This is a genomic window from Nostoc sp. C96, assembly GCF_059384975.1.
The window spans coordinates 6,048,872-6,106,542 of the sequence record NZ_CM182020.1 but is presented as its reverse complement, the minus strand read 5'-3'; the positions used below and the strand labels follow the sequence as shown (position 1 = coordinate 6,106,542).

The window sequence follows — 57,671 nt, the reverse complement described above, 5'->3', positions numbered from 1 at the left end:
TTATCTACTTCTTCTTGAAGATTGGAAGAGTTGGGTGAAGCACCAATATTGGCATTTACCTTACATTTGGAGGCGATACCAATAGCCATTGGCTCTAGGTTGGTGTGATTAATGTTAGCCGGGATAATCATCCGTCCCCGTGCTACTTCCTCACGAATCAGGTCAGCAGGAAGATTTTCCCGCTGGGCAACGTAGTGCATTTCTTCAGTGATAACACCCTGACGTGCGTAGTGCATTTGAGTTACATTGCTCTGCCCACGCCGCTTGGCAACCCATTCTTTCCGCATGATTGAAATTCCTCAATAAACAGCTTCCCTCCGCTGGTATTACCCAGACTCAGGTGTTAAGGGTGTGATCTCAGCCTGATGATTTAGGCACCCCTAGCATGGATGTAGATTGTACCATTTTGTTTAGGGTGGAGAGCAAAGAGGTTAACAATTTATGAGGTATGGGTTAAAGCGATCGCACCTCACCTTCTAAACACCAGATATTTTCGGGCGATCGCCTTTTTGAAATCTCATCCAATCTTGTTTTAAAGTCGTAGGAGCAGGATTTTTGCCATCATAAACGACAATGACATTTGTTAATGGTCTACTTGCTGGAACTAAAATTTTATTGTTAGCAGCTAACGCTTTCGACGCACCACCATCTAAGTTCATGGCTTCATAACAGCCTATTGCTTTCATGGCTTGCGCTTCTTGTTGCAAAGTTAAGCTACCATCGAAACTCACCAAAAACAACTTTTTACCATCGGCAGGGAAACCAATTGCTGTGCGTGCGCCTTGTCCTAAAACGTGAGGATCTTTAAATCCTTCTAGTCCTGGGTTGAGCCAAATCTTTCCCTGTCTTAACAATCGCGGGCCACAGGTGAGAGAAAACCAATGTTGATGCCATTCAGGTTTACCATCAACCCGTGCTGTAATCATCTCTGGTTGGTTGCCAACTCGCAAACCCAAGGTAGTACCAAAATTTTCCCATTGGCTGTACTTGAGAAATCTACCTGCTGCTACCATGTTACCCATGACTGTCTTCTGGGCATTTTTGGCGAAAAACGTGCCATTGGCAATCACAGCGGCACGATAACGAGATACCATTTTGCTAAATTCTTCATCACCGCTACTTTTCTGCTGTGTATTCGCAAAAGCTGCATTCTTGGCTAAACCAATAGTTATCAAGGTTTGCGGGTCAGTAAGATCAATAATTGTCTGGTAGAAAGAAATCCCATTCACCTTGGCTTTTTTTATTTGGACAGTTTGAGCAGTTGCGGGGAGTGCTAATGACAATCCGTTTACTAGGGAAGCACCTCCCAGGAACAAGAAAGAACGTCTGCAAATCTTAGAGTTCAGCATAATCAACTCATACTTATGTGGTTTTTATTAAAATTCCCAATTTTTTGCATAATTTCACTCACGAACCTCTGTTAACTATCAGTTGGAAAGTTAAGGAGTAGCGAAAAAATAGATAATATCTCATGACTATTAGCTTTCGGTATCTGATTTTTCACAAACCCTACGGTGTCCTCAGTCAATTTACGCAGGAGACACCGAACCATAGCACCCTTAAAGATTATATTGATGTACCTGATGTCTATCCTGTGGGGCGTTTGGATTGGGATAGTGAAGGGTTATTACTGTTGACAAACGATGGAAAATTGCAACATCGACTTTCTGATCCGCGTTTTGCTCATCCGCGAACTTACTGGGTACAAGTAGAGCGGATTCCCGATACAGATGCTATAACCAAATTGCAAACGGGTGTAGAAATCCAAGATTACCGCACTCGACCTGCAAAAGTGAGGCTGTTACCCGAAAATCCACCAGTGGGCGATCGCCATCCACCCATCAGATTTCGTAAAAATGTGCCGACAGCCTGGTTAGAAATGACTTTAACAGAAGGCAAAAATCGTCAGGTGCGGCGGATGACTGCGGCTGTAGGGTTTCCAACGTTACGGCTGATCAGGGTGAGCATAGCCCATCTCAACTTGGATGGACTACAACTAGGCCAGTGGCGCGACTTGAGTGCATCAGAACTCAAATTGCTGCATAACTTACCTCACAAATATTCTGACTCTAGAACTAAGAAGTCTAAATTTTCTTAGTACATATATTGTTCGGGTAAATCAATAAATTGATGTAAATAAAAGTAATTAATCATCTGTAGGTGTGAGCCATCAATAGAAAGCATTAAATACTAGAAACAGATTTTTATGGCTTGAATTGGCTAACTCTAACCAAAAAAATTATAATAAATTCTTTTTATTCCCTATTAATGAACTTTAGCCCTTGGGTACAAGTTTACGTCTTATGAGCTTTAATCAGCGATCGCTCTGGCATCAAACCCGCCAACAACAAGATACCTTGTCAGCACCTCCGGCTCGCTTGGAACTTGTGCCTGAACGAACCTCGGATTTAGAACTGTACACAGCAGAAATGCTACGGCGTACACAAGCAGAACTCCAGTGGTATCGCCATCTCTATGAAAATACACCGACGATTTACCTGAGTTTGAATGCAGCAGGAATAATTCTATCTGTAAACCAGTTCGGAGCTAACTGTCTGGGTTACACACCTGAACAATTAATCGAAACCCCTGTGTTGAATTTGTTTGAGCCAACAGACAAGGAAAAACTATCTGAGGTATTCATTGAGCTTTGCAGTGCTGCTCAACCCTCTGACTCTATTAATGGAGAATATCGCCTAAACTGCCCTGATAGTAAAATTACATGGGTCAAAACTACAATCCAGATATCGCCTGAACAAAACTGTCTTGAGAACAGTTCTGTGATTCTGATGGTGTGTCAAGACATCACCACTTACAAGCAGAAAGAAGTTAGCCAACAAACCAGCCGAACGACAATGCAGGCTCAGTTGGCAGAAATGGAAAGCCTCAGTCGCCTCAAGGAAGAATTTCTCAGTACAGTCTCTCACGAACTCCGTACACCATTGACAAATATGAAAATGGCGATTCAAATGCTAGGAATTGCCCTACACCAAGAACAAAATTTTTTGTGGGAAATGGCCAAGCCAGCAGCAGAACGCTCAAAAGCATCTCGCTATTTTGAAATTTTAGATAACGAGTGCGATCGCGAAATCAACCTGATTAATAACTTTCTCGATTTACAACGGTTAGATACCAGTGCGACACCTTGGGTATTAGAAACTATTCACGTCCAACAATGGCTTTGGCGGGTTGTAGAGTTATTTCAAGCACGTAATCGCGCTATATGTAAGCAAAGGGTGATTTTAAGTATCACACCTAATCTCCCGCCACTGGCTTGCGACCCTTTTAGCCTAGAGCGTATCTTCATAGAACTGCTAACTAACGCCTGTAAATTTAGCCCCTCAGAGGCAGAAATCACTATTTCAACCCAATTAAACTTACAAAATATCCAATTCCATGTGATTAATTCGGGTGTAGAAATTTCCAGTTCGGAATTAACACATATTTTTGAAAAATTCTACCGGATTCCTAGTAATGATCCGTGGAAACAAGGTGGCACAGGATTAGGGCTGGCATTAGTACAGAAATTAATTAAGCAATTAGCAGGAACAATAGAGGTAGAAAGCGGGTCAAATCGTACCTGTTTTACTATCCAATTACCATTGCATCCCCAAGTAGGTAAAAAGTAAAAAGAAAATTTATGAGCAAAGTCAATATTGCTTATGATATTTGATCAGCAAAAATTTATTTGGCGTTATCTCAAATATTTAGCTAATATGCGTCACAATTAATACTGCCACCAACATTCACTGGTGCAACCACAATCTCTTGTAGGTCTACTGTAGGCAGGGGCAACTAAATTGTGGCACTTTGGATATTAGTGGCTAGAAGCACCTTGGAACGGGAATATAAGGAACTTCCACTATGCTGATTTGCCCTCAGTGTAAATTTGAAAACCCCAAAGCTAATAAATTTTGTCAAAACTGTGGCACCTCCTTAACTCATCTGGTTTGCCATGAATGTGGTACAGAAGTACCATTAAATGCCCAAAGTTGTGATAACTGCGGTGCAGAATGTGGGCAAATTTGGTTGGCCATTATTACAAAGGAAGGAAGCGGGGACTGGGAATTAGGCAGTTGGCAAGATGATCAGGATGATTTACCAACTTTACCTCTTTCCACGGAATATACTGTACCGCTTGCTGCGAGACATGTTTTAAAAGCAGGTTCTTACATAGATAAAGAACAACGTTATCAACTGTTAGAACCTCTACCCATCTCAGAAGAGAATACAACCCAGACAGAATTTTGTGTGCGAGTTTTGGATTGCCAACCGTATCAAATATCACCTATTGAAGCAATATTAGAAAATCAAGACCAAGGATTGTTAACATCCGCAGGCAGAGAAATTAAAATTCCTCGATTAGCTAAAGCTTACGTACAATTACAATCAAAAGGGCAAGCAGAAATACCAATAATTCACGATGCTTGGCAAGAAGGTAACACCCTGATTTTGCTAATTGAAGACCGTTCTGATTGGCCAAGGTTAATTGAACTTTGGAAAGAAGAGACCACAAGTTCGTTACAAATTTTACATTGGTTTTATCAAATGACCCAGCTTTGGGCAGTATTAGAACCAATGAAATGTCGTCAAAGTCTGCTGGAATTGTCGAATCTGCGATTGGATGAAGACCAAACACTAGCGTTAGCAAGATTGTATGGGGAGGTTGAGGCACAAGTAAATGCCGAAACTGAAGATGAGACATTATCGCTGACAGAACAGCCTTTTAGTGTAAAAGTGTTGGGTGAAATTTGGCAGGAGTTATTTAGGCAGTCTCAACGTACGCAATTTGGTGCGGTATTGCAGATTTTTGAAGATTTAAAATTAGGGAAAATTCAAATGATTGCCCAGTTGCGATCGCGCCTAGAAGCGATCGCCACAGAACTAGAAGCATCGCCAATTCCCAGTTTTTCGCCAACCGCCAACCAACATCCAACTGCACCCACCATCATCCAGTTAGAAAATGAACGAGATGAAGACAGTGCTGGCAAAAGCGATGATTTACCCACCATTGTGCTGTCAATGCAATTAAGCAGTCTAGAAGATGTTGGACGCACAGACGTAGGTCGTCAGCGTCAGCATAATGAAGACTACTTTGGGATTGACACGAAAGTTGAAAAGCTAGAATTTCCTAAAAACCGAGTCTTCCAAGCCCGTGGTTTGTATATCCTCTGCGATGGAATGGGTGGCCATGCTGGTGGTGAAATAGCTAGTGAATTGGCTGTTAACACAGTGCGGCAATACTTCCAAGAACTTTGGACAACTGATCAGCGCCCAACTGAAGAAAATATGCGCGAGGCAGTTTATTTGGCGAATGAAGCAATTTATCAGTTAAATCAACAAGATGCCCGTTCGGGAGTTGGGCGTATGGGTACTACTTTAGTCATCCTCTTGATTCAGGATACCGAAGTAGTAGTTGCTCATGTGGGTGATAGCCGACTCTACCGCTTAACTCGCAAACGAGGGCTAGAACAAATCACCGTAGACCATGAAGTTGGACAGCGAGAAATTGCACGAGGAGTAGAACCCAGCATAGCTTATGCACGTCCAGATGCTTATCAATTAACGCAAGCTTTGGGGCCGCGTGACGAAAGTGCCATCTACCCTGATGTTGAATTTTTTGACATTAATGAAGATAGTTTGCTAATTCTCGCTTCTGACGGTTTATCAGATAATGATTTACTAGAAACCCATTGGAATACTCATTTACTTCCTTTGCTAAGTTCTGGCGCTAATCTAGAACGGGGTGTTAATGAATTAATTGATTTGGCAAACCAAAAAAATGGTCATGACAACATTACTGCAATACTTGTACGGGCAAAAGTCCGCCCAAACATGGAAAGTCAAAAGTAAAAAGTCAAAAGTAAAAAGACTTTTACCTTTTTACTTTTAATTTTTAACTTGTTAATTGCTACTCCCTATTTTTTATGCAGGTTTTATTGTGGTTATTGTGACACTGTTAGAACCACAAAACAAAACACCTCTGAAACAGTGGTGCTTTGATAACTCCGCCGTGATTCGCATTGGTCGAGCGGCGGATAATCATGTGGTTTTATCCGATAGTTTGGTTTCCCGACATCATCTAGAACTCAGGCAAATCAGTGCTGATAACAATGATGAATCTTGGCAGATATATAGCCAAGGTACAAATGGTACTTTCCTCAATGGCATTTTAGTAATTCAAAGTCCACTACCTAATAATGCAGTTCTGCAACTGGCACAGGGAGGGCCAATACTGCAATTTCAAATTCAAGAAATATTACCCGAAAGTAGTACAGCAGAAGAACAATTGGCTGCATCAGTGTCTTTAAGTCATGACCCTGCCAGAGCCGCTTACACTTGTACCCATGAAGGTAATTCTTCACAAAATTTGTTTTGCATCCATTGTGGTCAACCACTAGTCGTGCAACAGACGATTCGTCAGTATCAGGTGTTGCGAACATTAGGACAAGGTGGTATGGGTACCACTTATTTAGCTTGGGATACAAAAGGTTGGATGACTGGAAATCCGCAACTTTTGGTCTTAAAGCAAATGAACGCCGATATGGCGAAAATTGCTAAAGCTCAAGAATTATTTGAGCGGGAAGCTCATACGCTGAAATCACTAAATCATCCAGGTATCCCCAAGTATTACGACTTTTTTGTGGAAGGTGGGAAAAAATACTTGGCTATGGAATTAGTTCATGGGCAAGATTTGGAAAAACGTGTTCAGATGACTGGGCCTGTAACACCCGGCCAAGCGATCGCCTGGATGATTCAAACCTGCGAAATTTTAGACTATTTGCATAGCCAAGAACCACCACTAATTCATCGTGACATCAAACCCGCTAACCTGATGGTGCGAAATGCCAATAATCATATAGTGGTGCTAGATTTTGGTGCTGTTAAAGAAATTGGCACGACACCAGGCACTCGAATTGGTGCAGAAGGTTATTGCGCCCCCGAACAAGAACGGGGACAACCTCTGATTCAATCAGATTTATATGCCATTGGGCCAACACTAATTTTTCTGCTGACTGGGGAAAATCCTTTTAAATTTTTCCGCCAAAAAGGACGAAATTTCCGGTTTGATGTGGCAAACTCTCCCACGATTACACCCCAAATCAGAGAGGTGATTGAATGTGTTACAGAGCCATTGCCACGCGATCGCTATCAAACTGCCAGGGAATTAGCTACTGCATTAGCCGCTTGCAAGGTATAGGTTGGGGAGTTGCAATTGGGGAGTTGGGAGGAATAAATAATTATTTCCCCCTTGTCTCCCTTGCTTACTCCCTATTCTTCATCCCATGCTTCTACTGATAGCAGTTCACTGATTGGGTCTTGCATACTGAAGCCAAAGTCTAACAGTTCCTGTTTCCAGTGCTGCCAGTCATTGCCATAGAGAAAGGCAATTTTCCAAATGCTATCAGTTGGTTTGATGATATTGGATTCTACGAGTGATTGCACGTTACGCTGCAATTTCACCATTGGGTGAATTACTTGCTGAGTCATAACCTAGATTGAATTCAGATTTCGTTTGGGTAAATGCTTAATCAAAACTGCTTTCCGCTTGGCAATTGTTATCGATGCGTAGAGCGTTGGAATTGGTAAAGCTAGTCTTAACTTTCTAACTATACCATAACAAACACTGCTTATTTTTGGGAAAATTCGGTTTTGTACGGTAATTACCACCACAAAACTGAGAAGTTTCCTTACACGTCATCGTGTATGCGTAACGAAAAAATGAGCCATCTTGACAGTTGCACTGATAACACAAGTTAAAGTTACAGAATTTTATCTACCTCAGCCATCAGTATGTGAGTAATGGTTTGAAAAACAAGGATTTCGGCTGGTTTGAGGTTTTGAAGACACGGTGAAGGAGAGTTTACCGCGTATCTTTAGACGTAATCAAAGATATCGCAAACATCTAACAGTAGATATCTTTATTACAAAAATTTATAAATAATTAATTTTCTCATAGAGATTAAACAGCAGCCTAGCTAGGTATTTCATTGCTTGGGTATGCCACTGAACAATTATAAAAACTTTACAATTTCGATGATAGTTTCTTAAAGGTGCTGGGTACTCTCATAACTGGAGGCTTGCTGGCACCTCAGTATTTCTGACAGCAACTATTGATACATGCCTAATTCTGGGGATGATTATATTATTTCCCGACAAAAGAAAATTGAGCAGAAGAAAAGGATTTTAACGATAGTAGGCTTAGTATCTTTCGTGGGTTCTACGGTATTTGGGGTGATTACTGGAGTACAACAAACACATCAGCAACCTCCAACAAAGAATGTATCTCTTGAGTCTTCTTTACAGCAACAAGCACGGGGTTATGAACTAGTTTTGCAAAGGGAACCAAACAACCAAGTTGCTTTAGAAAAACTAGCTATAGCTCGATTGCATTTAAAGGATACCAAAGGTGCGATCACGTTGATGGAAAAGTTAGTGCAACTGCATCCTGACAGACAAGACTATAAAGTTGTTCTAGAAGATGTCAAGAAGCAGCAAAGTAAGAGCGATCGCTAAGGCTTATTTCACTACTACCAAAAAAATAAAAATATTGGTTGGATGTAACCCATAACAGTAAATTAACAAATATGAATAAACATATATTATTATCTACAGAAGATCCGGGAGTTGGTGGAGTTGCACAATACAATCACGCACTTTTATGTAAATTAGCCAAATTAGGTTATCGAGTTACTTGTCTACAACCTTTTACAGTAAATGATAGTGTAATCAGCCAGCAACAACATCTAGGGATTGAGCATATTTGCTTAACTCAAGAAGTTATTCAAAATTTATCTCAAATTTTAGCAACATCAGGTAATCAGCCTGATTTAATTATTTGTAGTAATACCAATCCTTTTGCTAATTTAAATATTAAACACATTGCTATTCAACTTGGTATACCTTACATTATTATTGAAGGTCTTGTTGAACCTCACTTAGCAGAGCAGTTCTCAATTTATTTAGAACACTTATCTCATCACTATAATAAAGCTAAGTCAGTAATTGCAGTTTCATTTGAGAATTTAAATTTATTACACCAACTGTTTAAGCTACCTAAAAAATTAGGTGAAGTTATATATTACGGACGACCTCCACAATATTTCACTGATTGTGATTTAGATTTACGTAAAAGTTTGCGGCAATCACTAAATATTCCTTCAGATGCGGTAGTTTGCTTCACTGCTGCTCGCATAGAAACACGAAAAGGTTATCAGTTCCAATTAGAGGCAATTAAACGTCTAATCAACAGCACAATATGGAATAATCTTTACTTTATTTGGATAGGTGCTGGAATTTTTGAACCACAACTGGAAATCAGCTTGAAAGAGGAAGTTGAGCAACTAGGAATAAGCAATAAAGTTATTTTTTTAGGACAGCGCTCTGACGTTTCAGATTGGCTGAACACTGCTGATATTTTTGTTTTTCCTTCTGTATTAGAAGGAATGCCTTTATGTGTTATGGAAGCGATGGCTAAAGGATTACCAGTCATTGCTTCAGCCGTGAGTGGTATTCCTGAAGAATTGGGTGAGACAGGTAAACTGCTGACTGACCCTAAAGTTGATCCACAAGCCACAGTTAGTGAATTAGTCAGCACTCTTGAAGACTGGGTAGTTAATTACCAGTTACGCTATTCAATTGGTCAAGCGTGCAAGGCAAGAGCAGAAGAGATGTTTAGAGAAGAACGGATGCTAGAACAAACGATGGCAGTAGTTGAAAGAGCATTATTACCTGATGGAGATTATGTTTCACCAGGCTTAAAAATTATCCAACCGAGCCAATTTTTCCCTAATATGATTGTGGGTGATCCAAGCACTTGTAAATGGCCTTATTTACGTAGTGAGATTCCCCATAATTGGTATGTAGATCAGAGACAACCAAGTATTGGATTTCTCAGTCGAGATGAGGCACATATTGTCTACAATACAGCACTTCAGTTTAAGGGTAAAAGAGCTTTAGAAATTGGCTGTTGGCTTGGTTGGTCTGCCTGTCATTTAGCTTTAGCAGGTGTTGAATTAGATGTAGTAGATCCTCTATTAGACAGACAAGATATTCATGACAGTGTAAGAAATTCTTTACAAGCTGCTGGTATTTTTGATTCAGTAAATCTTGTGGCTGGTTACAGCCCACAAAAAGTAGATGAGTTAGCCCAGCAATTGCAACGTAAGTGGTCTTTGATATTCATTGACGGTGATCATGAAGCACCAGGGCCACTCAATGATGCGATCGCCTGCGAACAATTAGCAGAACCTGACGCATTGATTCTATTTCATGATTTAAACTCTCCTGATGTAGCCCAAGGCTTAGACTACTTCAAGCAGAAAGGGTGGAACACAATGGTCTACCAAACTATGCAAATTATGGGGGTAGCTTGGCGTGGAAACGTTGAACCAGTGCAACATCAGCCTGATCCAAAAGTTAATTGGAATTTACCAAAGCATTTACAACATTATTCTGTATGTGGAATATCTGAGACTCAATCAGTAAACGAGTTTCAGGAGATTTTAGATGTTATCAGACCATATACTCTCCTGAGCGAAGCTCGGCTATATTCACTTTACTCTCTAGCGAAGCAAGTTTGTTTAGAAAATATACCTGGCAATTTTGTGGAGTGCGGAAGTTATAAAGGAGGAGCAGCAGCACTTTTAGCAGTTATTATCCAACGCTACAGTTTATGCTCAAGATTGCTATATGCTTGCGACACTTTTGAAGGAATGCCAGAACCGACTGAATTTGACTCCTGTAATGGAACACCTGCAAATCTCACAGGCTATGGTGTTGGTACTTTAAAAGCTCCAATAGCAGAATACTTAGAATCCATCTGTCAACGTTTAAATGTCCAGGATATTGTTGTACCCGTAAAAGGTTTATTTGCAGAAACATTACCTCAGTATAAGTCCCAGATCGGCAGTATTGCTTTTCTACATGCTGATGGAGATTGGTATGAATCAACAATGGACATTTTTAATAATCTCTATGAGAGTATTGTTCCTCATGGCAGAATTCAGATAGATGACTATGGCCATTGGGAAGGTTGTAAGAAAGCAATACATGAGTTTGAACATCAAAAAAAAGCGAGATTTAATCTACACACAATTGATTACACAGGTGTATGGTTTAAAAAGTTAGATACCTTTAAACAAAGGGTTCCGAAAATTGTTGTTGATGGCATATTTTTTCAACTCTACCAAACTGGTATTGCGCGTGTCTGGAAGTCATTATTAGAAGAATGGGCAACCAATGGATTTGCTAATCATATTGTTGTTCTTGATCGTGGCGGTACTGCACCGAAAATTTTTGGAGTTAGGTATTTAGATATTGTCAATTATGACTATAACAATACTGAAGCTGATAAACAGATGCTTCAACAAATCTGTGATGATGAAGGCGCAGATTTATTTATCTCTTCTTATTACACTACTCCATTAACCACACCTTCTGTATTCATGGCTTATGACATGATTCCAGAAGTGATGGGATGGAATATGGATAATCCCATGTGGCAGGTGAAACATCAAGGTATCCAGCACGCATCGGCTTACATAGCAATTTCAGAGCATACAGCGCATGATTTATCAAACTGTTTCCCTGAGATACCTGTAGAGTCTATTGCTGTAGCTCATTGTGGAGTGAGTAGTACTTTTTCGCCAAGTAAACTTGAGGAAGTTAATGTATTTAAATCTAAATATGGCATTACAAAACCTTACTTTATTTTAATTGGTACAGGAAATGGTTATAAGAATAGTATGTTATTCTTTCAAGCATTTTCGCAACTAGCTAGTAGTTATGGATTTGATATTATTTGTACAGGTAGTGGTGGAATATTAGCACATGAGTTTAGAGATTGTACTTCAGGTAGTAATGTTTATATGTTGCAGCTTAGTGATGAAGAGTTAGCAACAGCTTATTCTGGTGCGGTGGCTTTGGTTTATCCTTCTAAATATGAAGGTTTTGGAATGCCAATTGTTGAAGCAATGGCTTGTGGGTGTCCAGTAATTACTTGTCCGAATGCTTCAATTCCTGAAGTTGGAGGAGAGGCGGTAATATATGTGAATGATGATGATATAAACGGACTAGCGAATGCTTTATGTGATGTGCAGAAGCCTAGTATTCGTCAAGCATTAATTGAGGCTGGTTTGGTTCAAGCACAAAAATTTTCTTGGTCAAAAATGGCGAGTCTAGTCAGTTCTACTTTGATTAATGCTAGTCTGCTATCTTTAAATCTTAAGGAAATTAATCTAATTGTTTTTCCTGATTGGTCGCAATCAGAAGATGTGGTTGGTTTAGAGTTAGAATCTGTAATTAAAGCGATCGCAACTTATCCTGATAGCCAGAAAACCACTCTACTAATCAACACAAGTAACATCTCTGTTGCAGATGCAGAACTGTTACTCTCTGGAATTACAATGAATCTGCTGATGGAAGAAGATTTGGATATCAGTGAGGGACTAGAAATTTCTTTGGTTGGTAGTTTAGCAGATATTCAGTGGCAAGCTTTATTACCCCGTCTCAACAGCCGAATTATTTTGGAACATGAAGATAAAGCGGTTTTAGCAGAATTATCTATAGAATCACTACCAGCTTGCGAACTAGAAAGCTTGATTAATCAACTCTGTGTTTTACAGAGTTAAGTAAGGTGTGTTTCGGATATGCAAAAATTTGGCAGTTCCAGAAAATGATAATTAGCCGTAACGCATCGTATTTAGTGCTGCGTTACGTATTGCTTTAATACACACTAAAATTTCATGGTTATTCTCAAAATCTGTTTAGATAATATTTAAAAATCGGAGAATTTATATTGATTAGCACAGAAAAGGAATCCATCAATGATTCAGAGAACCTGAATACAAGTAATATCAATGTAATTATCTTTCCTGATTGGTCACAGCCAGAAGAGTCTCTTTGCTTAAACTTAGAAAGGGTGATTCAAACGGTGAACCATCATCCTGATAGTAATAGGATAAATTTAATTATAGATAGTAGTAATGTTACTGAAGATATCGCTAATTTAGTATTATCTGGCGTATTGATGAATCTTTTGATGTCAGATGATTCTGATATAAGTAGTACAGGATGTGAAATTTCTCTAATTGACAGTTTAGATGCTGAATGTTGGGAAATGATATCTGCTCAAATTATTTTAAATGATGGTAATAGGGAAGATTTAAGTTATTCGCCAGCCGACAATATTCCAAAATATACAATAGATGAATTCTGTAATATATCGATAGTTCAACTTATTTATGATTTGGCTAATAAGTTATTCCAAGAAGGACAATGGCAAGCTGCGATCGCACAATATCAAAAACTGCTAGAATTTCAAATCTATAGTTTAGATATATATGGTAATTTAATTCATTGCTACAGAAGTTTACAGCAAACAGAGGCATATTATGCAACGCTGAATCAGGCGATCGCATTATACCCTACTGAAGGTAGCTTACATTTTTCGCTAATTATTGACTTGCGTCGTAATGGACGCACCAAAGAAGCAATTGCTAGTGCTGAGAATGCTTGTAAATGGATACCTGATGATTATACTTTTAAACTGCTGAAATATTTAACAGTTCCCAGTATTTATGATCATGAAAATGAAATAAATTTTTATCGCCAGCGCTATATCCAGGGATTACAAGATTTAATTGCACAAACAAGCCTAAATACTCCAGAAGCAAAAAATAATGCCTTAGCTGGTATAGGTCGGCTAACAAACTTTTATCTATCTTATCAAGCACAAAATGATCGAGATTTGCAAAGTCAATATGGACAATTAGTCCATAAAATCATGGCGGCAAATTATCCCCAATGGGTTGCGCCTTTATCTATACCAAATCTCCAGCCACAGCAAAAAATTCGCATTGGCTATGTTTCCCAGTTCTTACATTCTTATAGCGGTACATTATGGTTAACTGGTTGGCTGCGCTACTGTAATCATCAACTCTTTGAAATTTACTGTTACTATACAGGTAACGAACCAGATCCAGTAACAGAACAATTTCAAGAATATAGCGATGTTTTCCACCATATTCCTCATAATTTGCCAGGTGTTTGTGAACAAATAATTGCTGATAATTTACATATTTTAGTGTTTCCTGAAATTGGCATGAACCCGCAAACTATGCAAATTGCTGGACTGCGGCTTGCACCTGTACAATGTGTAGCTTGGGGACATCCTGTCACAACTGGTTTACCAACAATTGATTATTTTTTATCTAGCGAGTTAATGGAACCAGAAAATGCACAAGCACATTATTCTGAGAAACTAATTCGCTTACCAAATATTGGTGTATCTTACCCCAAACCGTATATTCCCCCAATTATCAAAACTCGCTCAGATTTCCAACTTCCAGATGATGCGGTAATTTATTTATGTTGCCAAGCACCGTTTAAATATTTACCACAATATGATTTTACTTTGGCTGAAATTGCGCGTCGTGTTCCGCCAGCGAAATTTGTATTTTTGCGAGGAACTTTACTCCAGCCACGATTACAACGCGCCTTTGCTGCGGTTAATTTGAATAGTGAAGATTACTGTGTATTTTTGAGTATCCCAGAACGTTTAGACTATTTGATGATTAACTTGCTTGCAGATGTTTATCTGGATACTTTTACGTGGTCTGGTGGTAATACTACCTTAGAAGCGATCGCTTGTAATCTTCCCATTGTCACTTGTCCAGGAGAATTTATGCGTGGTCGTCACTCCGATAGCTTTCTTAAAATGCTGGGAGTAACCGACACCATCGCGCAAAATGCAGCAGAATATATTGATATCGCCGTTAAACTAGGTCTAGACTCAACTTGGCGAAACAACATAGCCGCACAAATAAGTCAGAATCATCATCTACTATTTGATGACCAGGCTTGTGTAAAAGGTTTAGAAAGTTTTTATCAACAAATTTTGGAACAACAACCAAAGTATTAGGACATAGGTAGATGAGAAAACTTAGACAGCAAAAAGACTTTTAACTCTATAACCTGTCACCTCAAAAACAATCTATTCCTCATTCTGACCAACACGCCGGATATTGACAATGTCGCTCATTTTTTTAATTTGGACAAACACTTGTTCTAGTTGGGAGCGATCGCGTATATCTATACCTAAATCCATTAAAGCTGGTTGTCCAATAGCTGTTTTGACTTGTGCATGGCGGACGTTAATTCCTTGGTCGCTTAACCGAGATAAAACATCTTTTAAAACGCCAACACGGTCAAGAGCTTCAATTTGGATATTAACAGGGTAAGTGTGGGGACGCGCACTAGTTTCTACAGCGGAGTTCCATTTTACTGGTATTAGGCGATCGCACTCGACATTATCCAGATTATGACACCCTTGGCGATGGATAGAAATTCCTCGTCCTCGTGTCACTACCCCAATAATTGATTCTCCAGGGATCGGCGTACAACACCCAGCCAGATGATACACTAAACCTTCCACCCCTACGATTGGCGAATCACTGGCACGGGAGCTACTGTGAGGTAATTCCCGCAAAGCTTTGGCTGTTGCTGATGATTCTTTGGGGACAAATGGCGGTATGACCATTGTGGCAGGTTGCTGTGCCTTGACAACTTCTCGCCAGCGGTTGAGTACCAAGTTCAAGGTAATTTCGCCATAACCCAAACCTGCGAGTAAATCTTCTACGCTGTGATAGTTGCACTTTTCCGCGACAGTCTGCATTGCGTCTGATTTTAGCAAACTCTCAAACCCAGTTTTACCGAGTTCTTTTTCTAACAAGTCTCGTCCACGGGTGACATTTTCTTCGCGGCGCGATCGCTTGTACCATTGTTTAATCCGATATTTTGCCGTAGAAGTTCTGGCAAAATTCAACCAGTCTAAACTGGGATGGCTACTCTTTTGGGTCAGAATTTCGACAATATCGCCATTGTGCAACCTTGTTGATAAAGGTACTATGCGCCCATTCACCCTTGCGCCAGAACAATGATTGCCCACTTCTGTATGAATGCGATAGGCAAAATCTATACTAGTAGAACCAGGATTTAAAGATACAACATCGCCCTTGGGAGTGAAGACATAAACATCGTCTTCAAACAAGTTATCTTTGACGCTATCTAAATATTCTTGAGCATCTTTCAGGTCACTTTGCCATTCTAATAGCTGGCGTAACCACGTAAACTTTTCATCAGATGCTGTGAACGGACTATTAGAACCACCCGTTTCTTTATATTTCCAATGGGCTGCAATCCCATATTCAGCGATATGGTGCATTTCCAGGGTACGAATTTGGATTTCTAAAGGACGACCAGTCAGACCAATTACCCCAGTATGCAAAGATTGATAACGGTTGGGCTTAGGTAATCCTATATAGTCCTTAAATCTCCCAGGAATCGGGCGAAAAGCATCATGAACAACAGCTAAAGCACGATAGCATTCTTCATTTGTTTGGACAATAATTCGTAGCGCGGCTAAATCATAAATTTCATGAAATTCCTTTTGCTGTCGCTGCATTTTTTGATAGATGCTATACAAATGCTTGGGACGACCGCTAATATCTAAGCAGTGTATTCCAGCGTGTGGCAAACGTTCTCGCAAAATTGCTGTAGCTTTGGCTAATTTCTCTTCTCGCGCCGTGCGTTTTTCCGAAACATGCTGCTGCATTTGGCGAAAAGCTTCCGGTTCGAGATATTTAAATGCTAAATCTTCTAATTCCCACTTAATATGCCAAATACCTAAACGGTTGGCTAAAGGTGCAAAGATATCTCGTGTTTCTTGGGCGCTGCGACGACGACTGTCTTCTGACATGTATTGCAGAGTTCGCATATTATGCAAACGATCTGCTAACTTAACGACAATAACTCTGATATCTTGCGCCATCGCCAAAAACATCCGACGGAAATTTTCGGCTTGGCTTTCGGTTTTACTTTTAAAATTAATCTTAGAAAGCTTAGTTACACCTTCGACTAGCTGCCGTACTTCTGAGCCAAATAGCTCTTCGATTTCTTCAATTGTGACATCTGTATCTTCAACTACATCATGAAGAAATCCAGCTGCTATCATAGCAGGACTACCCCCTAAATCACGTAGCAAACCTGCTACGGCGACGGGATGACAAATATATGGTTCTCCAGATTTGCGAAATTGTCCATGATGGAGTTGATAGGCAAAAGTGAATGCTCGACAAATTAACGAAGCATCATTCTGCCTTTTTTCTTCTGCTTCGCCACTTCTTGGTGATGACTCTCGCAAACATTTGTTGAGCCATTCTGGAAGTGTAACGTCAATTGAAGTACTAATAGCTATGCCGCTCATACAACAGGTGATCGGAGGATAGTAGAGATGGACGAAATTAACAGCATCAATCTGGTGATGATCCTGTTTCCCTCATAGGGTGTAGTAAATGCAGTGTGAGGATGATGACTCAATTGCCTGTGGTAGTCATCCATTTTAGCTTTCAACAAGCATCAGCTGGACAAACCATAGATGGCTAATAAAGCCTCAAAGGGGGATTTGAGGCTTGTGATAGTGATAATAGTTCAAGAAGATATACTGTAGAAGAAAAATTTCTTGTCATTAATACTATCTTAAATGGCACTAGATGTCTTTAAATTGTGAGAAATATCAAGCACTAGCAAATTTATTAGTGCAGTTACGTTCCGATATCTCGGCAGTGCAACTTGACAAAAGTCAACTGCGACAGCGTGTTGCTGATTTGCAGCAGTTATTTCAAAGAGAGATTGTACCTTTAGCAACAGCAGACTCAAAAGAGCAGTCTTTTCGGACGGAAATTAGTAAACAATTGCGTTTATTAGAAATTGATGTCACCTTTTTGCAAGGCGCTCGGCAAACTGCAACAGCACAAGCAAGACTTCAAACCATAAGCGATCGCCTCACTACCTTAATTCAATATTGCCATGCAATACTGCAACAAGAGACACCAGAAGTCCCTGAAGATTAGTCTGGCTGTCAAGTTTTGCCGTTAAATGAATCAGGATCAAAGAAATCTTGTAGCCAACGTAGAGTCTTTACGTTTATGAAGATTTAATGCTGAAATTTATCGGACTTACGCAAAACTCCTCTTCACTTCTCATTCCTCTGTGGCCTCTGCGTCTGTGTGGTTAGATTTTCTCTCACCAGTACTTAAGTCCAATAGATATAAACCGGGTTTTTTCCAGATTTGATTACTCAAATCTCGGCTGATGAGCCATGAAAAACCCGGTTTATCATTTTTTACACTATTCCAGTCAATATTTCCCGACTATCTCAGATCGGGAATGTTTCTGTCATCTAAGCTCTTGCCCAAGGCCCCCAAATAGCCAAAGTAATCCCAGGTGTTTGAATGTTCACAAACAAGGTTCTACCATCTGGTGAGAAGCAAGCACCTGCAAATTCACTATCATTCAAGGCATTACGGGCAAAATTATAGATTTCCCCGTTGGGAGTCACACCTCTTAAGAAGTTGTCGCCATCTCCATCTTCGCAGAGAATGAGATCGCCAAAAGGTGCCACAGTGATGTTATCAGGCATATCGAGTACATCTCTGGATTGAGACTCGACAAACAATTCAATAGTCTCTTGTGTGGGGATGTAACGCCAAACTTGACCTGCTTGTGCAGCACCACCACTTGTACAACAAAAATAAAATTCTCCGTTACCATACCAGATACCTTCTCCACGGGCAAAGGTAGCTGCGCCTAAATCACGACCTTGCAATCGTAATGTGTCGCCATCTAGTGGGTTGGGGTTGGGAATAGTCACCCATTCCACACCCAATTTTTGACCCCGAATAAAACCGCTGTTTGAGGTGTTTACTCTCGGTTGATTAACGATTTTCAACGCTTGCAGAGTCCCACCTGCTTTTAAATTACCGCGTACTTTGGGAATAAAACGATAGAACAGGCTATCTCCTCTATCTTCAGTTTCATAGACTATGCCAGTTCTTGGGTCTACCGCTACAGCCTCATGGTTAAATCTTCCCATCGCAACTAATGGCTCTGGAGTGACCGCAGAGGTCGCACTAGCTGGAACTTCAAAGTTATAGCCGTGATACTGTATTGCACCAGTAGTAGAAGGTCTAGTGGTATCTTCTTCACAGCTAATCCAAGAACCCCAAGGAGTTGGGCCACCTGCACAGTTACGAATGGTGCCACTCAAAGAAACAAAGTCTTTGATGAGTTGGCGATTAGCACCAACAACTAATGTTGTTGTACCACCTGCGGCCCTAGTATCGTAGGGTTTTGGGCCTTGGGTGCGGGAACTAGAAGTGAGGCTTAGTTCGTGGTTACGAACTAAAATAACTGTGTTTCTGGGGCCTGGGAAAGCAGCCATCCCATCATGAGCGCCTGGCACTAAAGTACCATCGGTCATGAGTTCGCCTGTACGAGAAAAAGTTCGATATTGAAATCCAGGTGGTAAATCTAACAAGCCATTAGGATCAGGAACCAACGCACCATAACCTGTGCCAAAAATAGGTTGACCATTGGCTTGTCTAGCATAAAGAGCTTCTAAAGGCGAGGCTAATAATGTACCAGCGGCACTTGCCCCAGCTAATGTAAAGAATTTACGTCTTGATAATTGCATTTGATTACAAATGGAAATGCTTGGAAGAAGTTATGGGAAATAGATTAAGTTTAGGTAATGCTTTATTTAAAACAGAGTTATAAAAAGTTGCCATAGTACATTTATAAATGCTGCTAATGGCGTTCTTAAAGAGCATCGATAGCATCAAAAAATTTATCCAAAATATCTATACATAAATTGGCAAATTTTTAAATAAAATAGTGCTTTAGCAGAAGATAATACAAATAAAACAACAGTTGTAAATATTTAATTGATTAAACACTAAATTAATATATATGCTTATCTCTTAAGAGGTTTAAAGAATAGTGATCGCCACAGATTCACTTATTTTGTAGCGGTACAAAATATAGTTAATTCAAGGTTAAAATTAGTTTAAACAATCTAAAAAATATCGTTTTTATGAAACATTAAAATCTTTTGCTTATTTTTAAATAATTAATCATTAAATATCTAGATGAAATTCAATCTAATGATAAAATTTTTCCAGAATCTTTTAGGTAATTACTAAGCAGCAAACAACCTCAATTATGATCACAATAACTAGATGCAAACAAGTCTAGTTAAAATTTTGTTTGGCTTTTATCTACCTAATATTGCACTCATTAACTAAGTAAAATGAACAGATTTGTTACCCAATTTAAAGCTACCTTAGCTGTGGCGGCTGTCACTTCTTTGGCTACTGTAATCAACATTCCCCAAGCGGACGCGGCTGCTTATGATTTATCTTGGCTGGGAGGACAAGGTTATTCAGCTAGAGGTAACTTCTCATTTGACGACAGTTTCTTAGGAGGTGTTGTTACCAGAAATGAGCTAAGTGATTTCACTATTGCCTTTTTCGACCCCACAGGAAGTTTGCTGCAAAGTTTTGACTACGATTTTCCCAATCCCAATAGCAGTTTTAATTTTAATTTTGATACCGTTTCTCGGACTGTTCTGCAAACAGGTAACTTTGATACATCCAACGGCTTTGACTTGGGAATTGATTTTGCCACGGAAGTTACAGGGCTATCTTTTTATACTTACCTTAATCCTGAGCAAGGATTGCCAAACGCTACGATATTTTTGAAGGATGATTTGTCAGCAGAAGTCTGTAGTACATTCCCCAACTGTCGGTTAGATGTTGGTGGTCAGTTAACAGCAACAGCAGTTCCTGAACCAAATACAATTTTAGGCTTGTTAGTAGCAGGTTCTTTGAGCCGATTTTTCAAGAAAAAGCAAGCATCCATCTAAACAGCAAGCTGAATAGTTGATGCAAGCTTGATTAAAACCGTAATTGACCAATATTTTACCTTTCATTCCCCAGGTATTTCCTAACTAAACAGCCTGAAGCTCTCTTTATTAGAGAGCTTCAGAACTTTACCATTGGAATTTTCCGGGCGATCGCACTTTAAACTAGAAGAAAGATAATGGCAAGGCGGCTAAACAAGGTCAGTGCGTTGCTGTTCTAGCCATTGTAAAATCCGATTCCAAGCCCACCAAGGGTCAGGGTCTTGGGCTTGATACTGACAATCTTTGCTACTTAAATAGCCGACATGACCTCCATAACGGGTAAGTAGCAAATCTATGGCAGAATTTTGGTTACAGGCGGCTTCTAATTCAGGGATGATATCTGGATGAAATAAAGGATCATCCACAGCGTAGACAATCAAGGTTGGTTTGGTAAGTTTTGGTAACAATTGAAGAGCGCTACTGGCTTTGTAGTATGCTTCAACACTAGGAAAACCTAGTCTTTCAATTACCAGTTCGTGGTCAAAATCCCAGATAGTATTTGTCCGTTCTATGGCTTGAGGGTCAATAGTTCCCGGATGAGTATCGTGAATTCGCCAAGCGAGTTTTTTTAACTCACGGACAATACTAGCTTCGATTAGTCTACCAAATCGGTCTTTTGTGAGATAGGTGAGCGATCGCAACGAATCCAAACTTGGACAAATAACTGCGCCACCACCAATGTCGCTGTATTTGATACCGAGATTTTCATCGTCTTGCGTTAACTCCGCAGCTGCTTTTAAACCCCAAAGCGCTAACTGTCCCCCTAAAGAAAACCCCATAAACCAAAACTTACTAGGACATCCCATCGCCGCCGCCGCCGCCGCTAAACGCACAAAATCTTCACCCTCGTATAACCCATCAGAGGTTAAAGTAGGTGACAATTGGGCTGTTTTACCGTGGGCGCGCCAATCAAACAAAACTACAGCGTAACCTTGAGCGTAAGCTTTGCGTCCTAGTAACCTCAACGACCATTCCTGCTCTAACTCGCCCGTAATTCCATAAGTTGCAATAATCGTACCGTGGGCATTTTCGGGAATTGCCACCCAGCTAAAAATAGGCACACCTTGCCCACCTAGAAATATTGTTTTATGATAGGGCGGCTCTGGATCACAAGAGGTGCTTTCCCAGTAACGTTTTCCCCAAAAAGCGGTGTAAACAGTCATAGCTACACCATTTTGCAAGAACTTAGCTGGATTGTAGGGCGGGTAACACATTATTTTCTCAATTTCGTGTATCTTAAGTTTTGATTTTTCATCATTTAGTTTTAATATTTATGTTAGATTTAAAATCTTTTTTATAATCAAGACAGAAATCTTTGTATCGACCAAAGATTCTTATTTTTCCTTAATAAGTAGCAATAATTTTTTTAAGAATGCCGAGGATTCTAGTCATAGACGATGACCCAGCAATTTCCGAGCTTGTTGCCGTCAATTTAGAAATGGCTGGCTATGATGTCAGTCAAGCTGAAGATGGTATCAAAGGTCAAGCGTTAGCTCTCCAGCTACAACCAGACCTGATCATGCTTGATTTAATGCTGCCGAGAGTAGATGGATTTACAGTTTGCCAACGCCTACGTCGGGACGAACGAACGGCGGAAATTCCCGTCTTGATGTTGACTGCTTTAAGTCAAACTCAAGATAAAGTGGAAGGCTTCAACGCTGGCGCAGACGACTATCTCACCAAGCCTTTTGAAGTAGAAGAAATGCTGGCGCGGGTGCGGGCTTTATTGCGCCGAACTGACCGCATTCCCCAAGCCGCCAAGCACAGTGAAATTCTCAACTATGGGCCATTAACCCTCGTTCCCGAAAGGTTTGAGGCAATATGGTTCGGTGAAACTGTGAAACTTACTCACTTGGAATTTGAGTTACTGCACTGTTTGCTGCAACGCCACGGACAGACAGTTTCTCCTAGCGAAATTCTGCGGGAAGTTTGGGGTTACGATCCTGATGATGACATTGAGACTATCCGAGTCCATATTCGCCATTTAAGAACTAAACTCGAACCAGATCCCCGCCACCCTCGCTACATCAAGACGGTATACGGTGCAGGATATTGTCTAGAATTACCCAGTGTCCCTCCATCAGCTGAGGGGGCTTCTGCATCAGCTGTTGAGTAACCCGCTATATTCCTTGACCTCAACCCTAAATTTACTTAATCCATCATGTTGTGTGTCATGTTGTGGGGAATGAGGTTTAGTGGTCTTACCAAGGAAAACTCTAATTTCGCCTGCTTGACTCTACAAAAAGCTACCTTCCAATAGACATCCTTTTGTGGAGGGTGATGCTTAGTAGGCGAATGCTACTCTCTTAGTAGTACGGCGCTGATACCGCTACGAGTCAAAATAGCGTTGTACTCCATAAAAAATTGGCATTCTCTGGAAATAATTTTGAGAGAATGCCAATCAATTTTAAATTTTAGATTCATTTGTAATTTGTCATGCCTTGCTGTACTAGGATGCTTATTTTAACAAGCAAAATTACAGAGGAGCAGAGAAGCAAATCAATGATAAAACTATCTGCTCCCCTTCTCCTCTGCTGTATTGATTCATTATTGCTGCTTTTAGGGAGCAAGAGCGTTACCGCGAATTAAACTACCAATGGTTTTGGCAGTAATTTTCAGTTGGGTAATGGGGTTTGCAGGGACAACTGTTTTGTACAGATAGCTATCGAATGTCAGCTTCTGCACATCCATGTCACCACACATTTCAACGAATGCTTCACGGGTAGCATCAGAACGATAGAACACAGTCTGCAAAATGTCTAGCACTTTGTAGGTGAGTCCGTACTTCTTATCCCAACGCTTGATGTATAGTTTGAGGTCATTTTCTGTAGGAATGCGGCTACCGTTGTTGGAAGTTTCCACAATGGTTTCAGCACACATCCGCCCAGATTTAGCCGCAAAGTAAATCCCTTCACCAGAAGATTTGGTAACGTAGCCAGCAGCATCTCCGACTAAGGCGATGCGACCAACGACGCGACGAGGACGGGGATGTTCGGGAATGGGGTGCGCTTCAACTTTGATGATTTTACCGCCTTCTAGTTTCTTGGCAGCACGGGCGCGAATACCAGCTTGTAACTGTTTGATACTGGCTTTATTGACGTGCATTGTGCCAGTACCGACGGCTACGTGGTCATATTTAGGGAATACCCAAGCATAAAAGTCGGTGGAAACGTCATCGCCGACATACATTTCGGCTAAGTCGTTGTAGAACGCCATTTTGTCTTCGGGTAAGCGAATTCGCTCTTGAAATGCGATCGCATAATTATAATCCCCTGCATCCATTTCTTTGGCAATGCGGGAATTTGCCCCATCCGCCCCAATAATTAAATCTACTTTCAGGGTTTTACCAACACCCTGCACGCTGCCATCAGCATGGTCAACGTAATGAATTGTATAAGGGTCGGTATTGTTTGTGGGTATATCGACTTTATGAACAGTGGCGTTAATTAAATTTGCACCTAATTTTGCCGCGCGATTCCGCAAAAAGCCATCTAAAACTTCGCGGCGACACATTCCTATATATTCTTCTTCATTTACCAGGTTAATATCTACCTCACGATTGGAAGGCGAAATCATTTTCATCTTCCGCACCCGGCGATCAATAATCTCTGGTGGTAGGTCAAATTCACCCACCATACATAAGGGGATAGCTCCCCCACAGGGCTTGGCATTGTCTAGCTTGCGCTCAAACAGGTAGGTTTCAATCCCAGATGCAGCCAGTGTTTCGGCGGCAGATGAACCAGCAGGGCCTGACCCCACAACAGCAACCCGTAGTGTCAAAGGTCTTCTCCCAATCTTGACATTTACCGAAAGCATCGTACCACGGTCTTTTGGCTGATTTGCCGCTCTACCCCTGAGTTTTGACAGAAATGCAATATTCCTTAATATTCCGATACAAAATTAAAGTCAGAAGTGATGAAGTATGAAATTAGGTGCAGGGATTGGGAATACTTACTTCATCTTTTCCCTAGCTCTTAGCTTCTACGCCCCAATTTATGCAGATTTCCTTACTAGACTCTCTCAGTAGAAAAGTTAGCGTTACTGCTATTGCTGGATACCAAAAGCATATTTCCCCTCATAAAGGCTTTGTTTGCGCCCATAGGATTTTATATGGAGGCGAATCATGTTCCCAATACATCAAGCGCGTGATTGCTCAAGAAGGTTTAAGCATAGCGTTGATCAAGTCACGCGCACGATTTCAAGCTTGCAAACAAGCTAACTTAATTTTGCGCTGGCAATTACATAATTCCGAACCTACAGAATCAGAAGATGAAGCAAATATACAGTCACCAAAAACAGAAAATAGAAGCAATAATCAGCAATCTTCAAATACAATTTGTAGTAATGGTGATGGCACTAACTGCATAGATTGTGCAGATTTAAGTTGCGATTGTGCTGATCTGGTCAATGTCTTACCCGATTGTGATTTCTCCCATTGTCACGCTCTAGATTGCAGTGTTGTAGATTGTAGCGGTGCTGATTGTAGCTTTCTTGATTGTGGTAGTTGTGGTAGCTAATAAACTAAATATTTTGGCTAGAAATTAGCCTCAAATTATTTGTCTAAAACAGCGATTAATTTTAATCGTTGAAATTTAAATTTAGCTTTCAAGTATTTGAGTAAAAAATCTGTATATGCTATAAATATAACACGGTAAACCTAGCAATATGCCGTAGTTTTAATAGCAGAGGTATAGCGGCGGTGGGTATAGTAGTTGAGAGTGTATCCAAAAACTTCGGAAGTTTCAAAGCGGTTGATCAGGTTGATCTGACTGTTAAGAGTGGTTCACTAGTAGCGTTACTAGGGCCATCAGGATCGGGTAAATCTACTTTACTCAGGCTAATTGCCGGGTTAGAAATGCCAGATAGTGGCAGAATCTTGCTTACAGGTAAGGATTCTACCTATCAAAGTGTGCAAGAGCGAAATATTGGGTTTGTATTTCAGCACTATGCTTTGTTTAAGCACATGACTGTGCGGCAAAACATCGCTTTTGGGTTAGAAATTCGCAAAGCACCAGACAAAAAAGTTAAAGGCCGGGTAGAACAGTTATTAGAATTAGTACAGTTGGCGGGACTAGGCGATCGCTATCCTTCACAATTGTCAGGTGGTCAACGGCAACGAGTAGCATTAGCTAGGGCATTGGCTGTAGAACCAGAAGTATTATTATTAGATGAACCTTTTGGCGCATTAGATGCTAAAGTCCGTAAAGATTTACGAGCATGGTTACGCCGCCTCCATGATGAAGTTCATGTTACCACTGTTTTTGTCACCCACGACCAAGAAGAAGCTATGGAAGTTTCTGATGAAGTTGTCGTGATGAATAAAGGACGTGTGGAACAAGTCGGCACACCAGCAGATATTTACGACAATCCCGCCTCAGCATTTGTCATGAGTTTTATCGGCCCGGTGAATGTCTTGCCTAGCTCTTCTAGAATTTTCCAAAGCGCCGGATTTGACGCACCACACCCAGAAGTATTTTTGCGTCCCCAAGATGTGATTATTGAAAAGCAAGCCAATGGTGCAACGGCATCGGCCAAAGTTAGCCGCCTGATCCATCTAGGTTGGGAAATCCAGGTAGAATTAACGCTAGATGATGGACAAGTAGTAACAGCCCATCTCACACGCGATCGCTTCAACGAATTGGAATTAGAACCACAACAACGGGTTTACGTAAAACCCAAAGATGCCAAGTCTTTTCCGGTATATTACTCAATCTAGTATTAACAACTTAGGCAATCAGCAAGGATGAAGTATCAAAGTACTTCATCCTTATTTTATTGTTGGTTTAGTCGTTCTCTGCTGCCTAGATGTACCGAACAGAAAAGATACATGCATTAACATTATTATGTATTTTTTTTACAAAAAAATAAGTATATACTTATTGATCTTAATATTTTCCTAATATTTAGAGAAAAAAGCCTCTAAACTTCCAGTTCCAGTGTTCAATTTTTTAAACTTGCTTACAATTAGGCATAAATGCCCTCTACCTAATGATAGAATTTTTGGTTAAATAATAGGACATAATTTTTCAATACTTAAATAAAAGTATGACTAAAAAATTACAAAAAGTTAGCATAGCTCAAACATCTAGAGTTCTTACTTACCAGGAAAAACAAAAACATCAGCTTGATATGTTACTTAGAAAACTATGTAATTATTATGACAATCAATTGGCATAAAAAACGTTAAGTTGTAACTATTAAAACTTTTTGTTGAATAAAATCACAGACATAAGTGACATCAATAACCATTTCTCCAATAAAAAAAAGCCCAAAAAAGTAAAATCTCAAAAATTCTTGTTTAGATATCAGCTTATTTTTATGTAAGTCAAGGTTTTACACATTTTTTGTCAGTAGAGCTTATTTAAAGTAAGTTGCAAGTGAAGATAATTTATACATTTATCAAAAATTAGTTAAGTTCTACAAAGACAGCACCTAGAAAAAATGTCACCCTGATACAGCTTTATGAAATCTTATCAATTGCTACAAGTAAAGCCCGTAGAAACCGCTAAAACTTCAAATAAATAAAATCTACTTTAGCTCTATGATTTAAGATCTCAACCTATATCTATTAAAAATCCCTATTATTTACACCACGGAAAAATAAAAGGTAAAAAAATGAAGATAATTCCATGTTTATCTAGGTCATTTACGTTGCAATTACTTGCGTTTGTCACAATATCTAGTGTGACAACTGTTAAAAATAGTTCGCTATCCGCTTATGCACAAGAGACTCCTACTGCTCCCCAAGCCACAACAACACAGCGGATTTGCTCTTTAGATCCGGTTGAAGATTTATTACCACCACCACAAGCCAAAACAAGTAACTCCTTATTTTCATACCTTGCCCAAGAAGGGTTTACTCAGAGCAAAGATGGTTCCTGGGTATGTTATGTCAACGATCCTAAAAAAGAAGGACGTTATTACACCTTATTTAAAGTTCAAGAGCAAAATGGCAAGCTAATTGGTAGTTCTTTTTTAGACGGTGGTACCTTGATTGAAGGTCAAGACAACCGCACCCTAGACTTTTTCATGAAGCTCATAGAGCATCATCTAGATGGCGATCAAGAAAATCGCCAAAGTATACGTAGATATTTAGAATCCTTTATCTCTTTAGTCAAAGAAGGAAAAATCGCCGCTTCCCGACGTGGGTTTCTCTTTGATCAACCCAACCGTGCTTTAGTTCTCTACCACACCCTTGGTACAAGTGAAGATACTAGTACCGGAAAACTCAAAGGTACAGCAATTACCCTCAATATTCAAATACCTGATAAAGTCAATTCCAACTCAACCAAGAATGGAAGAACAACCTCTTTGAGAGAGAATATCAAACCTAATCAAAAATAATGCTGATTGTTTAATTGCGTGTGAGTAGTATTTCGTTTATTGACCAGGAGATGTATCTTGTTAAATTTAACTGTCAAAAGCATAGGGATTTCGTTAACGTCTTTGGCAGTATTAGTATCTGTTTGCCAGCCTGCTAACGCACAGCTAAATGTAGGGCAGCGTAAAATCCAAAGAGGACTGGAACGAGAGTATCTCCAGTATCAGCTGGAAAACCGTAATTTAAGTGATGCGCTCGTCATTCCCGGATGTATTGTGGGTAGTGGTACGGGCTGTAATAAAACTGGAACAATTCTGCAACAATTATTAGCAGTGAATGGTGGCTCTAGTTACTACGATTTAGTCATTCGAGCCGCTGGGGGACAGCAAAACTACCAGAATTTCGCTGCTTTTTACGGCAACAATGAAAGACTTCCAGAAATTCCTTTTGCCTCGTTTTGGAAAAAGCAATCTCCATCAGTTGTGGATGGTTATCAATACGTTTTGGGTCAGTCTGTAAGCCGTAATCCAGTTGCTGGTTTAGGAGCAGTTACTAAAAACTTTGCTTGGTCGCCAATCTCTAGAGGCGATAACTCTCTGAGTCCCCGACAAGGGTTATTGGATTTTAAATATTCTTTTGGACGCGAACTATTAGTTGAGGTATCTAAAATTCCGAATCTGGAACAGCAGATCCGTGCTTTAGATTTGCCACCTGACATGACGCAGTTTTATTTGAATAACCTCTCTCGTGGGTTAAATGCGTTGAAGGCAGGAAATGATCAGGAATTACAAGAGAGCATCTTAAGAATAGTTTCCTTTCCATATTCATCAGCATCTACAGCAGATGGCGACTATGGACGTGTGCCACTTGACACACCCAAAGAGCTAGATAATATCGAAGGTATACCCATAGTTGGCGAAGAACTCAGCCCCAATATAGCTTTATTAGAGCCAGAGTCATTCCTTTTAGATGCTGATACTGCCATTGCTCTAGACGTTGGCACTTTAGCTGGCAGTGCTTTTAATCCTTTATATCTCAGTCCTCTTTTATTTCTGTTACTTCTACTAGGTGGAGATGGTGGTTCTTCCTCCGCAGTCACAGTTCCCCCTGTTCCAGTAGTTCCAGGTACTCCAACACCAACGCCAACTACACCTCCAACCACACCTCCAGTAAGAGTGGATGAACCATCAACGCTGGCTGCCATACTATTACTGACACCTTTACTGTGCATACTCAGTTATAAAAAGCGCTCTGCCAAGGTCAGCAGTTATTGAAAATAGTTGTTGTAGAACCTTTGACAAAATTGCTGTCTTTGAATAAAAATCCCTCGGTAGCTTGCCGAGGGATAATTTAATTTAGTACTTTTCACCTAAAAATATCCCACTTCCATAGAATACCTATTCGTTTTAATATGAGTGTGCCAAAATGCCAAATCAAAAAATTGGCATACGGAAAAAACTGAACATAGTTAAATTATTATGACCAAGCTAATTGAATACGCAGAAGCCAGCGACGAAGTACGAGCAGTCTATGATGATATTCGTGCAACACGCCAGACAGACTATATTAATAATTTTTGGAAAGCTTTAGCTAATCATCCTCCGACTTTGCAACGCACTTGGCAAACCATCAAAGAAGTGATGACTAGTCCGGGTGAACTTGATCCGCTAGTACGGGAATTGATTTATGTTGCTGTGAGCGTAACAAATAATTGTGATTATTGTATATCTTCCCACACTGCCGCCGCCCGTGCTAAAGGGATGAACGATGAGATGTTTGGAGAACTAATGGCGATTATTGGCACGGCAAATATGACTAATCGCTTGGCTAATGGTTATAAAATTCCGGTAGATGAACAATTCAAGTCATAACAAGGAGTTGGGTGGAAAACCTTGTGACTATGTATAACTCAAATGACTAGTCTGAATTATCTATGGCTACCTGCACCAAGCAATGTAACTTTATTAGCAAATGAAGTTCATATCTGGCGAATTGACTTGGATGTAGCCGACTCACAGCTAGATTTTTTCGCTGCAACTTTATCTAGTGATGAACTAGCTCGTGCTAACCGATTCCGTTTTCCAGAACATCGTCAACGTTTTATTGTCGGCCGCGGTAGCTTGAGAAGTATATTAAGCCGTTACTTAAATATTGAGCCGCAACAGGTACGATTTGATTATGAACCTCGTGGTAAACCGCTGTTGGCTGATACTTTAGCTACTAGTGGTTTATTTTTTAACTTGTCACATTCTCAGGATTTGGCTTTGTGTGCAGTAAATTACACACGCCAAATAGGGATTGATTTAGAGTATATGCGCTCTGTATCTGATTTGGAAGCTCTGGCTGAAAGGTTCTTTTTACCGAGAGAATATGATTTGGTGCGATCGCTTCCTGCTGATCAACAACAAGCAGTATTTTTCCGCTATTGGACTTGTAAGGAAGCTTATTTAAAAGCCACAGGTGATGGAATCTCTCAATTAGAACAAGTGGAAATATCTCTCACACCTACACAACAGGCTAAATTACTCACATCCGCAGACTGGAGTATTGTAGAGTTTACCCCTGCTGATAATTATCATGCAGCTGTGGCTGTGGCTGGTTCTGTTTGGGATCTCAAGTGTTGGCAATTCACTACTATTTTTTAATTAATGATTATTTATCTTCCTGCATACTTCTGACAATTTTTGGTACTAACTTTCTCGGTACGAATCTGACAATTTTGGCTAGGAATTTATTCATCAAACCAGGAATCACCAAGGTTTTGCCTTTCATCAAGGCATCATAACCAATTTGGGCTACAGTTTCAGCATCCATCATTTTTTGACGCTTCACCAGGTTGGAATCAGCCATCCCAGTTCTTTCATGAAAAGCTGATGCTGTTGTACCTGGACACAGCACTGTCACACTTACACCTGTACCTTCTAGTTCATTGGCGATCGCTTCAGAAAAAGATAATACATAAGCTTTGGTAGCAAAGTAAACTGCCATCAAAGGCCCTGGTTGAAAAGCAGCAGCCGACGCTACATTTAATATTTTGCCTTCTCCTTGTTTGATCATGTCTTTGAGGAATAATTTAGTTAAATGTGTCAGACATACTAAATTAACTTGCAGCATTTCTAGTTCAGCATTCAAGTTTGTATCACTGAATAATCCATAAGTACCAAAGCCAGCATTATTGACTAGTACATTAACTTGAATATTTGCTTGTTGTAACTCCCTAAATATTTCCTCTGGTGCTGTTGATACAGCTAAATCTTTGACAATCTCTTTGACAGCAATAGGCAATTCTTGTTGAAATTTTGCGGAAACTTCTGTCAGTTTAACTGCATTTCTATCTACTAATACCAGATTATAATTGTTCCGAGCAAAAATACAGGCTAATTCGTAACCAATTCCACTCGCAGCCCCAGTGATAAGAGCAGTTTTTTTGCTCTCTGCTTGGTGTGTTGTGTTCATATTAGAAAATTGGTGAATTCTACTGGATTAATTTTTCATGAAATTACAGCGGTTATCCATTAATCACAATTAAATAACCTTGACGAATCAGTATCTAGGCGATTTATAGGATATGAAATTCTCAGATACTTGGATAATGCTTGAGTTAGAATTTAAACCAATGCAGTCATGTCAATTGAGCATTAGGATATTTATTCCTAAATTTTTGCAAAATGAAAGTAGTACTTAACTTTTATTTTTGATAGATAAGTAAGTAGTTACTCACATACGATAAATAAAATTTTATGCTGAACAATTCCTATCTTATATTCAACTGTTTAATTGATATGTCAGATATGAACCTTTATCTATAAAATCTGACATACCTGATTACTTTCCAACGCAGATATAGATTGATACCATCAAATACGATCAATCATCACTTTCTGCTCAAAATTCCGAACTATTTCTTGCCAGCAAATTCACAATATTTCTTAGTGTAGAAACAACTCTTTAATTCCTGTACTGCCAATTTCTACGGCTAACGCTGCTAATAAAAAACCAAATAGCTGCGTTACAATTACCGTACCCTCAACCCCAATGAATTTATCAATCTGGTTCGCCAACCGCAAAATTAACCAAGTGACCAACATCGCCACCACAATACCCAGCACTACACCCAAATGGGGACTCTGAGATTTTGACATTAATAACATCACTGTCGTCAGCGTACCCGGCCCGGCTAATAATGGCAAAGCTAAGGGTGTAATTGCCACATCCCGTCCTGCTTCTTGAATGGGTGTATCTAGTTCTCCTCGCAGCATTTGTAAGGCGATTAACAACAGCAATAACCCGCCAGCCACCTGCAAAGATGCCATACTGACTTCGAGATAACTTAAAATATATTGACCAGCAAAGGCAAATAACAACAGAACGGCGATCGCTACAATACTTCCTTTATCAATCACTTTATTTCTATCTTCTGGTGTCATGCCTTTGGTTAAAGCTAAAACTATTGGTACATTGCCTACAGCATCTGCCAAGACAAACACCGCAATAAATGTTTGCACAAAAACGGAGGTATCCACAGTAGCGCGAGTTGATCAAGGTTCAATCACAACTTACCTTGAATCTGGCTCTGTTTTCTAGAATCTATAGGAATATTGCCATCAAAGGCGATCGCCCAAAATCAGCCTTTAATATTTCTTTGTCATCTTGTAACACATTTTTCTCACTAGGAATTATAATAAAGATATAAACCACTTGGGTCCGTAACGGTTTCGACAGGTTGGCGAACGCTACTCTGTGATTCAGGTCGAGAGTGAGTCTCCTCTCGCAAATCAAAGGCTCAAAAAAAAGTAAATGCGAATAACATCGTTAAATTTGCTCGTCGGGAAGCTCTAGTAGCTGCCTAAAACGCCTCTTATAGGTTCGAGCGTCTCTAGTTTGACTCCGTTAAGGATTAGAGACCAACCCCCAACGGATGCTCTAGCAAGCGTTCTCTGATTGGCTTGTTAGCTAAGATTAAATCAGAGCATCCTACGTTCGGGATAATGAACGATTCCCGCCTTGAGGGTCAGAAAGGCTAAACCTGTGAATGAGCGGGGGGTCAATACCCAATTTGGACAGCAGTTCGACTCTGCTCGGATCCACTAAAGATAACCAACTAATCCACCAAACAATTGTTTAGGTGGATTTTGTTTTATTGAGATAGAGAATAGAGAGTAAATTGTTTGTACCTGATTGAAGATTGCTATAGTAGTTCAAACTAAAATTCAAATAATTTCCCATTAATGAATGTAGTAATTTCTTATTCAAAATAATATGAGTATGAATGCCGAACAATTTGCTAGTGATAATTACTCCGGTCTTTGTCCAGAAGCACTAGAGTATATGCTGCAAGCAAACCTTGGTAGTGCGCCAGCCTACGGTAATGATGAATGGACTCAAAAAGCAACTGACTATTTTCGAGAACTATTTGAAATTAATTGTGAGGTATTTTTTACCTTTAATGGTACAGCAGCAAATTCTTTATCTTTAGCAGCATTATGTCAGTCTTATCATAGTGTGATCTGTCATGAAACAGCACATATAGAAACAGATGAATGCGGTGCGCCAGAATTTGCCTCTAATGGTTCTAAACTGCTATTAGCTCCAGGAGAAAATGGCAAATTAACAGCGCAAAGCATAGAAGCTATTGTCACCAAGCGTCAAGATATTCATTATCCTAAACCTAAAGTTATTAGTATTACGCAATCAACAGAATTAGGAACTATCTATACCATTGAAGAACTTTTAGAGATTCAAGAAATTGCTCAGAAGTATAAATTAAAAATTCACATGGATGGCGCTCGATTTGCTAATGCTGTCGCTGCAATCAATAAAACCCCGGCAGAAATAACCTGGAAAAGTGGTGTAGATGTGTTGTGTTTTTGCGGAACAAAAAATGGTATGGCTTTAGGGGAAGCAATTCTTTTTTTTAATAAAGCCTTAGCAGAAGATTTTGATTATCGCTGCAAGCAAGCAGGACAACTAGCTTCTAAAATGCGGTTTATTTCTGCGCCTTGGTTGGGTTTACTAGAAACAGGTGCGTGGCTAAAAAATGCCCGTCATGCTAATCAATGTGCAGAATATTTAGAAAACCAACTATTACAAATAGATGGTGTAGAAATCATGTTTCCGCGGGAAGCTAATGCTGTGTTTGTCAAATTACCAGAGCAAGTTATTCAAAAGTTAAAAGAGAAGAATTGGCAATTTTATACATTTATCGGTGTCGGGGGAGTACGTTTTATGTGTGCTTGGAATACAACTAAAGCCAGAATGGATGAGTTAGTGAGAGATATTCAGGCCGCGATCGCCTAAACTAGTACAACAAATCATAAACAAATAAAGAGTCTAGCATCATCTGTTAAACTTTTTCTCTTAAGCTATGTCAGTGCAACCGGGAAAAGACTAAATCCTTATACAAGTAATACTCAGTAATACAAAGTTTTTCTTCAGAAATATCAGCTTTTTAACTATGATCCATTGACTTTTGACTATGGACTATTAACTCTTGACTATCAACTAGCTCTTATATGTCAAAATCAAGATAAATTAGTACAGAAAGGTGAGCGATCGCTCTGAAAGCTAGATAAAGGATTGACCTGAGCAATGGCAGACGAAACCAATCACAATCAAGCGGGAGAGGTAGCTCCCAGCACCAGCGAACCAGTAGCTACAGATATACCTACTGCCAATACACCAGACCCCAAAGCAGCCAACCCAAAAGTTAACCCTAACGCTGCTAAACCCGCCGCCGCGAAAGCCGCAGATGGAGAAGAAAAACCAGCTGCTGCTAAAGCCGCGAAAAAAGAGAAAGCCCCAGCCGTTGAAGATAAACCATTTCCAGAGTTTATCCAGCAAGAGTACTTACCAGCTTTGCAAAAGGCGATCGCGGAGGAAGGCGTAAAAGATTTACAATTATCTTTTGCTAAACAAAAACTGCCCATCGCTGGCTTACCCTCAGACGAAGAATACTGGCAAGTTGTTGGCAGTTGGCAAAATGGCCAGCGTCAATTTAACGTGTATTTCCCCGACGAAGATATTCAAGGGCAAAAAGGATTTTCCTGCAACGAAGGCAAAAAAACCAGCACTCTTGAGTCATTCTTAATTGACGAACGCAAAACTACCCTTGACTTGTTGGTATTTGGCTTAGTGCGGCGCTTGAATAGTCAAAAATGGTTAGGTAGAAATTAGACATTCGGCAAAGAATAAATCCGTAAACTATTGTTACAAATCAATCCTTTGTGTTACCAAAGGAAACATATCTCAGGAAGTAAGAGAAAGAAACTAATTTGAGCTTTCCTCTTGCTTTCTGAGATTTTTTAATATCCTTTTGGCAATTCACACCATGAGAAGTGCAACAGATTTTAAATTATTTTTATTTAAAAAAAATACAAAATTTAACCAGCAAATAGCTGGATTTAAAAGTAGTATAAATTCAAGCCTTAGTTATATATCAAATCAGTTAGACAGAGTAATGTAAAACACACTAAATCTCATGGATAGTGTAGCTCTCAAAATAGAGTAACCAGCACATTATTTTATAACTGATAGGACAAATTCATTGCTGTGCCTCAGGAGTTATTAATATGTTTCAAGTTTGGCAAAATCGACTATTAAAATTGTTTTTTGTAGTCATTCTAACTATAACCGTACTATTTCCTGGAAATACTGCCTTAGCAGCTAAATCTACAAGTATAATTCCCGAACAAATGGTAATTGTAAATCAAAATGTTACGCAGAAACCCATTGTTATAGCACTATTAGGTCTAAGTCAAATGCGCGTAACATCCATAAAAAATTCTAGTACTCAGGCAGGTCAAGTAATTGTTGTACTCCAAGGGACTAGTGTCAAAAAAACTAGCATTTTATCGCTCGCCCCAGGAGAAGAATTACCGCTAAATCTTGACACCTGTTTTACCACAACAACAACCGTACAATTTGCTGATGCGGTTACAAAACTTCAAACTCAGCAAACACTTTCTGCTCTGAATTTTGCAACTGTGTCTTCAAACACAATGGATTTTAAAGGTTACAAGGTTAATTACCAAGTTTCGCCTCAAACTTGCCCATCCTAGGCAATACAATATAGCAGTCCGATCTAATTTTTGAAAAATATCAGTAGGAGCGAGCATCTGTTCGCTCCTAAATTGGAGAAAGATAAAGTGTGATTAACTATCACTAATTAATAACTATTTGTTTAATTTTTGCTCATTTATTTATCACAAAACTATCTTAAATACATTAACAATTAACTCAGGCACACAGCATAATGAAGAATTACATTTTTAACTCTTGCTTAGTTAGTGGCATAATATGGTGTTGTCTGACTCCGATAAACGTTATTCAAGCTCAAATTATTCCTGATACAACACTACCTAAAAATTCTGTTGTTACACCCAATAAGATGACATGGGAAATTACAGCAGGTACTGTAGCAGGTAATAACCTTTTTCATAGTTTCCAGAAATTTAGTATTCCTGAAATGCACACAGCAGATTTTATCAATCCTAGTGCAAATATTCAAAATATTTTAGTTAGGGTAACGGGTGGAAGCCGTTCTGATATTTTCGGGACTCTCAAAACTTCTGGAATTGGTAGTCCAAACTTATTTTTGCTGAATCCTCATGGAATCTTATTTGGCTCTAATGCTAGTTTAAATGTTGGTGGCTCATTTGTGGCTACAACAGCAAATGCGATCGCATTTGGCAATCAAGGTTCTTTCAGTGCATCTGTCCCCAATAATCCAGCATTACTTACAGTCAATCCTTCGGCTTTTTTATTCAACCAAATTATTGGTTCATCTATTACCAATAAATCTACATATCAAAATCCATCCACACTATCTGTAATTGGTCTATCAGTTCCTAATGGTCAAAGCTTATTGTTATTAGGTGGTAGTGTCACTATAGATGGCGGACATTTATCTGCTCCAAGTGGAAGAATTGAATTAGGAGCAGTAACCGGACAAGGAAGTGTAGAACTGAATACAAATAATCAGAATCTGCGTTTGAATTATCCCCAGAACTTAATGCGAGGCGATATTTCAATTATCAACGGATCTGCCAATGTGAATGTGAGTTCTAATAGTGGTGGTAGTTTGATAATCAATGGCAGAAATATAGAAATTACAGGTAGTCAGCTAACAGGTGGTCTGACCGATAATGGAACTCAGGCGGGAGATATTATCATTGATGCAACAGAAAGGATAAATATTACAGAGAGTAACATAACCAATAATCTTGGAGGCTTTTTTACTTCAGCCACAGGTAATACTGGCGGTATTGATATCAAAGCTAGATCACTGTTTTTGAATGATAGTTTCATTAATAGTGATGTGGGTAATATTTTCTCTTCAGCCACAGGTAATACTGATGGTATTCATATTCAAGCTGGGTCAGTATTATTGAATAATACGACATTGAGTGCTAGTACCTATGGAACAGGAAATACTAGTGGAATCTTGATAGAAGCGAGTGGTGCTGTTTCTATTGGTAATAACAGTGTCATTAGTAGTGATATTAATAGTGGTGCAATAGGCAACACAGATGGTGTTCAAATCTTGGCTGATGCGGTTTCTTTAAGTAGTACGAATGGGAATAGTAGATTGACCGCCATCTCTTCAGGACAGGGTAATACAAATGGAGTATTGATAAAAGCTAATAATTCTGTTGTGTTAACTAACAGTTCCATAAGCACGACTGCGACTCAAGAGAGTACTGGTAATGCTAGTAACCTGAATATCCGAGCTAGAGATATTTTTTTAGATGCCTCCTCCTTAGATTCATCTGCCTTCAATACAGGGGTTTCTGGCAACATAATCATTAAGGCTCAAAATATCTTCTTAAAAAACAGGAGTTTTATTGGAACTCCAGTAGATGGTATGGCTAGTCCAGGACTAATTGATATTAATACTAGAAACCTAACTTTAACTAATGGTGCAGCAATTTCATCTGCAACCACTGGGTCAAGAAATGGTGGAAACATTCAAATTAATGCTACTGATTCGGTCAAATTAGTAGGATTTTCTCCAGACCCAGAATTCAGATTTTATACTTCAGGTTTATTTACTGACACCGTGGGTAATGCGATTGGTAAAGCGGGAAATATTGACATTACAACTCGGAGTTTGCAGATAACAGATGGAGCATTAGTGAGCGCCAGTAGTGGTAGTGCAGGTACTGGCGGCAACATTAATATTATTGCCGATACCGTTGATTTAAATAATGGTGGTCAAATTCTGACTAGTGCTTCCAATATTGGAAATGCAGGTAACATTACTATCGAAGCAAAAAATAGGGTGAGTATTGCTGGTAGCGACCCGACTTTTGCAGCGCGTCTGGCAGAATTTGGTAGTGACTCAATTAATAATGACGGTGCTAATAGTGGTTTATTTGCTCGTGTGCGAGGTAGTGAACGCGCCAGTGCTGGGGATATAACAGTAAATGCTCGTTCTTTACTACTAAATGAGCAAGGCACAATTACAACGGGGACAACTGCTGGTGAAGGGGGAAATATTAATCTCAATGTGAGAGATATTGTATTACTGCGAAATGGTAGTAGTATTTCTGCCAATGCAGGTACTGCTAACGCGGGGGGTAATGGGGGAAACATTAATATCAACACTATATTTTTAATTGCGGTCTCTGGTGAAAATAGCGACATTAGCGCCAATGCTTTTAATGGTAGGGGTGGCAGAGTAGATATTACCGCGCAAAGCATTTTTGGGATTACACCACGTTTTAGAGACACAAGGTTTAGTGATATTACTGCTAGTTCTCAACTGGGAGTGAATGGAGAAGTTACTATTACTACCCCAGAAGTTGATCCTATCCAAGGCTTAAGTGAATTGCCTGCTACAGTTGTTGATAGCTCAACATTACTGGCAGCTGATTGTTCAAAAGACGACGAGAATGACAATAGCCAATTTATTGTGACGGGACGTGGTGGATTACCTGACAATCCTTATGAAGTGCTTGGTAGTGATGTTCTGTGGTCAGATACTCGCGGTAGAGAGATTATCGCTAGACGAAATCAACCCATAACTACGAAATCACCTTCTGTAAAAAAAACCGTGACAATTGTACCTGCCAATGGTTGGGTCTTCAATGGTGCTGGGGAGGTTACTCTCATTTCTGATGTATCTGGGGCGGCTGATAATCCTTTAAAGTCTAATGCTTACGCCTGTCCCAAAGCAACAGCGATGAAATAATTGCCGATAGTTCAAATTTGCGGAGAAAAAGTTTGAAGTATTGTTGCAACTCTTAACGTTTCACATACCAGTTTTCCGCTGCCCCTTGGTAGACTGAAATTTATACAAATTAATTATTGTCCTTTGCTGCGCCTTATGAGAGCATTACTTTTGGTTCTCTGGCGTAATCAAGATAATACACTCGTGGCAATCAAGACATGGTAGATTCCCTCAAAAAACCAGGCTTTGAAGAAATACGGCCAGGGATAAAAGTCCCGGCAAAAGAAACCTTATTAACACCACGGTTTTATACTACCGATTTTGATGAGATGGCACGGATGGACATCTCTGTAAATGAAGATGAGTTACAAGCCATCTTAGAAGAGTTCCGCACTGACTATAACCGCCATCACTTTGTTCGGGATGCCGAGTTTGAACAATCCTGGGATCACATCGACGGGGAAACTCGCCAGTTGTTCATTGAATTTCTAGAGCGTTCTTGTACAGCAGAATTTTCTGGCTTCTTGCTGTACAAGGAATTAGGCCGCCGCTTAAAAGATAAAAGTCCCCTCCTCGCTGAGTGTTTCAACCTTATGTCACGGGATGAAGCACGTCACGCTGGCTTTTTGAATAAAGCGATGTCAGACTTTAATTTGTCTCTAGATTTAGGGTTTTTGACAAAGAGCCGCAATTACACTTTCTTCAAACCCAAATTCATTTTCTACGCCACCTATCTTTCCGAAAAAATCGGTTATTGGCGTTATATCACCATTTATCGTCATTTAGAGGCGCATCCCGAAGACAGAATTTATCCAATTTTCCGGTTCTTTGAAAATTGGTGTCAAGATGAAAACCGTCATGGTGATTTCTTTGATGCCATCATGAGAGCGCAACCACAGATGCTGAATGACTGGAAAGCGAAACTGTGGAGTCGGTTCTTCTTGTTATCTGTGTTTGTGACGATGTATCTCAATGACATCCAACGCAAGGACTTTTACGCTTCTATTGGTTTAGATGCACGGGAATACGATATTTACGTCATCAAGAAAACCAATGAAACCGCAGGTAGAGTCTTCCCGGTGATTTTGGATGTGGAAAATCCAGAGTTTTACGATCGCCTGGATTTATGTATCAAGAATAACGAAAAATTGGGTGCGATCGCTAACTCTAATACACCCAAGTTCTTACAATTCTTCCAGAAGTTGCCATTATATATCTCCAATGGTTGGCACTTCTTGAAGTTGTATTTGATGAAGCCAATTGATGCTGCTACTGCTCATGGAATGGCTCGTTAGATTTCCAAGATAATTTGATAGGCATGGTATTAGTTAATTAATACCATGCTTTTTTTATTACCTTTTACCTTCCTATTTCCCAGCAATTTACTGAAGTTATAGCGTTAGTCTTCATAAGTTTTTGATTTTAATATCAATAATTTTGCCCTTGTAGTAGTAGCTAAATTTATAGATAGTAGAAAAAACTTGATATTGAAGACGATGAAATTACCCTTAAAAATTTCTACGGTTCTTGCAAGCATGACAATTTTAGCATTTCCTGCTAATGCTGAAGTCTCAGAATCAGTAATGAAAAATATGAGATTTTTTATTACTAGTGAAAATTTATTGATTGCTGCAAATATTCAAAGTGGCTCTGCTTGCTCTTTAAACCAAGGCGTTTCAGTTACAAAAATGTCTGGGTTTAAAACAATCAATAAAGGTAAAGGTAATGTGAGGGTTGTAGGCAGAGTCGAAAGTTTTCTTTCAATTAAAAACAATGAGATATCACCAGTATCAGGGAAATTTCAAAGTAATGCTAGAGTCCGTACTGCTGACTGGTTAATTAGAAATACAGAATATTACCCCGAATTTCTGAGCGAAATGGCAGATTGTACAATAGAAGGGGGATTAAAAAGAATGCAATTAGACGCTCCTTCACCTTGAAATAATGAAAAGCGTCAACAGCAAATCAATTTAGCTGTTTTAAGAGGGATGAAAATAATCGTAAATTTCCTGCGCTAGTCGTGGGACGATTCCGGAAACTTCGGAAGTTCAGATAGGCCTTTTTTTTCTTTTACTGTTCGCTTTTCTCGACAGGTAACTTTGTTAACTGAACCGTATTGAGTTATAAGTTATAGAGTTAGAAATATTTTGTTGTCGTCTACATTTACTGAGATTCTCAACATATTATTTATACAAATTTGAATAATGATGGCGACAAACAGATTACTGAAAATTGCACCAATAAAATCTTCCACAATATGGAATCAAAAATTGAAAATCCAAAATAGTATTATGTTATAATGCCTTATTCAGACGTTTAGAACAGTATTTAATAATTTTTATGGAGGAAGCAAAACTAAAATTTGCTGATTTATTTGCTGGAATTGGAGGTTTTAGATTAGCTTTTGAAAAAGCTGAGTATGAATGTGTATTTTCCTGCGAAATTAATGAAGCCTGCCGACAGGTTTATTTGAATAATTTTGGAGATATACCAGAATATGATATTAGAAAGATTGATCTACAAAATCTACCTTACTTTGATGTTTTAACAGCGGGGTTTCCTTGTCAACCTTTTAGTATTTGTGGAAGAAGAAAAGGTTTTCACGACACTAGAGGCACTCTATTTTTTTATATTTGCGAAATTATTGAACATATTAAGCCACCTGTTGTTGTACTTGAAAACGTTAAGCATATATTACATCATGATCAAGGAAAAACATTAGAAGTTATATTATATTCCTTAGAAGATATCGGTTATGAAGTAAATTATGAGATACTTAACTCTACGGATTTTGGATTGCCACAAAATAGAGAAAGAGTAGTATTTGTGGCTACGAAAAATAGAAAATTTGATTTTGGTCTTCTCAAAAAAACTTATCCATTTCCTACTCTAAAAGAATTTTTATGTACTGGAGGAGATTTTGAATATTTAAATCCTCAAGATTACACAATGATAGAAAACCCAAAACAACAAGCCTCTGGCTTGATTTTTGTAGGTTATCGCAATAAAAATATTTGGAAAACAGGTATTAGACCAAACACAGAACATTTATCTAGGGTTCATCATCAACCGAATAGAATATATTCTATTAAAGGTGTACATCCAACAATACCTTCTCAAGAGACTTCCGGTAGATTTTTTATTTATATCCCCGAAGAAAAAGCTGTTCGGAAATTAACTATTAGAGAGTGTTATAGAATTATGGGTTTCCCTAATAATTTTAAAATCCATAGTAATTTAGGAGAGTGTTATAAGCAAATAGGTAATTCTGTGGCTATACCAGTAATGTATGAACTTGCTAATCAAATTAAGAAACAATTCTTTGAAAATTCAAATATTGAAAATGTAATCTCTAATCATTATAAAAATTCTTATATTGAGCCACATATTCAACTAGAATTGCCCCTTTGATAATGAATCATAGAGAAAAACTTCTAGAAATTTATCAAAATCTACCTGAAATTGAAATTAATCAAATTCAATTACCTCAAGAATATCAAAGTTATCTTGCGGAAATTGCTAAAAAAAGCTTTAGCAGCAAAGGTGCTTATACTGTATTAGTTACTCTCTTAGTACATAAAATTTTAAATCCAGCACAGGATATTCGATACCACCAAGCCAAAATGACTGGTGGTTTCTCAGGAAGAAGTATAGATACAAAGTATATTACTCCTACATTAACAGAGTTAGGCTTACCCGCAATGGCTGAAAGTGGTTGGTTAACTCGTTCTTTAGAACAACCTTATCCCTATACATTAGAATATGAAGGCAAAATAACTCCTGTGTCTTTAAAAAAAGCATTTCTGAATGTTATTGATTTTGTGCAAAAATATCCTGAAAAATCAGAAGATATATTGAAATTACTACTGAAATTTATCAAATCAGCTAAGGATGATAACTTGGTTGAGATTATTAAATTAACCAATCCTGAAAAACTAAATATTAAAAGTATAGTCCAGGCTTTAGATGAACATTTTAACTATAACTATGAAACTTTTGGCGGTTCAAAATTACCTGTTATTGCTTTCTATGCCATCTATCAAATTTTAATTAGAGAAATCTCCAGATATAGATCATGTAAACTGGGAATATTAGGTAGTCATACAGCTTCTGATAGAACTTCTAAGACTGCTGGAGATATTGAAATATTTGACCAAAATAACCATCTTGTTGAAGCTATAGAAGTAAAACATGGTCAAGAAATAAGTTTACAAATTGTCTATCGTGCTAGAGAGAAGATTATTAAATATAATCCTGGTAGATATTATATTTTTGCTTCAAAAGATATTAAGCAATCAGACGCAGATAAAATTAACAACCTAATTAAAGAAATTGCATCCGAACATGGCTGTCAAGTAATTCTGAATGGAATTATCCCGACAATTCAATATTATTTAAGGTTAATCGAGTCCATCAGTGATTTTATTGAGGGATACTCTCAGTTGATAGCGTCGGATAATGAACTACAAAAAATACACAAAGAAAAATGGAATGAGATTTTAGGCAGATTAATGATTGATGAATGAAAAAAATTCAGCTATTTTAAGAAGGATGAAAGTAATCGTAAATTTCCTGCGCTAGTCTTGTCCCAATTCCCGCAACTTCGGCGAGTTGGGCGGGTGTAGCTTGGCGGATATAATCGACTGAGCGAAAATGCCCTAATAGTTGCTTTTGCCGATGATGTCCTAAGCCGGGGATTTCATCTAAACGCGATCGCTTCAGTTTATCACTACGTTGTTGCCGATGGAAACTCACAGCAAAACGATGGGCTTCATCTCGTAACCGTCTTAGTAACTGTACTCCTGGTTGTTCTGCATCGGTTGGTAAGGGTTGTGACTCTCCTGGTAAAAAAATCTCTTCACGCTGTTTTGCCAAACTCACAACTCGCAAGTCTTCTAGTAAGTTCATCTCTTGCAACACAGTGACAACAGATGATAACTGACCTTTACCGCCATCAATCATAATTAAATCAGGCCAGTCAGGATTGCCTGCGCGTTGTAGTTGGGTATCTTCGCTATATTTACGAAACCGCCGTTGAATGACTTCGGCTAAACTGGCAAAATCATCAGAATGTCCAATTGTCACCGTCGGATTTTTGATTTTGTAATGGCGATAATATTGCTTACCCGGTAAACCATCAATAAATACAACCTGAGAAGCAACAGCATTAGAACCTTGAATATGGGAAATGTCGTAACCTTCAATGCGGTGAGGTAAGTCTGGTAAGTCGAGAATATCAGCTAAATCTTGCATGGCTTGATTATTGCGATCGCCCAATTTTTGCATTCTTTGTAATTCGTATTGGGCATTACGCTCGACCATCTCAATTAATTCTGCCTTAGTTTGGCGCTGAGGAGTGAAAATTGTGACTTTTCTTCCCTTACGCTGCGTTAAAACATCCGCTAATATTTCTGCGTCGGGTAAATCATGTTGTACCAAAATCTCAGCGGGAATTTCTACCGCATCAGCAGTTTGGTAATGTTCTTCTAAAACGCGTTGTAAAATTGCACCTGGTTCAGCTTGTGCATCAGCAACAAACGCTAAACGTCCGACTAATTGTCCAGCGCGAATCTGAAATAATTGAATGCAGGCGTGTTGTGTATCTGCCGCTAAGGCTATGGCATCCCGCGAAACTGTATCATCTGGTAAAGATACTTTTTGATCTGCGGTCAGAGATTTTAACCCAGAAATTTGATCACGTATTCGCGCCGCCGATTCAAAGTTTAAAGCTTCGGCGGCTTTGTGCATTTGTTCACTCAAAATATCAATCAATTCTTGAGTTCTACCTTGGAAAACCATCGCTACTTTCTGCACAGTTTTGCGGTATTCTTCTGGTGAAATTAATTGTTGACAGACACCAGGACAACGCCCCATATCATAATTTAAACAGGGGCGGTCTTTAAATAATGGTTGTGGTCGTTGTCGCAGAGAAAAGATGCGCTTACTGATGCGGAGAATTTCTCTTAATAAACCTGTATCTGTATAAGGCCCGTAAAACTTATCTTTTTCTTTACCTAGTTGGCGTTTGCGTGTGATGAAGATGCGGGGATAGTCTTCTGACCAAGTGATGCAGAGATATGGATATTTTTTATCATCTTTGAGCAGCACATTAAAGTATGGCTGGTGCTGCTTAATTAAATTGGCTTCCAAAGCCAAAGCTTCGGCTTCGGTGTCGGTGACAATAAATTCAATTTCTGTTACTTGTCTCGCCATTGTGGCGATGCGTTCGCTTTTTGTATAACCTTCACGAAAATAAGAACGCACACGCGATCGCAATTTCCGCGACTTACCTATATATATAATGCGATCGCTGCCATCCCGCATAAAATAAACACCTGGTTCCGGCGGGATTTCAGCTAATCGGCTTTCTAAACGCTCTGGATCTTTGACTAGTGGTAGGATTTGAGCAGATGTTGTCACAATTAAATTTTTGGTAATCTGACGCTTTTACCTACTTCTATTTTAGAGAATAATTTGCTCTTGCCGAAGGTAGTGATGGTCAGCCTTCAGAGACGATACTAGATTTTAGTATAAATACATACAATTAACCAAATCACGTATCAAACAGAATCTGAATCAATCACAGCTTGATCCTAACAATCGAAATTAATCAAAACTCTTATTTAATCTTTAATCAGAAAAAATACTGATTCATAATATGAATCAAGAGCGCGAGGACGGGCATTTTTATTTTTTTTATCAAGCTCTATATCAAATTTTTCCTGTACAGTAAAACCGACACTTTGAGCTAATTTATAAAATATTTCATCACATTTTACCTTATAGAGAACTTCTCGCGTACTGTATTTATAAAATATACTTTCCTTGCCAATTACATATATAGCCACTCCCTTTGGCATCAAAACTCTATAAGTTTCTTCTAAAGCTTTTCTAAGATTCTGATAATATATAACTGTTGGAGTTGCCTTTATGTATCTAAGCTCATCTGATTTTAGCCAATTATACAGTTCTACTACTTCATTGGGAACTGCATCTAATATCAGTTCATATCTATTCTTCATAGAACCAACACTCTTAACTTCAGCAGCCTCTATTTCATCATCTGACATTAAGTTAAGAGCTTTTATTGAGATGGCTTTACTCACTAAATAATTTTCTCTACCTGATGAAGCTGGAAGATAAGGAGGAGATGTTAAAATAACGGAAACACTCGATGATTGTAAGGGAATATTGATTGCACTGTCACATATAATTTCTACATTCCCTAATGATAGATTATAAGCCTTAATTAATGTCTGAGAAACAGAAATAGTTTTGATAAGAGACTTAAGATTAGCTGTAACCATCGAGGATATATCAGATTTGCCAATTTCCAGAGCAAACCGGCCTACACCTGTTCCCATCATTCTAATATTAAATTTTCTGCTAAGTGCATCACTTAAGCAGATACTAACCACTAGCTTAGTATTTTCATCTTCTATTTCTTGGATAATTCCTATCCAGTATGCAATTTCTTGTTCATATTTATTCTTCTCTTCGAGATTGCCTTTTTTCTCAAATTTTAGAGCAATCTTTTTAGGAAATGAGTAAATATTATCTGTTATATTTTTAGCAAATAACGGATATTTAGTCTTTTCTGCTGTATCAAGAATCTTCTTAACCTGTTCTGTTTTAATATGTGGTACAAGCGTTGTTAATTTAGATTGAGATATTAAGCAAGATAGCTTATCTATATCTATACCAACTGAATCAAAATTGAGTAGAGAAGCCTCAACCAAAGCTGTTCCACTGCCAACAAAAGGATCAATTATTTTTACTTTTCCATCTTTTGTTCGAGGAGCTTGTTTAGCAATAGACACAATAAATGACCGAATCATTCGAGGAAAAAACTTAGCTTTATACTTATGTAAATTATGTACATGAGGAGTTGATGTGTTCCTCCGAATGAGAGACTTATACCAATGTGATTTAGTATTTTTTTCACAAGACGCTATTGTTTTAACTAATTCATTGATGTCATTTTCTGATACTAGTTTTGTCTGAGAGTTAGTCAAAAACTCGCTTGCTGCCATAAGAGGAAGCATAACTATCATTTCGGTGTTCGATTGCTTGCATTTAATCCACCAAGAAGCAGGAGGAAGCTGTATCAAATCTATACAATCATCAGGACACCAAATTTCCTGGATAAAACTTAATTGCTTTACTATTTCAGCAATCGGAGTATCCATTTCCTTGACAACATAACCAATAATTCCATCTTCACGAATATAGATATGAGCGCAGGATGGAGGAAGGTTAATGTGTTTGGGTAACTCTTGTGAATTATAAATTGGAATTAAAACTTTAAAGAATGATTTAAGTTCCCTTTCTGCCAAAAAAATATCAGATTCAATGAAAATATTGTTTCTAAGTTTACAAAATAGAATTGTCATATAGAAATATATTTATTTCACAATAGGATCGAACAAGCTTTCAATCCATTCATCACGTGCTACCAAATCCGTAAGAGATATAATTCCATCGAACAAATTGTAAAGCTCTTGATCTTCTGGTAGGTCACTAATTTTTTTGGCTTTTTTAGTTGTATCAAGAGTCCAAACAATATCTTTTAGAGGTTCAAGATACTCACCAAAGTGTCGATAGGCATGAATATTAGAAATCAGTCCTATTTTGTAATTCCATTTTTTAATATTTGGTTTTCCTTCTGCACCCAATTTGATTACTTGATAAATGCCTTTTTTGATATCATCTGTTCTATCCATCCCTACACTTGTTTTTGAGTCAGATATTGACTCACTACCCTGACCTTCTCGTCTAGAAGGCCATTGTGATGGTTTCGGAGAAGGAGTTCCGCAAGCATTAGTAAGCCAAAAAACATTCTTAGGATTTCTAGGGTAATACATATTAAAAGCACTAGTCCAGAAATTAACGTAACTTAAAAAGAAATCTGGTGAATTATTAAGCAATGAGATCAGACCTCGAAACCCCCAATTTTTATCTTGTATATCGTGTCTTTTCCCAATCGGATAATATTGTTCCGACCATTCACCATCACTTTCTTGTTTAGGTATAAATATTTCTAAAGGCAGATCAAAGAAACTAGTGTTATCTACAGTACCAAAACCTCTTTCAACAGCTTCTCCCTCTTCTTCAGAGGTAAGAGTTTGAGACATCACGGAAATAGGTGGTGTCAGTAATGGAGATGCTTTAACTTCAGCAAAAAGTATTGATTTTAGGCTCCTATTAACAATGATTATATCTACTGGTTCCCGTCCTCTACGAACCTCTTCATCGTAATTTAAATATCTAAAAATAGTTTGAATAAATATCACAAGTAATTTAGCAGTAGCTGTGCCAATTTTTCCTGACGGTGGTTTTTTAGAAGGGTGAAAGTGAAATTCATTTTTTAAAGCTGATCGTGGGCAACAGTTAGTGTAATGGAAGAAAAGACGAGGTTGCCCGCCTGGACTGTAAAGCCAGTTACTATGCGTAACAGCACAATAATATTCTGCTGCTATGAGTAGATCAAAAGCAGCAGCTAATAAAAGTCCTTTTTTGATAGCTAAGTTTGTAGAATGTTCAAAGCAGCGTTGAATAAGAAGGTCGCATAATGCTTGCTGAACCGGAGCATCTGGAGAAGGGCGCTCACTTGTTTGTAAACTATTTTCTATCCATTCATCTGAAAGAATTGCCAAATTATACCTCTCATTTAAGCTCTAGATATCCTCTAATAATGACAAAGTTAGTCAAATTATTTCTTATAATAACTAAAATAGTTTATCGCCAATTGTGCATTTCGGTTTAAATTTACTGAAAGTAGGTGTTATTTGATATTAGTTGAAATTTGCTCAATAACACAATATGTGTTGTCACAATTTAATCTCTTCTGTAAAAATAGTTGATAGTTTCAACTCTGACTGACACAAATTAAGATAAATTCGCGCGACTTGATCTAAGGGGTTTTGTTGTAAGCATTCTTGAAAATGTTGGGCGGCTGAAGTAAATTGTTGGGCTTGGTAAAATTTGAGGGCGGTGTTAAATAATTTTGTGGTTGCTAATTTACCTTGGCGAACTTCTGCAACATCAGCAGTAAATACTTCATGGACAGTTACAGCAGTGATTTTACCTTTAACTTTTACTTGTCCAACTACGCGAATATGAGAGCGATCGCAATTTTTTAACCGCTGAAATGTTTGGTCTGTAATTAATAACGGTGTGTTGAATGTTTTAGTTAATCCTTCTATCCGCGAAGCTAAGTTGACGGCATCACTAATGACTGTACCATCCATACGATTAAATCCGCCGACTGTCCCCAAAATCAGCGTTCCCGTATTAATTCCAATGCCAATTTTAATTGATAAATCTCCTTGTGCTTGCCGTTCTTGATTGTAAGTTACTAAAGCTTGTAACATGGCAATGCCGGCTTGTACTGCATCATCAGCATTACCAGCAAATAAAGCCATAATGGCATCACCAATATATTTATCAATGAAACCATTATGTTGAATAATGATTGGTTCCATACAACTCAAATAAGAGTTGATAAATTGAAAGTTTTGCGCCGGAGTTAAAGTTTCTGAAAGTGTAGTGAAAGAACGAATATCAGTAAATAACACCGACATTTCTCGCTGGACTTGATCACCTAACTGCACATCGACAATACTTTGTTTGTTAAGGAATTGGAGAAATTGACGGGGAACGAAGCGTTCGTAAGCTTGGTTTAAGGCTGCTAAGTCGGTGTATAAACGGGCGTTTTCGATAGAAATCGCCGCTTGTGCTGAAAGTAAGTTGAGTAACTCCAAACGATCAGGAGTGAATGCGCCTGTGGTCAAGTTATTTTCTAAATAGATAATACCTGTAAGTTTGCCTTGATTAATCAACGGCGCACACAAAAGCGATCGCGGTTGAAATTGGCGAATGTAAGGATCACGGATAAATTCACCTTTGCGAGCAGCATCATTAAGCACTACACTCGTTTTGGTGCGAATCACATAATTCACAATTGCCACAGAAAGAATCTGACTATCTTCAATATTTAGAGATTCCAGTACTTGAATATTATTTTGTTCAACGCTTCCCTGGGCTTCTATTAAAAATTTACCTTTAGTTTCCAGTAACAAAAATCCCCGTTGCGCCCCAGCATTTTCTATCAAAATTTGCATCAAGTTAGCCAGCAATTTATCAAGTTGAATTTCTCCTGACAAAGCTTGCGAAGCTTTCATAACTGTCATCAAATCCAACGAGGCGGAACCACTGCTACTGGTAACACTGCTGGCGTTAGTATTTTTGGTAGAAATATGGGGGATAGTAATTCTTTCTAACTTGCGGCTTAAAAGTTGAGGATATTGAGTTTCCAGATATTTAACTTTAGCATTTGCGCCCCATTGTAAATAAAGATATGACGCATCCTGCATGTATCCTTGGGCAATCTTTAATTTATTTTGGGCTAAATAAAACTTGGCGGCTAATTCATTTGCCAAAGCAGCTTCGTGAGGATAATTGTTTTCTTGGGCTAAATTAATGGCACGATCATAACAAGCGATCGCTTCTGCTGTTTCACCGTGGACTCGATACCATTCTGCTTCTATCAAGGCTAATTTATGAGCGTAGTTACTCGGTGCAGATTGCGCCCAAGTTTTAAGTTTTTTGATATTGGCTGTGACTTGTTTGAGTAATGTTTGCCGTTGTGTTAAATTGCTAGTCGCTGCTAAAGCTAACCGCATCAAAGAATCATAAAAACAAAACCAACCAATGATAAATAACGCCACTACAGCATCTAAATACGGAATTGCTAATTCCGCATTGTGCCAAGCAGTCTGGTAATCTTCAAACCAATAATTCAATGTCAGTAAATGAGTGTAGACAGTAAAAGTTGCTGTGCGATAATTTGTCTCGATGTGTAGCTGTAAGCTGGCTGTGACATCGTAAAATTCCCCCACCAACTCGCAGGGATTGGCATTTTTACCCTGTAAATTTGCGATCGCCTGTCGATAAATTTGAATTAAATCCAAAACAGGCTTTTTCTTAAATTTCTGAATTACTTCTAAATAATTAGCTAAACTTTTATCTACTTCTTTTAAATCTTGTCCACAAAAATAACTATGACTAGTACCAACATTTGCTGCAAAAGCTGCATATTCAGTATCACCCGTATCTCGACCTACTTGAAAAGCAATTTGCAATGCAGGTAAGGTATTAGCAATTGGTTCTCGCCAGTGACGCACAAAACTATTTACCACAAACAACACTCTGGCTTGCATATTTTTAGCGTTCAAGCGTTCTATCAGTTTTAATGCCAACTCACCAAACTCATATCCTCCTGTCAAATCTCCGACAACACCACAAAGAATCAAGCCATAAGTAGCGTAGGCAAAAGCTGATTCTGGCGCGTTACCATGTATGGCGGAAAGTTCCACCTGTTTAAACACAGTTAAGGGAAACAAATTTGGCGCTGCAAGATAAGTTGACGAAGCAATACTGGCTAAAATACGAATAGCTGCTAATTTAGTAGGATTTGTCAGTCTGGGTAAATCAGCTAAGGTTTGCACCTGTCTACTAGTCAAAGCCAGTTTCGTTTTTAACAGTCCTAACAGAATTTGCAGTTGTCCAGGGTTAGCGACTAAAGGAATTCTCAACAGTTTAAGAACTTGTAAACCTAATTTTGAGGCTGTTAACAATTCATCTCTGGCGACGAGAGATTGAATTTTGATGGCGTAGACTTGGACTTGATCAAGTGTAGTGCGGGTGTGACGTAATACAACCTCAATTAATTCATCCATGTATTCAAACGCCCCAGTCAAATAAGCAGCTTCCACTGCGGCTTCGTGCAGAGATAAAGCCAAAGAATACTGCTGTTGCCAACAGGATGTTGCTAAACAGTTAATGCCCGTTGTCAGGTAATCTAAAGCAGGTTCGTAAGCGGCGGAGGCTTTGGCTTTGTTCCCCGCCAGCAAATTTAACTGGGCTAATTGCTGTCGCTGTGATTCATCTGTGACTAAATCTAAGCCGAAGTTTAATTGGTTAACAATGTCAAAAATCTTTTCTTCTTGTTCCTCGGTGGTGATATTCTGCAATAACAGTTGTCCAATTTGCAAGTGAACTGCTTGTTTTTCCTTGGTGGGGATGAGTGAATAAGCTGCTTGTTGGACGCGATCGTGTAAGAATTTGTAGACAACATCTAAATTTGTTAAGTTAGCGGCAATTTCGCGATCGCCTACTTGTAATAATTGATAGTCGTTACCTTGAGGAAAAATCAGCCCCATTTCTACAGCTTCCCATAACTCGGTGGCTGTCTCTGGCAAAGATTTTTCTTGGACAATCGCTAAGGTTTTTAAATCAAATTGATTACCAATACAAGATGCTAACTGTAATGCTTGCTGAGAGGCGGTTGGTAGTTTTTGAATTTTACCCGCCATCAATTCCACAACGTTATCGGTAATTTGCGCCGCTTGAATTTGACTGAGTTGCCAATCCCATTCCCGGCGTTGCACATCAAATTGCAGCAATCCTTCTGTATACAGCGACTTCAGGAATTCATTCATAAAGAAGGGATTGCCGTTAGTTTTTTGCTGTAATAGTTCTGCCAGGGGAGTTAACTTTGCCCAATCGTGACTATTAAAAGTATCACTGAGGAGCGTATGAATTTGGGGTAATTGTAACGGTGTTAATGTGATTTCGTTAATTGTGACACCAGATGACTCTAAAAAGGCGATCGCACTCCGCAAAGGATGGGTAGAATCTACTTCATGATCTCGATAAGCACCAATCAACAACAAGTAGCGGCTGTCTAACTGACTAGTTAATAACTCAATTAACTGCAACGATGCACTATCCGCCCATTGCAAATCATCCAAGAAAATTACCAAAGGATGTTCTTTTTGCGTAAAGACAGTAATAAAGTTTTGAAATACTAAATTAAAGCGATTTTGGGCTTCCTGCGGTGGTAGTTCTATAACAGGCGGCTGCTTGCCAATAATTAATTCGACTTCAGAAATAACATCAATAATTACTTGACCATTGTCACCCAAAGCATTTAATAATTTTTCTCGCCAGAGATTGATTTCTGTTTCTGTTGCGGTTAAAAGTTGGCGAATTAAAGCTGTGAATGCTTGAATTAAAGAACTGTAGGGAATATTGCGTTGAAATTGGTCAAACTTACCTGAGATAAAATATCCCCGTTTTTGAGTAATCGGTTTATAAATTTCCTGCACTAAAGCTGATTTGCCAATTCCAGAATAACCTGCAATCAACATAACTTCGCTTTGTCCATGACTAGCCCGATCAAAAGCCATCAATAAATCTGTAACTTCTTGTTCTCTGCCATAAAGTGTTTGGGGAATTTGGAATCTATCAGAACTATCTTTTTTTCCTAATTGAAAAGTTTTAATTTCGCCTGTAGTTATGAATAAATCGAAACATTGCTGTAAGTCTACTTGCAAACCAAAGGCGCTTTGATATCTTTCTTCAGCAGTCTTTTCGAGCAATTTCATCACTAAATTAGAAATTACTACAGGAATTGCCGGATTTAGTTTATGGGGCGGAATCGCTTGTTTAGCAATGTGGCTGTGGACTAGTTCGACTGGATCTTCACTAATAAAAGGTAATTGTTGCGTCAGTAGTTCGTAAAATGTCACGCCCAAAGAATAAAAATCGCTACGATAATCAATCGCCCGATTCATTCTCCCTGTTTGTTCAGGGGAAATGTAGGCCAGTGTCCCTTCTAAAATATTCAGGTTCAGTAAGGTAGGATTTTCCTTTGACAACAGCGTCGCAATGCCAAAATCAATAATCTTTGTCTGTTGCGTTAAGGGATTGAGAAGAATATTGGCAGGATTAATATCTTTATGAATAATTTGTTGCTGGTGAATTGCCCCTAAAGCCGCTGCAACTTGAATTGCAATGTGCAGAAAATTCTCCAGTCCTAAAGGTTTTTGATTAAGGAAACTTCGCAGAGGTTGTCCACCAAAATCTTCTAAAACTAGAACTAAAGTGTTGGCATATTTTTCGACGCTGTAGGCTTGGATAATTCCCGGAACTTGAAAGCGGCGTGTCAGTTCGTATTCGAGTTTAAATCGTGCGATCGCTTCTGGGGTAGGATATTCCTCCCGCAATAATTTCAACACTACTGGTTGGCGATCGGACTCTCGGTATCCCTGATACACCTGAGAACGAGGACTATCATACAGTTCTCTTAAAATTTTGTACCCTTCCAGTGCGATCATAGGTTGCTCAAGCATTAGAGCTATTTTTACTAGCCTAACCAGTATAATTTGCACGCTTTTAAAAGTGACAAGAGTGCTGTAATAGTTTTTCTGATTTATCTAAAGAAAAGCTGCCTAAAATCAAGCCATTTTGCTCAAAATGCAATAAGCCCAGTGTCTAGACAACACTGAGCTAGGTACAAATATCAGCAATTTTGGGTAATTACCCAGTGTTTAAGCTGAAACTACTGATTATTTACTGTCCGCCACCGGAGGTACTACTGTCATCATCGTAAACTGGACGACAGATATATGTGGGATAACGGCGGGATTCATCCCCCTGTGATGGATATGATGGTTGTCCGTTAGATGGGAATTGTCCACCATAAGGAGATTGACTACCACCTCTTGGTTGTCCACCAATTTGTCCACCAGATAACAGCTGCTGTTCTTCTGTTGATAAGTCAACAAGTAAAGTAGATGTGATTAATTTATTTGACATAATTCTTTGCCTCACTTAGTTGATAGGTTTTGTATAACCTACGCCTTTATTATTAGCTATTATGTCTTTTAATAAATTATTCTCTGGTTATAGTTTATTTGACAAAAACTCATTCTTTTGGACTAATTTAATTAAAACCATTTTAAAATTACCTTTTGATTTTAAAATTCATAAATAGTAATATCGATATTTATAAAATATGAGTAAATACAAATATTTCTGGACACTTAAAAAAATTAGAAATATTAGCAATATAAAGGACTAAGTTCCAAATTTACGACCGTTTAAAAAGATAAAAACTTTAAATGCTCTCCTTGTTGAGAGAGAAATGTTTCTAGTGTACCTTGTAGTTGCACTTGACCTTGATCTAGCATGACAATCCAATCAGCACGATGCACTACACTAGGACGATGAGTAATCAAAATTGTAGTTTTACCTTTGCGGTATGCTAACAACCGATCTAAGACTTGTGCTTCGCTCACAGGGTCGAGTCCGGCTGTTGCTTCATCTAAAATCAATATAGGTGGATTGGTGAGAATTCCTCTAGCGATCGCTAATCGTTGTCGTTGTCCACCAGAGAGATTAGCACCAAACTCGCCTAAAACAGTTTGATAATTATTTGGTAGTTGACTAATAAAATTATCTGCATCTGCAATTTCACAAGCTTTGACAATTTCCTCAAAAGAAATATGAGGAGTACCTAAGCGAAAGTTATCTAAAATCGAGCGACTCCAAAAATGCGGTTCTTGCGGTACATAAACTACTTGTTGGCGTAAACAGTCAAGGGCGATATCCTGAATATTATAAAAACCAATGCGGATATTCCCAGAATTCAACTGATACAAACCCGCAATCAGTTTTGCTAAAGAACTTTTCCCACACCCTGATTTTCCAATCAAAGCGATCGCATTTCCCCCAGGAAGTTTCAGAGAAAATTCTTCTAACAAATCAACTCTCCCAGCATGATGAAAGGTCACTTGGGAAAACCGAATATCTGCATCAGCAGGTATTTGCACAGTTGGTTTTTGACTTCCCCCAATTACTTCTGGTGTCGCTTCAATAACTTCTAAAAGCCGAGAGACAGCCGTTTGCGATCGAAAATATTCATCCCCAAACCCAACTAAAGAGTTAATTAAATTAAAGATATTAACTTGTAAAGCATTAAACGCCAAGATTTGACCAATACTTAATTTTCCTTGAATCACTAAAATACTGCCTAATCCTAATAAAACTACTCCACCAATAGTAGAAATTAATCTCGCAACAGTACCGTTAATAATCCCAATTTGAATTGTGCTGAAAGTTAAATGTGCCAAGCGACCAAAGCGGCTTTGAAATTCATCCCAAAATTGCGGAGCAGCATTAGTCGTTTTAATTACCTGTGCGCCTTTAAATGTTTCTACCAGCACACCTTGATTTTCTGCACCTAAAACTAACAAACTGCGCGTTTTTTGTTGGAGAATGGGTAAAAAAGGTAAAGTAGATACTGTAATTAATAAAGCAACTAAGATAACTGCAATTGTTAACTCCCAGCTATAAAACAGCATAATGCTGAAAGAAATTACCGCAATAAAAAACTGGCTGGGTAACAGAATGACTATTTGCGATACTAACTGATTGATTTCATCAATATCTCGCAATCGACTAGAAATTTCCCCACTGCGGCGCGATTCATAATAACTCAAAGGTAACTGAAGAATTTTCCGCGCAAACTCCATTACCAGTCCTAATTGCAGCCGTTGACCAAAATGAGCAATCATCATGGATTGTACGACTTGCAAACTACTACTAAATAAGCTGCTGATGACAACGGCTGAAATCACAACAATTAGTAATTGAGTATCTCCCCGTACTAAAACATCATCTGTCAGTAGTTGCAGCAAAACAGGACTACCCAGCGCCAATACACCTAAAGCAATATTAATTAGCAATACCTGACCAAGTAAATTTCGATAAGGTAATACACGCTGAAAAAATTTTCCTAAACCCTGCTTTGTTTCTTCCTGAAACTGCACAAAAAAACGCGTCGGATCTGGCTCTAATAAGAGCATAACTCCATTCCAAGCAGTAGTTAATTCTTCGCGGGTAATGTAGCGTAAGCCGATCGCCGGATCACCAATCACATACTTTTTTCCTCGCTTACCGTACAGCACAACCCAGTGATAGCCGCGCCAATGAATAATCGCTGGTAGATTAATTTCTGTAATTCTATCTACGATCGCCGGTGCAGCTTTCACGGCTCTTGCATTAAATCCCAATGTCTCACAGCCGCGTTTGAGTCCTAATAAAGTTGTGCCTAAATGTCCTGTTCCTACCGCTTCTCGGCTTTTACTCATGCTTAAGAAGCGTCCGTAATGTTTGCAAATAGAAACTAGACAAGCGGCTCCACAGTCCTCTTCACTTGACTGTAAAACACACTGATATTTTTTTTTGTGTTTAAATTTGAATAGACCAAACATAATAATTCGTAATTAAGATAAAAAGCTGTTTTTTATACCTTCTGCCTTCTCTTAAATATCTGCAATTAGTCTGGCTTTTCGCAGAATGAATTGCATAATTGTTTCTTGGCGAGAAATGATATCAGCGCGTCCTTCCATTCCTGGTTTGAGATGACACTGGCGATCGCCTCTACCAACAGATGCAGTTTGCGGTACAATTGTCACTTCATAAGCTGGCGCTGGCTCTACAGTAGGCAATGCACTGTTTTTTTCCAC

At 38.8% G+C, this 57,671-nt stretch carries 40 protein-coding genes, 1 other RNA gene and 1 riboswitch (2 of these 42 running past the window's edge); of the genes, 25 read left to right on the top strand and 16 right to left on the bottom strand.

What is annotated here, in order from left to right:
* Positions 1 to 287, bottom strand: the 5' portion of a protein-coding gene (gene thiC, locus AC504W_RS26005) for a phosphomethylpyrimidine synthase (RefSeq protein WP_494875107.1). The gene continues 1,087 nt to the left of window position 1, outside the view; the window shows 287 of its 1,374 coding nt (coding positions 1-287); the start codon lies at positions 285 to 287; its stop codon lies off the left edge, out of view.
* Between the two features lie 8 nt (positions 288 to 295).
* Positions 296 to 392: riboswitch (TPP riboswitch) on the bottom strand.
* Between the two features lie 84 nt (positions 393 to 476).
* Entirely contained in the window at positions 477 to 1,349 is an 873-nt protein-coding gene (locus tag AC504W_RS26000) for a phosphodiester glycosidase family protein (protein WP_494875106.1), read from the bottom strand.
* Positions 1,350 to 1,471: 122 nt separating this feature from the next.
* Here AC504W_RS26000 and AC504W_RS25995 point away from each other — a divergent pair, with 122 nt between their 5' ends.
* From AC504W_RS25995 to AC504W_RS25980, 4 genes are all read left to right on the top strand, one after another.
* Positions 1,472 to 2,098, top strand: coding sequence for an rRNA large subunit pseudouridine synthase E (locus tag AC504W_RS25995; protein WP_494875105.1), 627 nt, complete (start codon positions 1,472 to 1,474; stop codon positions 2,096 to 2,098).
* A 205-nt stretch (positions 2,099 to 2,303) separates the two neighbouring features.
* Positions 2,304 to 3,629 carry a PAS domain-containing sensor histidine kinase gene (locus AC504W_RS25990; protein WP_494875104.1) on the top strand — a complete coding sequence of 442 codons (1,326 nt, stop codon included), beginning with the start codon at positions 2,304 to 2,306 and terminating at the stop codon, positions 3,627 to 3,629.
* A gap of 235 nt (positions 3,630 to 3,864) precedes the next feature.
* Positions 3,865 to 5,853: a serine/threonine phosphatase gene (locus tag AC504W_RS25985; protein ID WP_494875103.1), complete on the top strand. Its 1,989-nt coding sequence runs from the start codon at positions 3,865 to 3,867 to the stop codon at positions 5,851 to 5,853.
* A gap of 88 nt (positions 5,854 to 5,941) precedes the next feature.
* On the top strand, positions 5,942 to 7,201 hold the full coding sequence (locus AC504W_RS25980; protein WP_494875102.1) for a protein kinase domain-containing protein: 1,260 nt from the start codon (positions 5,942 to 5,944) through the stop codon (positions 7,199 to 7,201).
* A 71-nt stretch (positions 7,202 to 7,272) separates the two neighbouring features.
* Here the strand turns inward: AC504W_RS25980 and AC504W_RS25975 are convergent, their stop codons facing one another.
* A complete protein-coding gene (locus AC504W_RS25975) occupies positions 7,273 to 7,491 on the bottom strand; it encodes a DUF4327 family protein (protein ID WP_096581264.1) in 219 nt (72 codons plus the stop codon).
* 630 nt (positions 7,492 to 8,121) lie between these two features.
* On the opposite strand from AC504W_RS25975, the gene AC504W_RS25970 reads away from it, so the two are divergent.
* The 3 genes from AC504W_RS25970 (at position 8,122) to AC504W_RS25960 (ending at position 14,923) form a co-directional block, all read left to right on the top strand.
* Positions 8,122 to 8,517, top strand: coding sequence for a tetratricopeptide repeat protein (locus AC504W_RS25970; RefSeq protein WP_494875101.1), 396 nt, complete (start codon positions 8,122 to 8,124; stop codon positions 8,515 to 8,517).
* A 71-nt stretch (positions 8,518 to 8,588) separates the two neighbouring features.
* On the top strand, positions 8,589 to 12,632 hold the full coding sequence (locus tag AC504W_RS25965; RefSeq protein WP_494875100.1) for a glycosyltransferase: 4,044 nt from the start codon (positions 8,589 to 8,591) through the stop codon (positions 12,630 to 12,632).
* A 167-nt stretch (positions 12,633 to 12,799) separates the two neighbouring features.
* A complete protein-coding gene (locus AC504W_RS25960) occupies positions 12,800 to 14,923 on the top strand; it encodes an O-linked N-acetylglucosamine transferase, SPINDLY family protein (RefSeq protein WP_494875099.1) in 2,124 nt (707 codons plus the stop codon).
* A gap of 72 nt (positions 14,924 to 14,995) precedes the next feature.
* On the opposite strand, the gene AC504W_RS25955 is transcribed toward AC504W_RS25960, so the two are convergent.
* A complete protein-coding gene (locus AC504W_RS25955; protein WP_494875098.1) occupies positions 14,996 to 17,266 on the bottom strand; it encodes a RelA/SpoT family protein in 2,271 nt (756 codons plus the stop codon).
* A gap of 286 nt (positions 17,267 to 17,552) precedes the next feature.
* Here AC504W_RS25955 and patD point away from each other — a divergent pair, with 286 nt between their 5' ends.
* Positions 17,553 to 17,912: a heterocyst frequency control protein PatD gene (gene patD, locus AC504W_RS25950; RefSeq protein WP_494875097.1), complete on the top strand. Its 360-nt coding sequence runs from the start codon at positions 17,553 to 17,555 to the stop codon at positions 17,910 to 17,912.
* Positions 17,913 to 18,241: 329 nt separating this feature from the next.
* Here the strand turns inward: patD and AC504W_RS25945 are convergent, their stop codons facing one another.
* Positions 18,242 to 19,534 (bottom strand): alkaline phosphatase PhoX, encoded by a 1,293-nt coding sequence (locus AC504W_RS25945; protein WP_494875096.1) that lies wholly within the window; start codon positions 19,532 to 19,534, stop codon positions 18,242 to 18,244.
* Positions 19,535 to 20,149: 615 nt separating this feature from the next.
* On the opposite strand from AC504W_RS25945, the gene AC504W_RS25940 reads away from it, so the two are divergent.
* A complete protein-coding gene (locus AC504W_RS25940; protein ID WP_494875095.1) occupies positions 20,150 to 20,764 on the top strand; it encodes a PEP-CTERM sorting domain-containing protein in 615 nt (204 codons plus the stop codon).
* Between the two features lie 188 nt (positions 20,765 to 20,952).
* On the opposite strand, the gene AC504W_RS25935 is transcribed toward AC504W_RS25940, so the two are convergent.
* Positions 20,953 to 22,020 (bottom strand): YheT family hydrolase, encoded by a 1,068-nt coding sequence (locus tag AC504W_RS25935; RefSeq protein WP_494878769.1) that lies wholly within the window; start codon positions 22,018 to 22,020, stop codon positions 20,953 to 20,955.
* A 155-nt stretch (positions 22,021 to 22,175) separates the two neighbouring features.
* On the opposite strand from AC504W_RS25935, the gene AC504W_RS25930 reads away from it, so the two are divergent.
* Positions 22,176 to 22,919: a response regulator transcription factor gene (locus AC504W_RS25930; protein WP_096581246.1), complete on the top strand. Its 744-nt coding sequence runs from the start codon at positions 22,176 to 22,178 to the stop codon at positions 22,917 to 22,919.
* Between the two features lie 443 nt (positions 22,920 to 23,362).
* On the opposite strand, the gene chlP is transcribed toward AC504W_RS25930, so the two are convergent.
* Complete coding sequence (chlP, locus tag AC504W_RS25925) at positions 23,363 to 24,619, bottom strand: geranylgeranyl reductase (RefSeq protein WP_096581244.1); 1,257 nt, start codon at positions 24,617 to 24,619, stop codon at positions 23,363 to 23,365.
* Between the two features lie 179 nt (positions 24,620 to 24,798).
* On the opposite strand from chlP, the gene yidD reads away from it, so the two are divergent.
* The 6 genes from yidD (at position 24,799) to hetI (ending at position 30,769) form a co-directional block, all read left to right on the top strand.
* On the top strand, positions 24,799 to 25,320 hold the full coding sequence (gene yidD / locus AC504W_RS25920) for a membrane protein insertion efficiency factor YidD (RefSeq protein WP_494875094.1): 522 nt from the start codon (positions 24,799 to 24,801) through the stop codon (positions 25,318 to 25,320).
* A 182-nt stretch (positions 25,321 to 25,502) separates the two neighbouring features.
* The gene (locus tag AC504W_RS25915; protein ID WP_494875093.1) at positions 25,503 to 26,519 is read left to right on the top strand and encodes a sulfate/molybdate ABC transporter ATP-binding protein; all 1,017 of its coding nucleotides are present in this window, start codon (positions 25,503 to 25,505) and stop codon (positions 26,517 to 26,519) included.
* A gap of 899 nt (positions 26,520 to 27,418) precedes the next feature.
* Positions 27,419 to 28,147: a hypothetical protein gene (locus AC504W_RS25910; RefSeq protein ID WP_494875092.1), complete on the top strand. Its 729-nt coding sequence runs from the start codon at positions 27,419 to 27,421 to the stop codon at positions 28,145 to 28,147.
* A 57-nt stretch (positions 28,148 to 28,204) separates the two neighbouring features.
* Positions 28,205 to 29,398, top strand: coding sequence for a hypothetical protein (locus AC504W_RS25905; protein ID WP_494875091.1), 1,194 nt, complete (start codon positions 28,205 to 28,207; stop codon positions 29,396 to 29,398).
* A 204-nt stretch (positions 29,399 to 29,602) separates the two neighbouring features.
* Entirely contained in the window at positions 29,603 to 29,995 is a 393-nt protein-coding gene (locus AC504W_RS25900) for a carboxymuconolactone decarboxylase family protein (RefSeq protein ID WP_494875090.1), read from the top strand.
* 42 nt (positions 29,996 to 30,037) lie between these two features.
* Entirely contained in the window at positions 30,038 to 30,769 is a 732-nt protein-coding gene (hetI, locus tag AC504W_RS25895) for a 4'-phosphopantetheinyl transferase HetI (protein ID WP_494875089.1), read from the top strand.
* Between the two features lie 7 nt (positions 30,770 to 30,776).
* Here the strand turns inward: hetI and AC504W_RS25890 are convergent, their stop codons facing one another.
* On the bottom strand, positions 30,777 to 31,580 hold the full coding sequence (locus AC504W_RS25890) for an SDR family NAD(P)-dependent oxidoreductase (RefSeq protein ID WP_494875088.1): 804 nt from the start codon (positions 31,578 to 31,580) through the stop codon (positions 30,777 to 30,779).
* Between the two features lie 473 nt (positions 31,581 to 32,053).
* Entirely contained in the window at positions 32,054 to 32,647 is a 594-nt protein-coding gene (locus AC504W_RS25885; protein ID WP_494875087.1) for a MarC family protein, read from the bottom strand.
* 177 nt (positions 32,648 to 32,824) lie between these two features.
* Here AC504W_RS25885 and ssrA point away from each other — a divergent pair.
* From ssrA to AC504W_RS25840, 9 genes are all read left to right on the top strand, one after another.
* Positions 32,825 to 33,214, top strand: a transfer-messenger RNA (tmRNA) gene (ssrA, locus tag AC504W_RS25880).
* A 169-nt stretch (positions 33,215 to 33,383) separates the two neighbouring features.
* Complete coding sequence (locus AC504W_RS25875; protein ID WP_494875086.1) at positions 33,384 to 34,421, top strand: threonine aldolase family protein; 1,038 nt, start codon at positions 33,384 to 33,386, stop codon at positions 34,419 to 34,421.
* 291 nt (positions 34,422 to 34,712) lie between these two features.
* Positions 34,713 to 35,297, top strand: coding sequence for a DUF2996 domain-containing protein (locus AC504W_RS25870; RefSeq protein WP_494875085.1), 585 nt, complete (start codon positions 34,713 to 34,715; stop codon positions 35,295 to 35,297).
* Between the two features lie 395 nt (positions 35,298 to 35,692).
* Positions 35,693 to 36,181 (top strand): hypothetical protein, encoded by a 489-nt coding sequence (locus AC504W_RS25865; RefSeq protein WP_494875084.1) that lies wholly within the window; start codon positions 35,693 to 35,695, stop codon positions 36,179 to 36,181.
* Between the two features lie 194 nt (positions 36,182 to 36,375).
* The gene (locus AC504W_RS25860; protein ID WP_494875083.1) at positions 36,376 to 39,315 is read left to right on the top strand and encodes a two-partner secretion domain-containing protein; all 2,940 of its coding nucleotides are present in this window, start codon (positions 36,376 to 36,378) and stop codon (positions 39,313 to 39,315) included.
* 197 nt (positions 39,316 to 39,512) lie between these two features.
* Positions 39,513 to 40,589: a magnesium-protoporphyrin IX monomethyl ester (oxidative) cyclase gene (gene acsF / locus AC504W_RS25855; protein ID WP_494875082.1), complete on the top strand. Its 1,077-nt coding sequence runs from the start codon at positions 39,513 to 39,515 to the stop codon at positions 40,587 to 40,589.
* Between the two features lie 201 nt (positions 40,590 to 40,790).
* Entirely contained in the window at positions 40,791 to 41,234 is a 444-nt protein-coding gene (locus AC504W_RS25850; protein ID WP_494875081.1) for a hypothetical protein, read from the top strand.
* A 400-nt stretch (positions 41,235 to 41,634) separates the two neighbouring features.
* Positions 41,635 to 42,705: a DNA cytosine methyltransferase gene (locus tag AC504W_RS25845; RefSeq protein WP_494875080.1), complete on the top strand. Its 1,071-nt coding sequence runs from the start codon at positions 41,635 to 41,637 to the stop codon at positions 42,703 to 42,705.
* Positions 42,706 to 42,707: 2 nt separating this feature from the next.
* Positions 42,708 to 43,820, top strand: coding sequence for a hypothetical protein (locus AC504W_RS25840; RefSeq protein WP_494875079.1), 1,113 nt, complete (start codon positions 42,708 to 42,710; stop codon positions 43,818 to 43,820).
* A gap of 16 nt (positions 43,821 to 43,836) precedes the next feature.
* Here AC504W_RS25840 and uvrC read toward each other — a convergent pair whose 3' ends face one another.
* The 7 genes from uvrC to AC504W_RS25805 all read right to left on the bottom strand — a co-directional run.
* A complete protein-coding gene (uvrC, locus tag AC504W_RS25835; RefSeq protein ID WP_494875078.1) occupies positions 43,837 to 45,714 on the bottom strand; it encodes an excinuclease ABC subunit UvrC in 1,878 nt (625 codons plus the stop codon).
* A 203-nt stretch (positions 45,715 to 45,917) separates the two neighbouring features.
* Complete coding sequence (locus AC504W_RS25830) at positions 45,918 to 47,687, bottom strand: DNA methyltransferase (protein ID WP_494875077.1); 1,770 nt, start codon at positions 47,685 to 47,687, stop codon at positions 45,918 to 45,920.
* 12 nt (positions 47,688 to 47,699) lie between these two features.
* A complete protein-coding gene (locus tag AC504W_RS25825; RefSeq protein WP_494875076.1) occupies positions 47,700 to 48,950 on the bottom strand; it encodes an alpha-amylase family protein in 1,251 nt (416 codons plus the stop codon).
* Positions 48,951 to 49,124: 174 nt separating this feature from the next.
* Positions 49,125 to 54,491, bottom strand: a complete 5,367-nt coding sequence (locus AC504W_RS25820) for an AAA family ATPase (protein ID WP_494875075.1) — start codon at positions 54,489 to 54,491, stop codon at positions 49,125 to 49,127.
* A gap of 220 nt (positions 54,492 to 54,711) precedes the next feature.
* Positions 54,712 to 54,957, bottom strand: coding sequence for a hypothetical protein (locus AC504W_RS25815; RefSeq protein WP_494875074.1), 246 nt, complete (start codon positions 54,955 to 54,957; stop codon positions 54,712 to 54,714).
* Between the two features lie 284 nt (positions 54,958 to 55,241).
* Complete coding sequence (locus AC504W_RS25810) at positions 55,242 to 57,416, bottom strand: peptidase domain-containing ABC transporter (protein WP_494875073.1); 2,175 nt, start codon at positions 57,414 to 57,416, stop codon at positions 55,242 to 55,244.
* Between the two features lie 51 nt (positions 57,417 to 57,467).
* Positions 57,468 to 57,671 carry the 3' portion of a beta-barrel domain-containing protein gene (locus AC504W_RS25805; RefSeq protein ID WP_494875072.1) on the bottom strand. 1,617 nt of this gene lie beyond the right edge of the window, so 204 of the gene's 1,821 nt are visible here — the last part of the coding sequence; its start codon lies beyond the right edge, outside the window; it ends in the stop codon at positions 57,468 to 57,470.

Bases quoted from the DNA above. Each gene is read 5' to 3' on its own strand.
- patD (WP_494875097.1), top strand. From the start codon at position 17,553: ATGTCTTTAAATTGTGAGAAATATCAAGCACTAGCAAATTTATTAGTG.
- AC504W_RS25820 (WP_494875075.1), bottom strand. From the start codon at position 54,491: ATGCTTGAGCAACCTATGATCGCACTGGAAGGGTACAAAATTTTAAGA.
- AC504W_RS25930 (WP_096581246.1), top strand. From the start codon at position 22,176: ATGCCGAGGATTCTAGTCATAGACGATGACCCAGCAATTTCCGAGCTT.
- AC504W_RS25985 (WP_494875103.1), top strand. From the start codon at position 3,865: ATGCTGATTTGCCCTCAGTGTAAATTTGAAAACCCCAAAGCTAATAAA.
- AC504W_RS25840 (WP_494875079.1), top strand. From the start codon at position 42,708: ATGAATCATAGAGAAAAACTTCTAGAAATTTATCAAAATCTACCTGAA.
- AC504W_RS25875 (WP_494875086.1), top strand. From the start codon at position 33,384: ATGAGTATGAATGCCGAACAATTTGCTAGTGATAATTACTCCGGTCTT.
- AC504W_RS25860 (WP_494875083.1), top strand. From the start codon at position 36,376: ATGAAGAATTACATTTTTAACTCTTGCTTAGTTAGTGGCATAATATGG.
- AC504W_RS26000 (WP_494875106.1), bottom strand. From the start codon at position 1,349: ATGCTGAACTCTAAGATTTGCAGACGTTCTTTCTTGTTCCTGGGAGGT.
- AC504W_RS25990 (WP_494875104.1), top strand. From the start codon at position 2,304: ATGAGCTTTAATCAGCGATCGCTCTGGCATCAAACCCGCCAACAACAA.
- acsF (WP_494875082.1), top strand. From the start codon at position 39,513: ATGGTAGATTCCCTCAAAAAACCAGGCTTTGAAGAAATACGGCCAGGG.
- AC504W_RS25975 (WP_096581264.1), bottom strand. From the start codon at position 7,491: ATGACTCAGCAAGTAATTCACCCAATGGTGAAATTGCAGCGTAACGTG.
- AC504W_RS25945 (WP_494875096.1), bottom strand. From the start codon at position 19,534: ATGCAATTATCAAGACGTAAATTCTTTACATTAGCTGGGGCAAGTGCC.
- AC504W_RS25830 (WP_494875077.1), bottom strand. From the start codon at position 47,687: ATGACAATTCTATTTTGTAAACTTAGAAACAATATTTTCATTGAATCT.
- AC504W_RS25890 (WP_494875088.1), bottom strand. From the start codon at position 31,580: ATGAACACAACACACCAAGCAGAGAGCAAAAAAACTGCTCTTATCACT.
- AC504W_RS25955 (WP_494875098.1), bottom strand. From the start codon at position 17,266: ATGAGCGGCATAGCTATTAGTACTTCAATTGACGTTACACTTCCAGAA.
- yidD (WP_494875094.1), top strand. From the start codon at position 24,799: ATGCAGATTTCCTTACTAGACTCTCTCAGTAGAAAAGTTAGCGTTACT.
- AC504W_RS25965 (WP_494875100.1), top strand. From the start codon at position 8,589: ATGAATAAACATATATTATTATCTACAGAAGATCCGGGAGTTGGTGGA.
- AC504W_RS25910 (WP_494875092.1), top strand. From the start codon at position 27,419: ATGAAGATAATTCCATGTTTATCTAGGTCATTTACGTTGCAATTACTT.
- AC504W_RS25850 (WP_494875081.1), top strand. From the start codon at position 40,791: ATGAAATTACCCTTAAAAATTTCTACGGTTCTTGCAAGCATGACAATT.
- AC504W_RS25900 (WP_494875090.1), top strand. From the start codon at position 29,603: ATGACCAAGCTAATTGAATACGCAGAAGCCAGCGACGAAGTACGAGCA.
- AC504W_RS25815 (WP_494875074.1), bottom strand. From the start codon at position 54,957: ATGTCAAATAAATTAATCACATCTACTTTACTTGTTGACTTATCAACA.
- AC504W_RS25940 (WP_494875095.1), top strand. From the start codon at position 20,150: ATGAACAGATTTGTTACCCAATTTAAAGCTACCTTAGCTGTGGCGGCT.
- AC504W_RS25845 (WP_494875080.1), top strand. From the start codon at position 41,635: ATGGAGGAAGCAAAACTAAAATTTGCTGATTTATTTGCTGGAATTGGA.
- hetI (WP_494875089.1), top strand. From the start codon at position 30,038: ATGACTAGTCTGAATTATCTATGGCTACCTGCACCAAGCAATGTAACT.
- AC504W_RS25865 (WP_494875084.1), top strand. From the start codon at position 35,693: ATGTTTCAAGTTTGGCAAAATCGACTATTAAAATTGTTTTTTGTAGTC.
- chlP (WP_096581244.1), bottom strand. From the start codon at position 24,619: ATGCTTTCGGTAAATGTCAAGATTGGGAGAAGACCTTTGACACTACGG.
- AC504W_RS25810 (WP_494875073.1), bottom strand. From the start codon at position 57,416: ATGTTTGGTCTATTCAAATTTAAACACAAAAAAAAATATCAGTGTGTT.
- AC504W_RS25995 (WP_494875105.1), top strand. From the start codon at position 1,472: ATGACTATTAGCTTTCGGTATCTGATTTTTCACAAACCCTACGGTGTC.
- AC504W_RS25870 (WP_494875085.1), top strand. From the start codon at position 34,713: ATGGCAGACGAAACCAATCACAATCAAGCGGGAGAGGTAGCTCCCAGC.
- AC504W_RS25970 (WP_494875101.1), top strand. From the start codon at position 8,122: ATGCCTAATTCTGGGGATGATTATATTATTTCCCGACAAAAGAAAATT.